Genomic DNA, 56645 nt, shown 5'->3' with positions numbered 1-56645 from the left:
CAACCGGCGGGTGGGATTCAAGCTCCTGATCCTCCTGGTGGGATCGGGCAGTGGTGTCAGGTCGGGCGGGATAATACGCGGCGGCAGGCTGGTCCAGAAGGTGAAGCACTCTCTTCTGTACCAGGTCGCCGTGATCGGCTCCGCCATGGCGCTGCTGATCGGTGTCTCGGGCGGGGTCTGGCTGGCCAACCGCGCGCTCAACCCGGAGGCCGTATGTGCGCACGGGAGCCTCAGGATCGAGGGGTCCACCGCGTTCGCACCGGTCGCCACCCAGGTCAAGAACGCCTATGAGCAGAGCTGCCCGAACGCGACCATCACGGTCGTGGCCAACGGCAGCGGGCAGGGCCTCGACGGTCTGCGTGAGAGCAAGGACACCTCGACGATCGCCATGTCCGACGGACGGCCGTCGAATCAGAGTGACGAAGAGGGCCTGAACCGGCGCCCGGCCGGTGTGATCGTGTTCGCCGTGGTGGCCAATCAGAAGCTGCAGGCGAGTTATCCCGGGCTGTTCAACGAGGGGCTGACCACGGCGGAGCTGCGGAAGATCTTCAGCGGTCAGGACGTCACCGCTCTGCCGGTCGTCCGCTCCGGTGATTCCGGAACCCGCGCGGCTTTCGAGAAAGCCTTTCTGGGCGGTGATTCCCCGGCTCCGGCCACAGGGGTTCTGCCGGACTGCGGTACAGCGGGCGCGAAATCCCCGTGCGCCGCGGAGACCACGATGGACCTGCTCGAATACGTCAACAAGACGGACAACGCGATCGGTTACGCGGAGGCCGACGCGCTGCCCTTCTTCCCCAACATCGGAACCATACCGATCGACGGACACGAGCCGATCCGGGAAGACGCGCTGAACGGGACTTATCTGTTCGTCGCGACCGAGTATCTGTACACCGCGGGAGCACCGGCCGAACTGGCCGCCAACTACCTGGAGTTCCTGACCAGCGACCCCATGACCGCACAGCTCCGAGGGCATGGATTCATCGGCTGTTCCGACTTGGAGGACACGGAACTCGCCGGTTCGTGTGCCGGCGGCTGACATCGGCCGGCACACGGCCGGTGGACCGAACGGGCCGACCCACTCCGTAAGTTGAGGTCGTGGTTCCGTACAACGGTGTGCCTGATCCACGGGTCATACCGGGTGAGATGCAGCAGCATCCACCAAAGTACAGGGGGAATGACATGCGGAAATCACGTCGTGCGGGTGCAGTGGCCGCTCTGGCCGCGCTCGCTGTGGGGGGTTCGGTCACGGCTGTCGCGCAGCCCGCCGCCGCCGCGCCGGCCGCGGTGTCGGCTCAGGCCGCGTACAACGGTGTGTGCGGGTCCGGGTACGGGGTGGTGAACTGGGCCGACATCGGCCGGCAGGGCACGGTGTACCTGACGTACAACGCCGCCAACGGCAAGAACTGTGTGGTGACGATCCGTAAGACCAGCGGATCGCCCGTGTACATGTTCGCTTACATCGGGGTGCCCGCGACCGGTGAGGGTGCCGGCGACGGGGACTACTACACCTCGTACGCGGGGCCGGTGTACGCCTACGGGCGGGGGCTGTGCGTGGACTGGGCGGGCGCCATCTCCAACCAGGAGGTCTGGACGTACGGTTCGAACTGCGGCGCCCGTGCGGCGACCCGTGTGATCAAGAACGGTGAGTCGACCGTCCGCTCCAAGGTCGCCGAGCCCTCCGCGGCACGCGCGGGCGCCGCGGCCGGCGCACACTGACACTTCGGTGTGCGGCTGAGGGTGTGGCCGTAAGGCACAGCAACAGCAGCAGCAAAAGCAGCAGTGACGGGCCCCGGCGGGAAACACACTTCTCGCCGGGGCCCGGAACGCCCAACGGGGATTCCTTCGAACCTGCTCACACGAGCCTGTTCACAGCCTGATGCGGGCGGCGATGGGCAAGTGGTCGCTGCCCGTCGAGGGCAGTGACCAGATACGGGTGACCGGCGCCGCCCGGGTCATGATCTGATCGATCCGCGCCAATGGGAAAGCCGCGGGCCAGCTCAGCGCGAAACCCGAGCCGGGTGGGTCCAGCCGTGAACTGACCGGGTCCAGGCCGCGATCGTCCACCGTACTGTTGAGGTCGCCGAGCAGAATCACTTTGTCCAGCCGCTCAGCGGCTATCGCCGCACCGAGAAGAGCGGCACTTTCGTCGCGCCACGCCGTATTGAATCCCTTGGCAAGGCCGAGACGGACGGAGGGCAGATGGGCGACGTAAACGGCGACATCGCCCTGAGGTGTTCTGGCGGTCGCCCGCAGCCCACGGTCCCAGCCCGGTCCGATGCCCGCCGGCTTGATGTCGACGCGCCCTATGTCGACGAGCGGATACTTCGACCACAGCCCGACCGTTCCCACGGATGCGTGGTGGAGATAATCCGGTGCCAGTTCCGCCGTGAATACCGGCAGAGCGGAAGGCGTCAGCTCCTCCAGCGCGATGAGATCGGCGTCGGTCCTGAGCAGATTTCTCGCGGTGCCCGACGGATCCGGGTTCACATCGCTGACATTGTGCTGAAGCGCGGTGATGTCGTATTCGGCGTCGGACGGCGAAAGAAACAAACCGCCGAAGAGGCCGAGCCAAGCCGCCACGGGCAGCAGCGTGGACAGTACGAAGGCCCAGCGGCGGCGCAGCAAGGCCAGGCCCATCAGTACGGGGACGGCCAGGCCGAGCCAGGGCAGAAAGGTCTCCAGGAGACTGCCCAGCCGGCCGACCGTATTGGGCACGGCGGAATGAAAGATCAGCAGGCAGGCGACCAGCAGGGACAGCAGCTCAAGAACGCGTCCCCGCATGCGACTCCTGACACCGCCGGCACCGCTCCCGTCACCGGCACCGCTTCGACCGCTTCCCTTGCCGCCCGGTGACCGGCTGGACCTCGCGCCTCGCGCGCCCCGTACCGCACTGTCCGTCAGCCGCATCGTCCGCTGTCAGGCCTCGTCGCCGTCGTCGAATCTGACATCCAGCACGGCGTCCAGTTCCGTGGCCCACTGCTTGAGCTGCTCCCTGGACGAGCCTTCGACATCGTGCTGGAACCAGCGCTGCGGGGACGTGTAGACCGTGATGCCGAAACGCCGCCCGAAGCGCGGGACGTCGGTCTCGACCGCCTTGACCTCCTCCCAGTCGAACTGGGCCTCCTCGCCGTCCAGCCGGAAGGTGATCCCGGCGTGGTCGGCGACGATGGTGCCGCGCCGGTCGGAGACCTCGAAGACGGGGCCGTCGTCGCCCTTCTCGGCGGGCGCCTCGGCTTCGTCGTCGTCGGCCACTTTGTCGGGGGCGGCCGGAGCTGCGGCAGCCTCGGCCTCGGAGTCGGCAGCGGCAGCCTCCGGAGCGTCCGGTGGCGTGTCAGCCACCTGCTCCGGGGCCGCCCCGTCCTCCTCGTCCGCCCCCGCGGGGCGCGGGGGCACGAGCCCGGGGATGAAGGCCGGGTCGGTCCCGGCCGGGTGCGTCGGCAGAATGATGGGGTCAGTGTGTTGCTCCACGGGGAGCAGTATGGCCGACATCCCTGTGTCCACAACCGCCGGGCACAGCAGGTGAATCGATCCAGGACCCGGGCGGCAGCGATCCGTCCGCTGCTCGGGTTACGAGGGGAACTCCCGCGGACCCGGCGGCAACCCGGTCAGACCGACGCTCGCCATCCGAGCGCCGGGCCGAGCCCGGTCGCCATGTCGGTGAGGATCTGGACATAGTCGTCATGCTCGAATGTGAACGGCAGCGCGAACGCGACTTCGTCGATCTCCCGGAACGCGGCGTGGGAGTAGAGCCGTTCGGCGATTTCCTCGGAGGTGCCGACGAGATCGGGCGCGAACATCATGCGCGCCGGTCCCTGCGGGGCAGCGGTACGAGGCGTCCGCTTCCGCGCGTACTGCTCGTACTTCGCGCGCTGCTCCGGCGTGGCCGAGTCGGTGGGGATGACGACGAGTCCCTGGGACACCCGGGCGCGCTCGCCGTCGGGGTGGTGGGCGCGGAAGGCGCGTATGTGCGAGAGCTGGATCTCGGCGAAGTCCTCGGACTCCTCGGCCCTGACGACGCTGCTGGTCAGGAAGTTCATCCCGTGCTCACCCGCCCACCGCGCCGACCGCAGGCTCGCGCCGCCGTACCACATCCGGCCGCCCAGCCCCGGGGAGTGCGGCTGGACACGGTCGGAGAACACCTCGAAGCCCTCGGTGCCGCTGAAATCGGTGGCAGGTTCGCCGCGTACGAAATCCAGGAGCCGCCGCACCCGGTCGTAACCGAAGTCCTCGGCCTCGGCGGTGTCCGGGTAGAGCGCGTGGCTGACCCGGTCGTAGTGCATCGGCGGACCGACGCTGACCCCCGGGTTGAGGCGGCCCCCGGACAGGACGTCGACGGTGGCCAGGTCCTCGGCGAGCCGCAGCGGATTCTCCCAGCCCAGGGGGATGACCGCGGTGCCCAGTTCGATACGGCTGGTACGTTGCGAGGCCGCGGCCAGCACCGCGACCGGCGAGGCGATGCCGTACTGGAGATGGCGGTGCCGCATCCACGCGCTGTCGAAGCCCAGCTGCTCACCCAGCTCGATGATCTCCAGCGTCGACTCATGGCCCCGGCGCGGATCGGCCTCGTCGAACAGCCCGATGGTCAGGAAGCCCAGCTTCCGCAACGGTTCCGAGGGCAGCGGCACAGGGTTCCTCCGTGGTCCGCGGCATGCTCCACCGCACACCGGCACTGTCCCGATTGTGGCAGGCGGCCCTCGTACGAACCCGCCGGGCCCGTGCCCCTACCAGGCCCGCCGGCCGGCATCAGGGGCGCTAATCAGCCAGTAATCACCAAATCCAGTAACCGGAGAGCGGGTTATTAGCGAGAAAAGATGGAGAATTTCCCCGCCGCACCGAAAAACGCAAGCCGATTGTATGACTTTCGGCCGTCCAATGGTGGCGGGAATTTTATGAATCTTGTCGGGGATTCCCCTTTCCGCGCCTGTGAACGGCGGAGAGCATCAACCCATGGATAACGACCACGGAACGGCCCAGGCGCCTCTCGATGAGGGCCGAGCGGCCACAACCCGGCCCGCGGTGGCGGTGATCGGCCTGGGACTGATGGGGCAGGCACTCGCCCAGGTCCTCCTCAAACAGGGACACCCCACAACGGTCTGGAACCGGTCCCCGGAAAAGGCCGACGCGCTCGCTGCCCAAGGGGCGGTACGGGCCGGCACCGCGGCCGAGGCGGTCGCGGCGGCGCAGCTCGTCCTGATCTGTGTGTCGACCTACGAGGTCGTCGACGAGCTGCTGGCCCCGCTCACGGACGCGCTGGCCGGGCGCACGGTGGTGAATCTGACCTCCGGCACCCCTGAACAGGCCCGTACGACGGCGCAGTGGGCGGCGCGGCACGGGATCGGCTATCTCGACGGAGCGGTCATGTCCGTGCCGGAGGGAGTCGGCGAGCCCGGCACGATCCTGCTGTACAGCGGGCCGCGCGAGGCCTTCGAGGCGCACCGGGCCACCCTGGAGGTGCTGGGCGACGGCACGACGTATCTGAACAGCGACGCCGGTCTCGCCTCGCTGTACGACGTGTCGCTGCTCGGTCTGATGTGGTCGACCATGAGCGGCTACGTCCACGCGGCGGCGCTGGTCGGTACGGAGGGTGTCGACGCCGAGACCTTCACCCGGGTCGGCAACATGTGGCTCGCGACCATCAGCGGTTACCTCACGGCCTACGCGGGCCAGATCGACAGCCGGACATATCCCGCCGACGCGACGCTGCTCACCCAGGCCATGACGATGGACCATGTCATTCACGCCAGTGAGGAACGCGGAATCGACAGCGCGATCCCGCGTGTCATCAAGGCGCTCACCGAGCGCGGAATCGCGGCGGGCCATGGCGATCACAGTTTTGCCAGCCTGATCGAAGTCATCAGGAATTCCAAGCCGGTGGAGTGAGGGCCGGGACCGGGAACTGAATTTCACAGAAGAAGCAGGGCCGTGCGGACACCCTCCGCACGGCCCTGCTTCTTTGTGATGTCTCGTTAGTGAAGGGTGAGTGGCTGGTGAGATATGTCCGGATAGGTTCTGGGTGTTTAGAAAAAGACCCATCAATTCCAGAATCCCGGCCGGACGGAATTCCTGACTCAGGAGGAGCCAGCGCACATGAGCACGGACCAGGAGAACAAGAGAGCGGCCGGCCAGGAGGGCCCCGGACCGGCCGGCGGCGCGGACCCGGCCACCGGCGCCGGTGCCCGCGGTGTGTCGCGCCGTACGGTCGCCAAGTCGGCCGCCGCCGCAGCGGTGCTCGGCCTGGGAGCGGCCCGTACCGCCTCCGCCGCTCAGGGACCCGCGGCCGCCCACTACGACGCGATCGTCATCGGAGCCGGATTCGCCGGGGTCACGGCGGCCCGTGAACTCACGGCGCGGGGCGCCAGGACACTGATCCTCGAAGCCAGGAACCGTATCGGCGGCCGCACCTGGACCGACACCTTCGCGGGCCAGCGGGTCGAGATCGGCGGTACATGGGTGGAGGACACCCAGCCGCACATCGGCCGCGAGATCCGGCGGTACGGCATACCCCTGACCGAGGACATACCGCCCGAGCGCACCTTCTTCCCCACCCCCGACGGCCCCAGGGAGTTCGGGGTGGAGGAAGGGTTCGGGCGGATGGGCGCGGTGTACGAGCCCATCTTCGACGGCTCCCGTCAGTACTTCGAGCGCCCTTACGAGCCCCTTCACCGGGCGGATCTGCTGCGCACGGTCGACCGGCTCTCGCTCCGTGACCGGCTCGACCGGATGAGGCTCTCCCGGAGCGACGAACTCCTTGTCGTGGGGCAGACATCGGTCTACTCGGGCGGCTCCAGCGACGACGGCGCACTGACCATGCTGGCGCAGCAGTGGGCCCTCGCCGGCTGGAGCAACGAGGGCTGGAACAACACCATGCGCTACCGGCTGGAGAACGGTACGTACCGGCTGCTGACCGCGATGCTGGACGACCAGGCGCCCGCGCTGCTGCTCAACTCACCGGTCGCCGGCGTCGATCAGCGCGGAGCACGGGTCACCGTCACCACACGCGCCGGGCGGGTCTTCCGGGCGGACGCCGTGGTGATGGCGATACCGGCGAACATGTGGCGGACCATCGCCTTCACCCCGGGCCTGCCCGAGGCCCAGGCCACCGCGTCCCGGCAGGGCCTCGCCGTCACCCGTGCCACCAAGCTGTGGATCCACGCCCGCAGTCCGGCGGGCCGTTTCTACGCCCAGGCCGCGGAGGGATTCCCGCTCTCGCTGCTGATTCCCGACAAGAGGCTCGCCGACGGCAGCCAGTTGTTCATCGGTTTCAGCGTCGATCCGGCCTTCGACCCCTCCGACCACGGGGCGGTGCGCCGGGCGGTACGGCTGCTGGGCGCGGACATCGAGGTCATCGACGTACGGGCCCAGGACTGGGGCAACGACCCGTACGCGCGCGGCGGCTGGACCTTCCGCAAGCCCGGCCAGCTCACCTCGCTCTATCCGGCCGTCCAGCGGCCCCACGGGCGTGTCGCCTTCGCGAGCGGCGATATCGCCGACGGATGGAGCGGCTATATCGACGGCGCGATCGAATCCGGTTTGCGGGGCGCCGGCCAGATATTGGCGATGTGAGACATCGGCCGGGCGCAATACGGCTCACTCATTGCTCAGCGAATCATGTCGGAAATGCAGAGGAGAGGATCCAGAAGTGGCCCCGAGCACAGCTTTGAACACAGAAGCAGAGTCCGTCCTCGAAGCGGTACGGGAGATCGTCCCGGCGCTCCGCGAGAACGGCCAGGAGTCCGAGGAGCGGCGGTGGATCCTGGACGAGAACATCGAACTCCTGGAGAAGGCCGGTGTGTTCCGCATGGCCGTGCCGAAGCGGTTCGGCGGCCTTGATCTCAGCCTCGCCGAACAGGCGAAGGTGATCTCGGAGATCGGCCGCGGCTGCCCCTCCACCGCCTGGGTCACGATGGTATGGGTGACCAGCACCTGGACGGCGACCCTCTATCCCGACCGGACCCAGGAAGAGGTGTTCGCCGACGGCTCGGTCCGTATCTCCAGCGCCTTCGCCCCGACCGGGACGCTGGTGCCCGTCGAGGGCGGATACCGTCTCAGCGGCACATGGCGCTACAACTCCGGCTGCCGGGGCGCCGACTGGAATTTCACCGCCGTGATGGTCGAGCGCCCCGACGGCGCCGAGGAAGAGGCCATGGCCCTTCTGCCCATGTCCGAGATGACGGTCACCGATGACTGGCATGTCTCGGCGGGCAGCGCCACGGGCAGCGCGACCACAACCGCCAAGGACGTGTTCATACCCGACCACCATGTGGTGGGCTTCGAAGAAGTGATGTTCAGCGCCACGGAAGACCGGTCCAACACCGGTGCCACCGGCCGGAACTACGGGCTGCTCAGCTTTGTGATGGCCGAGTGCGCCGCGGTGTTCACCGGTATCGCCCGGGGCGCGTACGAACTCTTCCTGGAGCGGCTGCCCGGCCGCAGCATCACATACACACCCTGGGAGGACCAGAGCCTGCACCCGCTGACACAGCTTCAGGTCGCCACCGCCGCCAACAAGATCACCGCGGCCGAGGCGCTCGCCGAGGTCTGGCTGAAGCTGCTCCAGGACCGCGCCGACGCGGGTGAACAGCCGACACTCGCGGAGAAGGCGATCGTGCGCGGTCAGACCGCCTTCGCAGCGCAGCTCGCCAAGGAGGCGGTGGAGCTGCTCTACACCGCCAGTGGCGGCAGTGTCATTCAGCGCGGTGTGCCCTTCCAGCGGTTCCACCGGGACATCCAGGGCTTCTCGCTGCACGCTCTCGCCCAGGTGAATGTGAACCTGGAACTCCAGGGCCGGGTACTGCTCGGTCTCGACCCGGAGACCTATTTCCTCTGAGCGGTCGCCCTGTGAGGCCCCTGGACCGGGATCGATCCGTAACGGCGGTTCCCGCCAGGGGCCTTGGCGCCCGGGGCCTTACGGCTGTCCGGACTTCACGGTCGTACGGCAGGGAAACGCCCGCCGGTAGTCACTCGGCGACACCCCGATGTGGATGTTGAAGTGCCGCCGCAGATTCGTCGACGTACCCAGCCCGCTGAACTCGCTGATCTTCTCGATCGGCAGATCGGTGGATTCCAGCAGGCTCTGCGCCCGTGACAGCCGCTGATTGAGCAGCCATTGCAGCGGGGTGGTGCCCGTCACCGACTGGAGGCGCCGGAAGAACGTACGGGGACTCATTCCCGCGCGCTTCGCCAAGTCGTCGACGGTCAGCGGCTGATCGAGGTTCTCCGTCGCCCACTGCAGTACCGGGCTGAGGCTGTCGTCGTCCGACACGGGCACCGTGAGATCGATGAACTGGCTCTGGCCGCCCGGGCGGTGGGCGGGCACCACCATGCGCCGTGCGAGCTGGTTGGCGACATGGGCGCCCAGATCCTGCCGTACGAGATGCAGGCACAGGTCGAGGCCGGCGCTCAGCCCCGCACTGGTCAGCACATCGCCGCCGTCGACGTACAGCACCGAGTCGTCCACCACGACCTCGGGGTAGCGCTTCTTGAGGGTGGCGGTGTGCATCCAATGGGCGGTGGCCCGGCGGCCGTTCAGCAGCCCGGCCTCGGCGAGCGCGAACGCTCCGTTGCACAGCGAGACCATCCTCGCCCCGCGCTTCGCCGCCGTGCGCAGCGCGTCGATCAGCTCCTCGGGCAGCGGACTGTTCTCGTCCACAACTGCGTCCGGTACGGAGGGGACTATCACCGTGTCCGCGTCGGCGAGGTCCGCCAGGCTGTACGGCGTGGTGAGCGCGAAGCCGAAGCCGCGCCCGGGGGCCTCCGGCTGTGTCGCGCAGAGACGTACGTCGTACCAGGAGTCGGCCAGATCCGGCTGAGGGGTGCCGAACACCGAGCAGGCGATGCCGAGTTCGTAGACGTCCCCGACCGGGATGTTGGTGTTGTCGATCACTGCGATGGCAACCGTTCCCACACTCATGAGCCTTATCGTACGGCAGGAATTTTTCGGAGGACGTCAGTCCTGCCACTTTCGGCCGTGGTCGCGTGATGGAAGCGTTGAGGGCACTTGATCGGATCCCGATCGGATACGCGCGGCGGGCGCTCGGCCCGTAACGCTCAACGGAGGAGAAGCAACTGATGGACCGTGGACAGGTCGGCAACAGCCCGCCGCCGGGCGGCGGGGCGGGGCCGGACCCTCGTAGGTGGAAGGCGCTCGCGCTGCTGTGCGCGGCCTACTTCATGGTGATCGTCGACTCCCAGATCGTGATCCTCGCACTGCCGGAGATCGAGTCGGATCTCGGCTTCTCGGCCGGCGGTGTCCAGTGGGTCCTCAGCGCCTATCTCCTGAGCTTCGGCGGACTGCTGCTGTTCGGCGGCCGTACCGCCGATCTGCTGGGCGGCCGGCGGATGTTCATGGTCGGAACGGTGCTCTTCCTCGTCACGTCCGTGGTGTGCGGTCTCGCCTGGACCAGCGAGGTGCTGGTGGTGACACGCATCATCCAGGGCATCGCCGCCGCGATCATGGCCCCGACCGCCATGGCCGTCCTCATGACCACCTTCGGCGAGGGCTCGGAACGCAACAGGGCCCTGGGCATCTGGACCGGCATCGGCGCGTTCGGCGCGACCGCGGCCCTGCTGATCGGCGGCCCGATCACCGAGGGCCTCGGCTGGGAGTGGATCTTCTTCATCAACATTCCCATCGCCCTGGTGGTGCTCGTGCTCGGCCCGCGTCTGCTGCGGGAGACGCCCATCAGCGAGGGGAAGCGCTCCTTCGACCCGGCCGGCGCAATCACCATCACCGCGGCGATCGCCCTGCTGATCTACGCGGTCGTGGAGGCGCCCGAGGTCGGCTGGGGCGACGGCCAGACGATCGGACTGATCGTCGCGGCGGCCGTACTGGTTGTGGTCTTCGCGCTGATCGAGCAGCGCGCGGCGAGCCCGCTGGTGCCGCTGCGCATCTTCCGTTCGCCCACCATGGTCGGCGGCAATCTGATGATGCTCCTGGTCGCGATGGCCACCTACGGCGGGGCGCTGATCACCTCGCTGTACGCGCAGCAGGTCCTCGCGTACACCGCGGTGTTCTTCGGTCTGAGCACCGCCATCTACTCCGCGATGTCCATCGTCGGTTCCAATGTCAGCGGTCCGGTGGCCACCCGGTTCGGATTCAAGCCGGTGGCCGTGGCCGGTACGGTCCTGCTCGGCATCGGCACCCTGCTCCTGGCCCAGGTGTCGGCGGACGGCGACTACTTCGGTGATCTCTTCTGGGGGCTGCTGGTCTTCGGCTCGGGTATCGGTACGACGGTCGTGGCGTCGTCCATCGCCGCGCTGAGCGGTGTACGGGCCAATGAGTCCGGCCTGGCGTCGGGCATCAACAACTCCGTCTTCCAGATCGGGGCGGCGCTCGGTATCGCGGTCTGCTCCAGTGTGGCCATGGCGTACACCTCCGGGCCGAGCGAGCGCGTGGCTCTGACCGAGGGGTTCCAGGCGGCCTTCTTTGCCACGGCCGCGATGGCCGGAATCGGACTGGTCGTCGCGCTGGTTCTCTTGCTGATCCGGCAGTCCAAGCCGGGGCAGACGGTGGAAACCGGCCAAGTCGGTGCAGAACAGCCCACGGCGGTGGCAAGTCGGGATTGACTCCGGTAGCAGTGCGAGCGGTGTGTGCCGCTACGCGCCGTACCTGACGGTGCGTCGGCTCACCGAAGTCCTCTGCCATCCTGAACCGCTCAGCGATCCTGAACCGCCTTTCACGTACCGAGCAGAAAGACAACTATGACCACCTTATGGCCCGAACTCGTCACCGCGGCCGCGGCCGAGACCACCGCCGTCCTCGACAAGGGCGCGGACCTGGACTGGCGGCGCCCGGCCGGTGACCTCGACTGGCAGTGCCGGGCGACCCTCGACCACATCGCGCTCGGTGTGGTGGGCTACGCCGGGCTGCTGATCGCCCAGCCGACCGACCGGTACATCACGCTGTTCGCCTCGATCGACAAGGCCGCGCCGATCGCCCACTGTCTGGAGGCGATCCGGATCTCCGGCTCGATTCTGGCGTCGGCGGTCCGCGAGGCGTCCCCCGAGGTCCGGAGCTGGCACCCGTACGGCCACTCCGACGGCCCCGGTTTCGCGGCCATGGGCGTGCTGGAAATGACCGTGCACGCCAGGGACATCGCCCTCGGCCTCGGATTCGACTGGAGCCCGTCGGACGAGATGTCGGCGCCCGTGGTCGAGCGTCTGTTCCCGGATGCTCCGACCGGTTTCCGTCCGGCCGAAACACTTCTCTGGTGTACGGGGCGCACGGAACTGCCCGGACTTCCGCGCCGGCGTAATTGGCAATGGAACGGCGCTGTGCGCTGAGCCCCCTTGTCCCATCGCCCGGGGGTACGGGCGAGTTCCCGTACCCCCATCGAATACGCGCCGATTAGCGCCCCATTACTGGCGGGAGGGTGCTCGGCATTAGGCTTCCGGAGATCTCTGCAGGATCTCTGCCGGATCTCTGCGGGATTTCCGCAAGGTCCCCGCTATCCGAAGTTCTCTGCGAGGCCGCACCCGACCTGAATGGCCAGGTAAATTATGGAGGCAGAAATGACCACTTCAGGAAACCCTCCGAAGCTTTTCGATCACGACTACTACCAGGACCCGTATCCGGCCTTCTCCTGGCTTCGGGACAACGCTCCGGTGCATGAATTCACCTTCCCGGCCGGTGCGGTGACGATGTGGATCATCACGCGCTTCGACGATGTGCACGCCCTGCTGGGCGACCAGCGCTTCAGCAATGACGCGGCGGCCTGGGCGAGCCGGGAATTCAAGGACGCCGGACTCGTCTACGCACAGGGCACACCGGTCGAGCGCATCCTCACGGTCCTCGATCCGCCGGACCACACCCGGGTGCGCCGGCTCGCCATGAGCGCGTTCACCCCGCGGCGTACCGCCCAGTGGGAGGAGCCCACCACCCGCATAGTGGCGTCCGCGCTGGACCGGCTGGAAAAGCGCGACCGGCCGGATGTGATGGAGTTCGCGAGCACCGTGCCCGCCGAGGTCATGGGCGAGATCATGGGGATTCCGCTCGACCGCTTCAAGGAGATGCTGCACGCCATCGAGCGGGCGTTCAACACGGATCCCGAGGGCCAGGACGATGTCACGCGCGCCTTCGAGGAGATCGGGGCGTACGGCAGGGAGCTGGTCTCCGAGAAGCGGCGGCGGCCCGGCACCGACCTCACCTCCAGCCTTATCCAGGCCAGGGACGGTGACGACCGCCTCAACGAGGAAGAGCTGGTCGCCATGGTCGCCCTCATGATCATGGTGGGTCTGGACACCACCAGGAACCTGATCGGCTCGGCCGCCCTCGCGCTGCTCGACAACCCGGACCAGCGCGAACTGCTGGGTGCACGGCCCGAGTTGGCGGCCTCGGCGGTGGAGGAGTTCCTGCGGTACGAAGGGGCACTGACCATCGGGCTCTTCCGCTTCGCCAAGGAGGACGTGGAGATCGGCGGGGTGAAACTGCCCGCGGGCGCCCCCGTGGTGGCCGCGCTGCAGTCGGCCAACCGCGACCCCCGGCGCTTCGAGAACCCGGATCACCTGGACATCACCCGCAACGGGCCCCGCCACCTCGGTCTCGGCCATGGACTGCACAACTGCCTCGGTGCCGCGCTGGCCCGGCTCGAATCGGCGATCGCCGTCCCCGCCCTCTTCGACCGCTTCCCGCGCCTGCGGCTCGCCGTACCGCGCTCGGAACTCCGGTACAACGAGACCTGGTTGCTGCGCAGTCTCACCAGCCTTCCCGTCGATCTGTACGGTGCCGGTCCTCGCGGCGCCGGGCTGAGCTGATGCGGAGGAGGTGAGACCGGGTGAAGACGACTCTTCGTGTCGACCGCCGGGAGTGCGCCGGCTCGGGGCTGTGCGCGGCCGTCGCGCCGGAGCTGTTCCGGATGACGGACGGCGGATTTCCTTCCGTACTGAAATCCGAACTGTCCGATGCGGACGAGATAGCGGAGGCGGAAGGTGTCATCGCATGCTGCCCCACCGAGGCGATCAGCTTTGCCGACGCGGATACCGAAATCCTGAGGTAACCGGAATCCAATAAGACGTCCGATGATTTACTGCGTGTTGTGCCGGTGCCTGGTGCAGCACGCAGTTTTTCGCGTGGCCGGGGCCGGTCCTGTGCTAATGTGATGCAAATCTCCGGATCGGGCTGGTTTTGATACTGTCTCGAACAGTAGGCTGATCCCGAGCCGAAGGCCCGGCGTGCTTCGGGGGGTGTTTGGCGAGACTTCAAGGATTTTCTCATTCGGTGATGCGAGATTCTTGTGAGCGGGGGGAACCGTGCAATTTCGAATGCTTGGACCACTTGAAGTCGTGGTAGAGGACAGGCCCGTGGCGCTCGGCGGAATGAGGCAGCGGGCGACACTCGGACTGCTGCTCCTGCAGCCCAACCGTGTTGTGGCCACAAGTCAGTTACTGGACGCGTTATGGCCGGTGGACGAGGCTCCGGTTTCGGCCCGGCAGATACTGCAGAACGCCGTTTCCGGCCTGCGGAGCGTGCTGTCCGTGGCGGGTCGCGCGGCGGCCGGGGGAGCCTCGGCGGTCGGTGCCGCGGCCGGCGGTGCTCCGGCCGGGGGTGACGATTCCTCGCCCAGACTGCTGACGCAGGCGCCCGGTTATGTCCTGCGTACCGACTCGTCGCAGATCGACCTGTTCCAGTTCTACACCCAGTTGGAGGCCGGCCGGGCGGAGTTGGCCGCCGGCTCGCCCCAGGCCGCCGCGCGGACCCTGCGCGGCGCCCTCGACCTGTGGCGCGGAGCCCTGCTGGCCGATCTTGTCGAGGCCGGAGTCACCTGGCCGGAACTGACCTCCGCGAAGGGCGTCCGGATGGACGCCATGGAGGACTACTTCGAAGCGGAACTGGCGTCCGGACGCCACCATGCGATCATCTGCGACCTGGAGTCCATGGTCGAGACCGAGGTGCTCCGGGAGCGGTCCTGCGCCCAGTTGATGCTCGCGCTGTACCGCTCGGGCAGGCAGGCCGACGCGCTGAGTGTGTATGTACGTGTCCGCTCGGCGCTCGTGGAGGAACTGGGGCTGGAGCCCAGCCGGGCACTGCAGGACCTCCAGCAGCGCATCCTCACCCATGATCCCTCGCTGGCGATCCCCGGTGCCGCACTGCCCGGCGAGGCGTGGCGGACATGGAGCCCCGCGGCGGAACGGGGCGCCGAGCGGACGTGGACCTCCGCGGTGGAGCGGGGTGCTGAGCGGAGCGGCGACGGGCCCGGCGCGGATGAACGTACGGAGCGGCCCGGCCCGGCCGTACGTACACCCGCGCCGCGGCCCATGGCCGACCTGCTGGAGCAGCAGCCCGCCGTCGCCCCGGTCCGTCCTGTCGCCCCGGTGCTTCCCGTCGTGCCGGTCCTTCCGTTCAACTCGCCGAGCGATTCGAGGACTTCCGGGCCGTCGGGGGAGTCAGGACCGCGGTCGCGGAGCGGCGGCGCCGCGGAACGCAAGCAGATCAGTGTGGTGCTGATCTGCTCACGCTTCAGCCCGGTCGTCATCAGCGAGGCCGGCAGGGGCGTCGACGAACTCCTCGTCGATGCCTTCAACCGGGTCCAGGCGGAGATCGAACTCTTCGGCGGCAATGTCGCCGCGTCCATCGGGCCCGTGACGATGGCGCTGTTCGGGGCCCGGGACACCGCCTGGGACGACGCGGAACGGGCGGTACGGGCCGCGCTGTCCGTACGGGACTCCTTCGCGAGGGCCGCCGACGACCCCGCCGCGCCCGGACCCGACACCCGGGTGGCGATCGCGACCGGCGAGGCCCTGGTCCTCACCCAGCCCGGTGCCGACGGCCTCACCATCTCCGTCACCGGTACGTTGCTGGAGGAGTGCCAGGCACTGCTGGAACGGGTCCCGGAGCGACAGGTCCTGGTCAGCGACAGCACACGGGACGCCGCGTGCGGCGAATTCGTCTACCACCGTGCCGAGGGTGCGGCCGGGGGCTGGCGGGTCGAGGACATCGGAGCGCCGCCGGCCGTGTCCGACCGTGAGTGTGAACTGGGGCTGCTCCAGAGTGTGTTCCGGCGGACGCATCGCCGCCGTACCCCTCAACTGGTCACAGTGCTGGGCGAGGAGGGAAGCGGCAAGACGCGTTTCGTCACCGAGTTCGCGAACCGGATCTCGGCCCAGATGGGCCGGGCACGCTGCCTGGTCGCCTCCGCCCGCCCCGCCGAGCGTCGCAGCGTGACGGCGGTCCAGGCCGAGATGCTCTCGGCGTACTGCGGGATCCTGCCGGACGATTCGGCCGACATGGTACGGCGAGGTGTCACCGATGCCGTCGACTCCCTGCCCTTCTCGCGTGAACGCGTGGACCGGATGCGCTCACGGCTCATCTCGCTGCTGGCCCGTGGTGCCGTCGACGGCACCACCGACGAACCGTCGCAGAGCTGGATCGAGTTCATGGAGGCGGTCGCGCACAACCAGCCCCTGGTGCTCGTGTTCGAGAACCTCCACCACGCCGACGATCCCATCCTCGACCTGGTGGAAGGGCTCAGCGAGTCCGTCGGATCGGTCCCGCTCCTGGTCATGGCCACAGCCTGCCCCGACCTGCTCCGCCGCCGCCCGGACTGGGGAGGCGGCCAGCGCCATGTGACCGCGGTCAGCCTCGACCGCGCCCGCGCGGGAGCCCCCGACTGGCCGAACACCTATCTGCTCCCGGTCACCGACACCCCCCGCCGAAACCGCCACCCGGCCCGAGGAGGCCCCCTCATCAGCACAGCCACCGCCCTGGGCTGACCGAACGGACCACACCGGGCGTCCGCGGGGGCGGAGACCGTGTACACCACCCTCGCGGCCACCGGGAACGGTGTGCGGTGTGGAGATGCGTGAGGGGGGCGGGGGTATCCATACTGGACGTATAGTCCATTGGGAGGTCGATCATGACATCCGTCAGTTCGGACGCGCCCGCTCGTGAGGCCGGTACGTTTCTGCTCGGGGACGATCTGCGGGTTCACCGGCTGGGCTACGGGACCATGCAGCTCACCGGGCCCGGGGTGTGGGGCGATCCCGCTGACCCCGAGGAGGCCGTGCGGGTGCTGCGGCGGGCGGTGGAGCTGGGGGTCACGTTCATTGACACCGCCGATGCTTACGGGCCCTTTACCGCGGACCTGCTGCTCAGGAAGGCGCTGCACCCCTATCCGGACGATCTGGTGATCGCCACCAAGGCCGGGTTCGCCAGGACCAGGCCCGGTGAGTGGGTGCCGATCGGGCGGCCCGCGTATCTGCGGCAGCAGGTCGAGCTGAGCCTGCGCAATCTCGGGGTGGAGCGGATCGATCTGCTCCAACTGCACCGTATCGATCCGACCGTACCCATCGCCGAGCAGGTCGGCGAACTCGCCGCCCTCCAGCGGGAGGGCAAGATCCGGCACATCGGGCTGAGCGAGGTGAACACGGCCGACCTCGAAGTGGCCGGGAAGACCGCCACCATCGTGTCGGTCCGCTACAACCTGGCAGACCGCGCCGCCGAGGACGTGCTGACATACGCGGAGGAGCGCGGCATGGGCTTCATCCCGTGGTTCCCGCTCGCCACCGGCGAACTCGCGGGATCGGGCGGCCCGCTGGACCGGATCGCCGACGAACTGGGCGCAACCCCCTCGCAGTTGGCCCTCGCCTGGCTGCTGAAGCGGTCGCCCAACATGCTGCCCATCCCGGGCACCTCCAGCGTCGCGCACCTGGAGGACAACCTCGCGGCGGCCCGGCTGACGCTCACCGACAAGCAGTTCGACGCGCTGTCGGACGCGGTCTGAATCACGGCGCGAAGAATCGTCAAGGATCCCGAAGGATGGTGACAGGCATGAGTACGTGGATGATCACCGGTGCTTCCCGCGGATTCGGCGCCGAGATCACACGCGCCGCCCTCGACGCGGGACATGAGGTCGTCGCCACCGCGCGCAACCCCAAGGCGGTGGAGGCCCTCTTCCCCGACGCGAGCGACACACTGCTCGCGCTGCCCCTCGATGTCACCGACGAGGAGCAGGCGCGCGCCGCCGTGGCCATGGCGGAAAAGCGGTTCGGCACCAACGGCCGTGACAGCGGCATCGATGTACTGGTCAACAACGCCGGGCGCGGGCTGCTCGGTGCCGTCGAAGAGATCCCGGACTCGGCGGCCAAGGCGGTGTACGAGACGAATGTCTTCGGCACACTCAATGTGCTGCGCGCCGTGCTGCCCGGGATGCGCCGGCGCCGGTCGGGGCACATCATCAACATCAGCTCCGTCGGCGGCTTCACCGGCACCCCCGGCTGGGGCATCTACGCCTCCACCAAGTTCGCCGTCGAGGGGCTGTCCGAGGCGCTGGCGGCGGAGGTCGCCCCGCTGGGCATCAAGGTGACGCTCGTGGAGCCGGGCTTCTTCCGCACCGACTTCCTCGACGCCTCCAGCCTCCGCACCGAGGGCCGTCAGATCGACGACTACGACGCCACCTCCGGCGCCACCCGGACCGCCTCGGCGGACCGCAACCACACCCAGCCCGGCGACCCGGCGAAGGCGGCCCGGGTCATCGTCGGACTCGGCGGCGACGAGAAGGCCCCGCTGCGCCTGCAGCTCGGCGCGGACGCCGTGGCCCGGGTCGAGGCCAAACTGCGGTTCGTACGGGACGAGTTGGAGATGTGGCGTGAGGTGGCCACAAGCACGGATCATGACGATGTCGCTCCGCGCTGAGCCGCCGTACGCGGCGCCGGCGCCCGCGCTGCACCCCCGCAGTGTGCGGGCGCGGGAAGCGGTGCTGGCCGCGACCGCCGCGCTGCTCGCCGAGGGCGGGCTCGGGGCGGCCACGGTCGGCGCCATCAGTACCCGTTCGGGTGTGAGCAAGATGACGATCTACAAGCACTGGCCGTCGCGTACGGCGGTGGCGGCGGAGGCGTTCGGACGCCGGATGGCCGACTGCGTACCGCTGCCGGACAGCGGTGACGCCGTGGCCGATCTGCGGGAGCAGGTCCGGCGTGTGAGCGCCTTCTACGCGGGTGAGACGGGCCAGGTCTTCCGGCAGCTGCTGGCGGCGTGCGTCACGGACCCGGAGGCGGCGCCGTACTTCCGTACGTACTTCCTCCAGGCCCGCCGCGCCGGCACCGCCCTGCTCTGGGACCGGCTTGTCGCACAGGGGAAGGCCAGCGCCGGCATCAGCTCCGAGACCGCGACTGACATCCTCTTCGGGCCGCTGATCTTCCGGCTGCTGACCGGCCACGCGCGCCTCGACCCCGAGCAGGCCGACGCGATTTCCGCGGCCGCGCTCCAGGGGCTGCTCGCCGTCGAACCCGCTGGAGCGTAGCGAAGCGTAACCGGGCCTAGCTGGCCTGGCCGGTCGGCATGATGGTGACCTGCTGGAGGTTGACCCGGGGCGGCTGGGCGGCGATGAAGCCGATGGTCCGGGCGATGTCCTGGGGAGTGAGCCACTGCATCGTCTTCCTGGAGCCGCTCAGCCACTGCAACGCGCTCTCGTCGGTGACATGGTCCTGGAGTTCCGTGCCGACGATGCCCGGTTCGATCGCGCACACCCGTACGTTCTTCGGGCCCAGCTCGACCCTCAGATGGCGGGAGAGATGGCTGACGTACGCCTTGGTGCCGCTGTAGACCGCGAAGTTGGGGAAGATGTTCTGCGCGCCGATCGACGAGGTGTTGATCAGGTCCGCCACCCCGCGCTCGGCCGCGGCCCTGACGAGCTGCGGTGTGAACGCGCCGATGGCGTTCATCAGCCCGGTGACATTCACATCGATCTCCATGCGCCACCGGTCCGTGCGCAGCTCCTCGATCGGGGCGGGCAGCATGACGCCCGCGTTGTTGAACAGCAGGTCCGCGCTGCCCAGCTCCGCCTCCACCTGGTCGGCGGCGGCCTGGACCTCCTCGGCCTCGGTCACATCGGCGGTGAACGCGATCGCGCGGCCGCCGTTCTTCCCGATCCTGGCGACCAGCTCTTCGAGCCGCTCCGCGCGCCGGGCCAGCACCGCGACCTTGGCGCCCAGCTCCGCGAGATGCTCGGCCGAGGCCTCGCCGATACCGCTGGAGGCGCCGGTGACGACCGCGACACGGCCTTCGAGGGGCTTGGCGGGGTTCTCCATGGACATGATGAATTCACCTTTCGGGGCATGCAGACGTAGTGAGGGACCACGGTCCGTGGGACCGCTCGCCCTCTGTCCAGGACACCACCGCACGGCCCGGCCCGCAGCGCAGGATCCGGGGCCCGACCCGGCAGGTTTCCGCCAGGACCGGCGGGCAGGCGCGCCTCCCGCGGCGCGCAGGAGAATGGACGCATGGCCCCTCCGCCGCTGCCCGGTGTACTGGAGCAGCTCGCGCCGCTGCTGGACCAGTACGGTTACCTGGCCGTCGGCGTGCTGGTCTTCGTGGAGGACTTCGGTGTCCCCGCCCCCGGCGAGACCATCCTGATCGTCGCGGCCCTGTATGCGGGTGCCGGGAAGCTGAACATCGTCGCCGTCGCCCTGATCGCGCTGGTCGCCGCGATCGCCGGGGACAACATCGGCTACCTCATCGGCCGTACGGGCGGGCAGGCCTTCGTACGCCGCTGGGGCCGCTACATCGGGCTCACGCCGAAGCGCTTCCGGCGCGCCGAGGACTTCTTCACCCGCCATGGCGGCAAGGTCGTCACCTTCGCCCGCTTCGTCGACGGGCTGCGCCAGGTCAACGGCATCATCGCGGGCACCACCGGTATGCCCTGGCGCCGCTTTCTGGCGTTCAACGCTCTCGGCGCCGCCTTGTGGGTCGCGCTGTGGACCACCTTGGGCTATGTGGCGGGCACCCGGATCGGATCGGTGTACGAGCAGTTCGCCCACTATCCGGTCTATCTGATGGCCGGCCTCGGGGTCTTCGTCGTGGTCCTTCTCATCCGGCACCTGATCCGCAGACGCCGCGCCCGCTGAAGCCCCTGAAGCTCCGGGCCGGCCCGCGACCCGGACTCAGCCCCGGACTCAGCCCCGGACTCAGTCCGGACTCGGACTCAGACGAATGCCTCGTGCATGTAGCACCAGCGCCACTCCTCGCCGGGCTCCAGTGATGCCACAAGCGGATGGCCGAGGTTCCCGGCGTGGGCGCGCGCGTGCCGGAGCGGGGACGAGTCGCAGCAGCCGACATGGCCGCAGGTCAGACAGAGCCTGAGCTGCTTCCAGGGCGCGCCGAGCCGCAGGCACTCCTCGCATCCTTCGGGGGTACGGGGCGTGACCGGCCGCACCATGGACAGGTGCCAGTCCCCTTCCGCGCCCACGGCCCTCACACCGCCTTCCCCTGACCGTCAGGGCCGGCCGGCTCCGACCGCTCCTGCGGCTCCTGATACGTCACCACCAGCTCCCCGTTCTGCGCGTCCACCGTGATCGCCGACCCGTCCTCCGCCTCCCCGCGCAGCAGCGCGCGCCCGATCAGGGTCTCGACCTCGTGCGAGATGTAGCGCCGCAGCGGCCGGGCCCCGTACACCGGATCGAATCCCTGGTGGGCGATGAGTTCGCGGGCCGGCTCGGTGAGCTCCAGGGTGATCCTGCGCTCCGCGAGACGCCCGCGCAGCTCGTCGAACTGAAGGTCCACGATCCGCTCGATCTGGGTCAGCCCCAGCGGCTTGAAGAGCACGATGTCGTCGACCCGGTTGAGGAACTCCGGCCGGAAGTGCGCCCGCAGCTCGGCCATCACCTGCGCGCGGGCGTCGGGCTTGATCTCGCCCTCCGCGCTCGCGTCCAGCAGATAGCCGGAGCCGATGTTGGAGGTCATGATGACCACGGTGTTGCGGAAGTCGACCGTGCGGCCCTGCGCGTCGGTGATCCGGCCGTCGTCCAGGATCTGCAGCAGGGTGTTGAAGACATCCGCGTGCGCCTTCTCGATCTCGTCGAACAGGACCACCGAGTACGGCTTGCGCCGGACCGCCTCGGTGAGCTGGCCGCCCTCCTCGTACCCCACGTATCCGGGCGGGGCGCCCATCAGCCTGCTGACCGTGTGCCGCTCCTGGTACTCGCTCATGTCGAGGCGGACCATGCTCTCCTCGGAGTCGAAGAGCGCCGCCGCGAGGGTCTTCGCCAGCTCGGTCTTCCCCACCCCGGTCGGGCCGAGGAAGATGAACGATCCGATCGGGCGGCGCGGGTCACGGATCCCCGACCTGGCCCGGATGATCGCGTCGGCGACCAGCCGTACCGCCTCGTCCTGGCCGATCACCCGCTCCTGGAGGATCTCGTCCAGCCGCAGCAGCTTCTCGCGCTCGCCCTCCTGGAGCCGGCTCACCGGGATGCCCGTCCACGCGGCGACGATCTCGGCGATCTCGTCCTCCGTGACCACCTCGCGCAGCAGCCGCGTCTCGCCCTGCTTGGCGCGGAGCTGCTCCTCCTCGGCGGCGAAGCGGCGCTCCAGCTCGGTGAGGGTTCCGTAGCGCAGCTCGGCGGCGCGGTTCAGGTCGTACGCGCGCTCCGCCTCGTCGGCCTCCTGACGGACCCGTTCCAGCTCCTGGCGCAGCTCCTGGACCCGGCGGATGGCCTGCCGCTCGGACTCCCACTGGGCGTGCCGGGCATCCGCCTCGGCCCGCAGATCGGCCAGCTCCCTGCGCAGCTCCTCCAGCCTGGTCACACTCGCCGGGTCGGTCTCCTTGGCGAGCGCGGCCTCCTCGATCTCGCGCCGGGTCACCCGCCGGGTCAGCTCGTCCAGCTCCGCGGGCATCGAGTCGATCTCCGTACGCATCCGCGCGCACGCCTCGTCCACCAGGTCGATCGCCTTGTCCGGCAGGAACCGGTCCGAGATGTAGCGGTGGCTCAGGGTGGCAGCGGCGACCAGCGCCGTGTCCTGGATCTTCACCCCGTGGAAGACCTCCAGCCGCTCGCGCAGCCCGCGCAGGATGGAAATGGTGTCCTCCACGCTCGGCTCGTCCACCAGGACCTGCTGGAAGCGGCGCTCCAGCGCGGCGTCGGACTCGATGCGCTTGCGGTACTCGTCCAGGGTCGTCGCGCCGATCATGTGCAGCTCGCCGCGCGCGAGCATCGGCTTGAGCATGTTCCCCGCGTCCACCGCCCCCTCGGCGCCGCCCGCGCCGACCACCGTGTGCAGCTCGTCCAGGAACAGCAGGATCCGGCCGCCGGCCGCCTTGACCTCGCCCAGCACCGCCTTGAGGCGCTCCTCGAACTCCCCGCGGTACTTGGCCCCGGCCACCAGCGAGGCGATGTCGAGCGCGAAGATCGTACGGTCCCTGAGCCCCTCCGGCACATCGCCGCGAACGATCCGCTGGGCGAGCCCCTCCACGATCGCGGTCTTCCCGACGCCCGGGTCGCCGATCAGGACCGGGTTGTTCTTGGTCTTGCGGCTGAGGATCTGGATCACCCGCCGTATCTCGGCGTCCCGGCCGATCACCGGGTCCAGACCGCCGCCGCGCGCCTCGGCGACCAGATCCCGGCCGTACTTCTCCAGGGCCTCGTACGCCGCCTCCGGCGTGGCGGAGGTGACGCGCTGGCTGCCCCGGATCCGGGTGAGCGCGGAGAGGAACGCCTCCTTGGTCAGCCCGTGCTCCTTGAGCAGCCGCCCGGCGGCGGTGGCGGAGCCCTCGTCGGCCAGAGCCATCATCAGATGCTCGACCGACACGTACTCGTCCTTGAGCCGCCCGGCCTCCTGCCCGGCCGTCTCCAGCAGCCGCGACAGCCGCTGGGTCACGAACACCTGGCCGGGCGCGGCGCCTGGCCCGGTCGTCCTGGGCCTGCGCGACAGCTCGCGCTCCACGTCCGCGTGCAGCGCGGACGAATCGACGCCCGTCTGCCCGAGCAGCCGGGGTACGAGCCCGTCCCGCTGGCCGAGCAGGGCCAGCAGCAGATGCTCGCCGTCGACTTCCGTCTGCCCGAGGCGCCCGGCCGCGGTCTGTGCGTCCTGGAGGGCTTCCTGGGACTTCTGGGTGAGGCGGTTCATGTCCATGGCACGGTGTCACTCCTCACGCCCGCGCGGCGCAGCGCGGCTTCCAGCAGACTGATCCGGTCCAGCAGGTCGAGCACCAGACCGATGGACGCGTAGTTGAGCGGGAGTCCGGCGCGCAGCCGCTGGACACGGGCCAGCCTGCGCGGCGCGGACGGGTCGAACCAGAGCCGGCCCGCGGCGTCCCGGCTGGCCTCCACCAGACCGAGCGCCACCATGCGCCGGACCATCTCCGGGTGGAGGCCCGAGCGCCGGGCCACGCTCTCCAGACCGATCCCGGTCTCGCGGCCGAGCCCGCGGGCGGGCACCAGTTCGTACACCTGCTCGTACCTCTGGACCGGCGACGTGTCCTGCCGCTTCCGGCGCTGCCGCGGGTCGGTGGTCATCCCGGCCTCCTCGGGTCGAAGTCGGACGCGGCGGCCAGGTCCTCGAACAGCCTCCGCTCGCGGTCGGTGGGGCGCGGCGGGACCATCACCCGGACCTCGGCGTACAGGTCGCCGTCGGTGCCGCGCGGATGGGGCATGCCCTCGCCGCGCAGCCGCAGCCGGCGCCCGCTGGAGGAGCCGGGCGGGACGGTGACCTTGGCGGTGCCGCCCGGAGTGGGCAGCGGTACGGTGGCGCCGAGCGCGGCCTCCCAGGGGGTGACGGGCAGCCGGACATGGATGTCGCGGCCCTCCAGCCGGTACCGCTCGTGGGGCTTGATCCGCACCCGCAGATACAGATCGCCCGCGGGCGCGTCGGGGCTGCCCCTGGCGCCCTCCCCGGCCAGCCGGATCCGCTGTCCTTCCCGTACGCCCCTGGGCACATCGACCTGGTAGTCGCGCCGGCCGGCCGGTCCGGCGAGGCTGATACGGCGGCGTCCGCCCCGGTAGGCCTCCTCCACGGTCAGCTCCAGTTCGGCCTCCTGGTCGGCTCCGGGGACGGTCCGGCGGGGACCGCCGCGTACCCCGGCTCCGAACAGGCCGCCGAAGAGATCCTCGAAATCCACGTCCTGGTAGGCGCTGCCCGGGCCCTGCCCGAAGCGCACCCCGCCGCCCGCGGACGTCCAGCCACCGGCACCCCGGGCGCCCGCCGCGGCCACCCTCTCGCTGTATTCCTCTGCATTCTCGGGGATCTGGCGGAAGGCCGGGCCGAACCTGTCGTACCGCGCCCGGGTCTTCGGGTCCGCCAGCACGCTGTACGCCTCGTTGACGTCCTTGAAGCGCTCCTCCGCCTCCGGGTCCTTGTTGATGTCGGGGTGGTGGCGGCGGGCCAGCTTCCGGTAGGCCTGCTGGATCTCCTCGTCGCTCGCCGTACGGGAAACGTCGAGGACCTCGTAGTAGTCCTGCACCCGGTCCCGGGCCCGTGTCCGGTCCTTCGCGCGGTCCTGTGCCATGGGGCCGTCACTCCCGCCGCCGGCTGACCGTCACGGCCATCGGGCGCAACTGGCTGCCGTCGTCGCCGTATCCGGGGCGCAGGACCTCCACGACGGTGCCGGGTTCGGCGTCCGGGTCGTCCACGACACTGACCACCTCGTGCAGGGTCGGATCGAACGGCACACCGCTCTCCTCCTGGCGCGGATAGCCGAGCCGCTCCAGGACGTCGACGGCCTGGTCCCGTACCGCCTCGACGCCCTGGATGACCGAGGACGGTTCGGCGCGGGCGTGCGCGAGGGCCAGTTCGAGGTGGTCGAGTACGGGGAGCCACTCGGCGGCGGTACGGGCGCGCTCGGCCTGCCGTACCTGCTCCAGCTCCCTGGCGTACCGCTTGCGGAGATTGTCGAGATCGGCGAGGGCGCGCCGCCAGGCGTCCTGGACCTCGGCCAGCTCCTGCCTGCCGTCCTGCTGGACGGTCTGCCGGTCGCCCTGTTCCACGGTCTGCTGGTTGTCCGGCTGCGGCGGTGCTTCCGCTTCGGCGGTTTCGTCGGGCGGTGCGTCCGCTTCGTCGGGCGGTGCTTGCGGTTCCCGTTCCCGGTCCGGCTGGATGGCCATGGCGAGACCTCAGCTCCGGTCGAAGTCGGCGTCCACGACATCGTCGTCGCCCCCGCCGGTCCGCCCGCCCTGTTCCTGGCCGGGGGCGCCCGGCTCCGACGGCCCGGCGGGACCGGTCTGCCGCGCGGCCAGACCCTGGTAGACCTGCTGGAGTTCGGAGGTCAGCGACCTGATCCGGTCCAGCGGCGCCTCGCCCTTCACCGCCTGCCGCGCGTCGCCGACCAGCAGTTGGGCGCGCGCCCGCTCATGCTCCGGCGCGCTCTCGCCCAGTTCGCCCAGCCTCCGTTCCACCTGGTAGGCGATGGCGTCCAGTTCATTGCGCGCGTCGACGGACTGCCGCAGCGCCTGGTCCTCACCGCGGTTGCGCTCCGCCTCCGCGATCATGCGCTCCACCTCGGACTGTTCGAGGTTGGAGCCCTCGCTGAGGGTGATGCCCTGCTCCTTGCCGGTGTCCTTGTCGCGCGCGGTGACATTGAGGATGCCGTTGGCGTCGATGTCCAAGGTGACCTCGACTTGCGGTTCGCCGCGCGGGGCCCGGCGGATGTCGGTGAGCTGGAAGCGGCCCAGGACCCGGTTGTCGGCGGCGCGCTCGCGCTCGCCCTGGAGGACGACGACATCGACGGCGGGCTGGTTGTCCTCGGCCGTGGAGAAGGTCTCCGTACGGCGCACCGGGATCGTGGTGTTCCGCTCGACGATCCTCGTCATCACACCGCCGCGCGTCTCCACACCCAGTGAGAGCGGGGTGACGTCCAGCAGCAGGACGTCCTTGACCTCGCCCTTGAGCACCCCGGCCTGGACGGCGGCGCCCACCGCCACCACCTCGTCCGGGTTGACGCTCATGTTCGGGTCCTTGCCGCCGGTCAGCCGCCGTACCAGCGCCTGGACCGCGGGGATCCGGGTCGAGCCGCCGACCAGGATGACCTCGTCGATGTCGTTGTCCGTCACCTTGGCGTCGGACAGCGCCTGCTTGACCGGGCCGAGACAGCGGTCCACCAGATCGGCGGTGATCTGCTCGAAGGTGGAGCGCATCACGGACTCGGTCAGATGCTTGGGGCCGTTGGCGTCGGCCGTGATGAACGGCAGGCTGACCTGGGTCTGGGTCACCGAACTCAGCTCGGTCTTGGCCTTCTCGGCCGCCTCGAAGAGCCGTTGCAGCGCCTGGGTGTCGGCGCGCAGGTCGATACCGTTCTCCCGCTGGAAGGTGTCCGCCAGATGGTCCACCAGCCGGCGGTCGAAGTCGTCGCCGCCGAGATGGGTGTCGCCGGCGGTGGACCGTACCTCCACCACGCCGTCCCCGACGTCCAGGATGCTCACGTCGAAGGTGCCGCCGCCGAGGTCGAAGACGAGCACCGTCTCGTGCTGCTTCTTGTCCAGGCCGTACGCGAGGGCCGCCGCGGTCGGCTCGTTGATGATGCGCAGCACTTCGAGGCCCGCGATCCGGCCGGCGTCCTTGGTGGCGGTCCGCTGGGCGTCGTTGAAGTACGCGGGCACGGTGATGACGGCCTCCGTGACCCGCTTCCCGAGCGACTTCGAGGCGTCCTCGGCGAGCTTGCGTATCACCAGCGCGCTGATCTCCTCCGGCGCGTACAGCTTGCCCCGGATGTCGAACCGCGCGACGCCGTTCTCGCCCGCGACGACGTCGTAGGTGACTGCCTCTGTCTCGGTCCCGACCTCGTCGAAGTGGCGGCCGATGAAGCGCTTGGCCGAGTAGATGGTGCCCTTGGGGTTGAGGATCGCCTGGCGGCGGGCCAACTGGCCGACGAGCCGCTCGCCGGAGTCGGTGAAGGCGACGACGGAGGGGGTCGTACGGGAGCCCTCGGCGTTGGGGAGGACCGCCGCCTCACCGCCCTCCCACGCGGCGATCACCGAGTTGGTGGTGCCCAGGTCGATGCCGACTGCCTTGGCCATGGGGTGCTCCTTATGTCCGCGTATCCGTCTTCCGGGCAGATTCCCCCACAAGCAGCGTGACGAGGACGCCGGGAGGATTCCTGCTCCTGGGAGGTCGAAATCCGTACGGCCACTGGACCTGGCGGTACAGCCCGTGCGCCGGTCCGACCGGATGCGCGGTTGTGACGCCTCGGTAAAGTTGTGGTGGTGGAAGGTCTCGGACCAGGGCGATGAGCACGGCATGAGCACGGCCGCCGAAGGAACCGGAGCACCGGAATTCCCGGGTCGCCGCTCCTCCCGCCTCCGGCGTCTGACGGCACTGTCGGACGCCTTGTACGACGGCCGCGACGCGTACGAAGTGGTACGGCGGGCCGCCGCCGGTGTCGCGTGCCTCGGGCCGTGCCGTACGGAAGCGGTGTGTCTTCCGGTGGACGGGCGGCTGGTGCGGGGGCGGCAGGTGGACGGGCTGTCGGTGGACGGGCTGCCGGTGGACGGGTGGCCGGACCTCCGGACCTCCGCCGTTGAGGGCCCGGCTGCGGACCCGGCCGTGGACGCGACCGTCGGCCCGGCCGTGGACCCTGCTGCGGACCCAGCTGTGGACCTGGCCGTGGACCCGGCTCTGGATCGCCAGGTGTACGCGCTCGGTGACCGGGACGGCCCGGTCCGGCTGCCGGGCCGGGGGTGGGCCTGGGCGTTCGTCCTCCGGGGCCCCGGCCCGCCGGCCGGACACCCGGCCGGGCATCTGGTCGTGAGCGCCCGCGAGCGGCCGGCCGACGAGGACATCGCGCTGCTCGGCCTGCTGGCGCGGCAGACCGGCGCGGCCCTGGCGGACACCGCGGCCCGCCGCCGTGAGCGCGCGTACGCGGCGGAACTGGGCCGGGCCCGGCGGGACGCGAAGGCCGCCCGCACGCGGCTCGCCGCCGTGGAGTCCGAGCTGCGGTACCGGCGCGCGGTGCACGACGCGCTCAGCGGTGCCACGGCCACCGGGGACAGCGAGGCGGGCATCGCCAGGACGGTCCACCGGCTGACCGGCTTCCCCGCCGTCGTCGAGGACAGATTCGGCAACCTCCGCGCCTGGGCGGGCCCCGGCTGCCCCGACCCGTACCCCAAACCCGACCCGGCGCGGCAGGAACAGCTCATCGTGGACGCCTCCAGGAACGCGCACCCGGTGTATGTCGGGCACCGGCTCACCGCCGTCGCCCGCCACCGCGGCGAGATCCTCGGCACGGTCGCCCTGGTCGACCCGGACGGGACCGCCGGCGGGCGCGAGGAGTTCGCGCTCGGTCACGCCTGCGAGGCGCTGGCCCTGGAGATGGCGCATCTGCGCAGCCTGGCCGAGATGGAGCTGCGGCTGCGCCGGGAACTGGTCGACGACCTGATCACCGGTACGGACGACGAGAGCGCCTTCGCACGCGCCGCGGCCGTCGGGCACGATCTGCACGGCCCCCAGCACCTGGTGGCGGTCGGCTGGACGGGGATGGCCGCCGACGACGCGTTCGTCCACGCGGTGGCCGGGGCGGCGGCCGGTCTCGGACTGCGCTCGCTGGTCGCCCGCCGCTCGGGCCTTGCGGTCCTGGTGGTCCAGGGCCGTCCCAAGGGGGACGAGCTGTACCGTGCGGTCGCCCGTGAACTGGGCTCGCGCGCGGGCGCGATCGGTCTCGGCAGCCGCTGCGACTCCCCGGCCGAGATCCCGCGCTCGTACCAGGAGGCGCTGCGCGCGCTGGAGGTACGCCAGCGCTCACGCTTCCCGTACGGCGCGACCTCGTTCGACGACCTGGGCCTCTACCGGATCATCGGCACGGGCGACGACTACCGCGAGATCGAGGGCTACGTCCGCGAATGGCTCGGCCCGCTCCTCGACTACGACGCGGCCCACCGCGCCGACCTGGTCCGTACCCTCTCCCAGTACTTCGAGGCGGGCGGCAACTACGACAACACCGCCCACGCCCTCGGTATCCACCGCAGCACCCTCCGCTACCGCCTCCAACGCCTCCGCGAAATCGCCGGCCACGACCTGACGGACGTCGAGACCCGCCTCAACCTCCATGTGGCGACCCGGGTCTGGAAGGTCCTCGGCGGCGAGGCGTGACGATGTCGACCGCGGCGCGCGTAACCGGCCGACCTCCCCGCCTGAGCACAAAGACGCCGACGCCGCGAAGAATTGAGGGCCGGTTCCCCGGACTCGGGAAACCGGCCCTCGACGCAACCATGCCCACCGCTTCGGCCAGAGGCCGACGAGGATGGTGTCCCCGGCCCCACTCTCCGGTGGAGCCGGGTGGGCTCGCCGCTGGTCGAACGCGAAGTCTTTCAGCCGAACTCGCCTTCGCGGACGCCGTCTCGGAACGCCGCCCATTCTTCTGCGGTGAACCGCAGAGACGGCAGGTCTTGCCGCCGCGAATCACGGATCGCAACGGCTCCGCCACCAAGGTCTGCCACCTCTACGCAGTAAGGCCCTGTGGCGCTCTTGCTGCTCTTGACCCAGCGCGCTTCCGTCAGGTCGAGCGTGTAAAGTTCAGCCTTTTTTGCAGCCATCGGACTATCCCTTCGATGCGCAATCGAGCTTCACCACCCACCATCACCCCGGCTCATGAGACGTGCAACTGGCAAGGAACGCCCGGCGTGAATCCGGGCCTCGGACCACGTCCGCGCCCCCGGCTGCTCGCCGGTCAGCTCATGCTCGCCCTCCACCGCAGCGGCCGCCCCGCCGGCTCCCCGACCCACTACCGCCGCCCCCGCCGCCGTATCCGTACCGAAGCAACTGCCCGCGCCCCCACCACTGTTCTCCGGACGGGACCGTGAACTCGCCCTGCTCGACGGGCTGCTGGATTCGCGGTCCGTGTCCGCCGGTACGGTCGTGATCTGCGCGATCGGCGGCCCGCGCGCTACGAGCCGACCCGGGGGAGCGCGCCGACGACGGCCCGCAGGAGCTGCGGCTGCCCGAGGACATCCGTGCTGTCCGCCCACTGGTCCACGCTTCCGGACAGCGGCAGGCCGCGCAGAACCGGGTCGGTGACGGTTTCGGCGAGTGCCCGCGCGAAGCGGTCGGCGCGCAGCACCCGGAACGGGCGGCTGTGGTACGGCCGGCACGAGGAGTCCACCGGCCCGGCCTGCCCGGTCTCGTTCTGGAGTGCGGCCACGAACTCGTAGGCGGCGCAGAGGTGTTGCTCCCGCATTGCGTGGTCGCTTGCTGTCAGGGCGCCCCTCAGCGATGCCGAAAGCTCCTCACCGACGCCGAGCCGCGAGAACGCGCTGCCGAGCCATTTGCCGTACGGCGCGTAGCGTCGGCGCAGGAGCAGGCACAGCCGCATCAGGTCCCGTACCAGCCGCCCCGCGACCACCGCCGACCCGAGATCGTCCCCCACCTCGGCGCAGCGGCCGACGAACGCCTCCTCCTGGGAGATCCGCTGCCACTGGCAGGCCAGCAGATACCGCCACACCTGATCCGGGTACCACGCCAGCCGCCGCCGCGCCGCACCGAGCGTGCCGAGCCCGTCGTGGAACACCGCACCGCCCGTGACCTCGGCGAGCCTCTGCTGCGGCATCGCCAGCCAGTCGTGGACGGTCGGCGCGGCCTCGTACGCCTCCGGGCCGAGCCCGAGTTCGGCGTGCAGCCACCCACCGACATCGCCCACCGAGACCCGGTGGTTCACCGGACCGTCCGTCCGCGCCATATGGCCGACCGGATCAGCCGGATCGTTGTGCCTGAAGTGCGTGGGCCAGCCGCGAACCTGTTTCGGGAGCCGATGCGTCAGCAGCCGGTGCAGATCGGGTCCGTGCTCGGCGGCGTCCTCCGGAGCCAGAAACAGGTTGAGCTGCGGTCCCCACTCGTGATCGGCCGAACGTGCCGTGTCAAAACCGAGCACCTCGGACCCCGTGCCGACCCGGGCGGCGGCATGGCGCAGACCGGGATACGACTCGTCCAGAACCGGCCGCACCGCCTCCTCGTAGAAGATCCGTGACAGCGCGAGGCCCGGCAGGAATCCGGCGTCGGAGATCGTCATACGCCCACTCTGCAGTGCCCGCCACGCCCGAGCCAGCAAATTGATTGCCCGCCGTGCTCGCGCCCCTCACCACGCCCCTCGGCCACTGTCGCACCCAGCGCCGCACCGCGACGCGAGCCCGAAGCCCGCGTCGCGGCCGCCTGTTCAAGGCCCGGTCACCAGCAATCCCCTAGGGACGGCTGATCCCGGGGCCGGTGAACGTATAGCTGTCCAGGTCGAGAATCGCTCCCGAGCCGCCGGTGAAGACCACGAACAGATCACGCGTCCGCTCGTCCGCCCCCGTGATCGGGACACTCACGTCCGTATACGTCTCCCAGCTCCCGGTGTTGGGCACGGTCACCCGCGCGAGCACAGGGCCGGTGATGGAGTCGTAGCGGAAGGTCGCGACATTGCCCGCCTTGTCCGAGGACACCCGGGCCCTGACCCCGGTCACGCCCTTCAGGCTCACCGGGTGGTACTTGACCCACTCGTTGTTCTGTACGTCACCGAGGCGCTTGCCGCCCTCCGCGCCCGACGCGGTGATGACCTGCGGCCCCGACAACTGCGCGTAGTGCTCCGCCTGCCACCGCTTGGGCCAGATGGTCCGCTGCTGTTCGCCGGTCAGCGGGACCGTACCCGGAGCGCCCTTGTCGGTGTAGGTCGCGCGCACCACATAGAACTGGGTGGCGTCGAGCCCGGAGTGGATCGGCCCGGTGTTGAAGGTCGTCGAGCAGCCGGTGCCCTCGGCGACCTCGTGCGCGTGCTCCTGATGGCCCAGGGCGATCCGGACGATCACCTTCGAGCAGTCGATGGGACCGTCCTGCGGGTCGGTCGCGGACGCGGTGACGGTGACGTTCTCATTCCACTCGTACACCCCGCCGTCCGGCGGTCCCGAAATGCTCAGTGTGGGACGGTTGTTGCCGACCACCACCGGGATCGTCGTGGTGCCGCTACGCCCGGTGCCGTCGCTGACGGTGAGCCTGGCCTGGAAGCTGCCGTTGCCCGTATAGGTGAAGGTCGGGTTGGCCGCCGTGGAGTCGGTGCTGCCGTTGTCGGTGAAGTCCCAGGCGTAGCTCAGCGGATTGCCGTCCGGGTCGCTGCTGCCGGCGCTGGAGAAGGCCACCGTGAGCGGGGCGAGGCCGTTGTCCTTGTCCACCGACGCCTTGGCCAGCGGCGACCGGCCGCCCTGCACATAGTTGATCTTGTACAGTCCGGCGTCCTCGGCGCCCGAGAAATAGCCGCTGCCGTATTCGAGCAGATACAGCGAACCGTCCGGGCCGAACTCGGAGTCGATCGGATGGACGAGGCGCATGCCGTCGAGCACCGGCTCGATCGCGGTCGGGGTGCCCGTCGCCGGATTGCCGTTGTTGAACTGCACTTCCTTGATCCAGTTGCGGCAGTACTCGGAGATCAGCAGCTTGTTGTCGTAGTACTGGGGCCACTTGACGTCGGAGTTGAGGTTCGGGTCGTAGTGGTAGACCTCGGTGTGATTGGGCGAACCGCAGCCGCCCGGGTTGTCGAGTTGCGGCCACTCCTTGCTGCCGCCGTGCTGCTCCCACACCAACGCGGGCTTGGTGGGCGGGAGTTGCTGGATACCGGTGTTGCGCGGGGAGTTGTTGACCGGGCCTGCCGTACCGCCGCAGGGGAACCAGCCGCGCGGCGCGTTGGCCGCGAAGTCCCAGTCGTTGTAACTGACATTGGGCCCGCCGCAGTAGGGCCAGCCGTAATTGCCGGGACCGGTGGCGCGGTTGAACTCGTCGTACGCCGCGGGGCCCCGATTGGCAATGGTCGCACCCGCATCGGGGCCGACCTCGCCCCAGTACAGGGTGTTGCCGGCCTTCTTGTCGACGAAGACACGGTACGGGTTGCGCACACCCATGATGTAGACCTCGGGGCGTGTTCCCGAGGTCCCGGGGGCGAAGAGATTGCCACTCGGGATGGTGTAGGTCCCGTTGTCCTCGGGATGGATCCGGTTGATCTTTCCGCGCAGGTCGTTCGCGTTGCCCGAGGTGCGCTGGGCGTCGTACTGCGGGTTGCGGGACGTGCGTTCGTCGATGGGCGCCATCCCCGCCGAGTCACCGCCGGAGTTGGTGTTGTCACCCACCGCGAAGTACAGATTCCCCGCACTGTCCCAGGACATCGAGCCGGCGGAGTGGCAGCACAGCTCCCGCTCGGTCGGCCACTCGATGAGGACGTCCTCGCTGGCCGGGGTGAGTGTGTTGGTGTTGCGGTCGAAGGTGAACCGGGAGATCCGGTTGACCAGCGGGGTCACCTTCGGCGAGTAGAACAGGTAGACCCATCCGGTGGTGGCGAACCGCGGGTGCAGTGTGATGCCGATCAGCCCGTCCTCGAACCGGGCGTCCAGCGGCAGGGTGAGCGCGACGGTCGTCGACGCGGTGGCGGGGTTGTAGAGCCGGACCTGCCCGCCCGAGGCGCTGGTGCCCCGGTTGATGTACAGGACCTTCTGGTCCGGCAGGACGGCCAGTTCGATGGGCTCGCCCATCGTGAGCCCGCCGTCGAGCTTGACCTTCTCGAACCCGCTCGTCGGCGGGGGAGCGGCGGCGGCCTTCGGTTCCGCGGCGGCATCGGACGCGGGCACGGCCGCGGCGGCGCCGGGCGCGAGCAGCAGGGCGGACAGGGTGAAGAGCGTGGCGAGTAAGGAAACGGCGCGGGACAGCACGGTACGTACCTCCAGGGGCCGATCGCGGGTGGGGGCATGGCTGTGCGAGGTGCGAGGTGCGAGATCGGGCTACGAGCTGTGCCTTGCGAACTGTGCGGTCGGGCCGTGCGCTCTCAGCTTCCGAACACGGCGAGATCCCACAGCGAGTAGCCCCACTGCGTCGCCCGCGCGGTCCCCTCGACCCGTACGTACCGCGCGGTACCGCTCACCGCGACGGTGTCGAGCCCGCCGTCACCCGCCGTTGTGCTGCTGACGGTGCGCCAGGTCGCGTTGTCCGTGGAGGTCTGCACCGAGTACGCCGTGGCGTAGGCGGTCTCCCAGGTCAGCCGTACCTGCTGGAGCGTACGGACCGAGCCCAGGTCGACCGTGATCGACTGGGGGTCGGAGTACGCGCTGCCCCAGCGGGTCGCGGGGTTGCCGTCCACGGCGTTGGCGCCCACATGCGCGCTGCCGGGCTCGACACTGGAGACCGTCACCGGGCGGCCCCTGGCCAGGTCGGTGGCCTGAGCGCCGTCCTGCCTGATCCTGATATTGCGGTAGTTGATGTCCATACCGGCGCCGTCGTTCTGGACGCCTATGTGCCCGACCGCGATATCGCGGGTACTGGTGTAGTCGTTGATCTTCACACCGTTCAGGAAGATCTCGACATGGCGGCCGTGCACCGCGATCTCGTAACTGTTCCAGGTTCCGGGCGGGTTGAGCGCGGCGGCCCGGGCCGCCGTGTCCGGCGCCTTGAAGCTGTAGACACTGCCGGTGGTACGGGAGGGATCGGCGTCGGTCGCGTCGATCTGGATCTCATGGCCGAGGTCGACCGGCTTCCAGGGATCGCCCTGCGGATCGGGGAACCCGATGAACACACCGCCGTTGTCGTCGCCCGGCATCATCCAGTCGGCCTTCAGCGAGTAGTCGCTGAAGGGCGTCACCGGATACCAGAGCAGACCCATGCCGCCCACCGAGGTGAGAGTGCCGTCGGCGAGGGTGAACCCGCCCGGTCCGGCCTGCCGCCACCGGTCGAGGCTGGCCTGCGTACCGTCGAACAGGGGCGTGTAGCCGTTCTCCGGGCGGCAGTCCGCGGGCCGTGCGCCCGAGGCGGTCTGGATGCCGCCGAGCAGCATGGTGGTGAAGGCGGGGTCCGTGAACGACTCCTCGGTGTGGCCGAGACCGGTGTACCAGGCACGGCCGCCGCGGTAGTTCTGGCACCAGGTGATCGGATGATCCCCCATGCTGCCGCCGGAGTACGACGACTCGTCGAGGCTCGCGAGAACCTTCACCGCCGAGCGCGGATTGGCCCGGTAGTTGTACCACTCGTCGGTCCTCGTCCAGCGCTGCGGGAGATGCGCGGTGGAGGGGGAGGAGCGGTCCTCGACCCGGACGGTGGCCTGCTGGGTCGCCGGGTGCGAGGCGAAGTACGCGCCGACGAGCCCGCCGTACCAGGGCCAGTCGTATTCGGTGTCGGCCGCGGCATGCACGCCGACATAGCCGCCACCTGCGGAGATGTATGACTCGAAGGCGGTCTGCTGGGCGGCGTTCAGCACATCGCCGGTGGTCGACAGCCAGATCACCGCCTGGTACTGGGCCAGATTGGCGGTGGTGAACGCGTTGGCGTCCTCGGTGGCGGTGACGGTGAAGCCATTGGCCGCGCCGAGCCGCTGAACTGCGGCGATTCCGGCGGGGATGGACGAGTGCCGGAACCCCGCGGTCTTGGAGAACACCAGGACTTTGGACAACGGGGCCAGTGGGGCCGATGGAGCCGCGGCGGGGGCGGGGGTGGCGGCGGACGCCGGTGCGGTCCCCGCTGCCTGTGGCAGGGCGACCAGCGACAGGGCCAGCAGGACGAGCGCGATCATGGTGCGGGACACAAGGCGCACGATCCAGTCCTCTCTCGGAGCGCCCGGAGGCGCCGGCTGAGGTACGCGTACGTGGGGGAGCGCGGAACGAGGCGGCACACGGATCACGTTCGGCTGTTTTCGAACAAGGCGCCAGCCGAAGCGTCAGGGGTAGTGAACATCGGAGGTTTCAAGGGGTCAAGGGATGGCGCAGACCAGTTCCCCGCGGGCACGCCGAAGCCGCGCTCAGCGGGGTGCGGGGGCTGAGCGCGGCCGTGTGCGTATGTGGTCGGTGTTCGGCAGGTTGTGCGGCGCCGGTCAGTACCGGCCGGTGCTTGTCGTCAGCGCTGCGGTACGGGGAACGCCACCGGGCTGCGGTGGCCCGCCCGGTTCACCGCGCGGACACCGAAGAAGACATTGTCCTTGGACAGGTCCACGGTGTGGCTCGTCGGACCTTCGGCCTCGGTGACATCGGTCCACTCCGGCTCGGTCGTCTCGCGCCACACGACTTCGTACCCGGCCAGATCGGGCTCCGTACCGGCGTCCCACACCAGCTCCGTGGAGTTGGTCAGCGAGCTGGTGACGATCTTCACCCCGCGCGGGGTGGCCGGGGCCTGGGCCAGGGTCCACAGGACCGCGCCATTGACCCGGGCCACCCGGGCGATATAGGCGAAGTCGCAGAACTCGGGCAGGTCGCCGTACTGCTGTCCGTCCTCCACCCGTACGTCCTGGTGCTGGTGCGCGTAGTCCTCGGTCGGCTCGGTGAAACGGGCGGCGGCATAGCCGTTTTCGAGGAAGGGGATGTGGTCGCCGCCGCGCAGATAGCGGTCACGGCGGTAGATCACCCGGACGTTCATGCCCGTGACGTCGTTGTTGGCGACATCGCGGACGAAGCGTGCGAGCTGGCGGGTCGCCGAGTCGTTCTCGCCGCCGACCGAGCGGCGGACATTGGCCTCCTCCGGAGTCTCGGCGGTGGGCACGCCCTCCGCGAACAGCCGTACGGTGTACGGGTCTCGGGTGCCGTCGTCGGCCCGGGGGCTGCCGACGATGTCATTGGTGAACATGCCCAGGACGTTCGTCCCCGCGGCCTTGAACTGCCCCGCCATGTACTCGGCGCCGTACAGTCCCTGCTCCTCGCCCGCGACGGCGGCGAAGACAATGGTCGCGGCCGGCCGCCGCTTCGCCATGACGCGCGCCAGCTCCATGGCCACCGCGACACCGGAGGCGTCGTCGTCGGCGCCCGGGGCATCGCTGGTCGCGTCCATGACGTCACTGGCGCGCGAGTCGTAGTGGCCGGAGACCACATAGACCCGGCCGGGGTCGACCGAACCGCGCAGGGTCGCCACGACATTGGTGATACGGGTCGCCACCGGGATCCGTGAGGCGGGCTCCTGGATGTACGACTGGAGCTCGACGGTCATCCGGCCGCCGGAGGCCGCCGCGTACCGCTTCAGTTCATTGAATATCCAGTCCCGGGCGGCACCGATACCGCGCTCGGGGTCGTCCTGGGTGGAGAGCGTGTGGCGCGTTCCGAACGCGGCGAGCCGGCGCACGGTCGCCTCGATCCGGTCGCGGGAGACCTCCTTCAGCAGCTCCCGCAGTTCGCGGTCGGGAGCCTGGGCGGTGGCGGGGCGGTCTCCGGTGTGCCGCCCGGCCGGGGCGCCCGCGGGGGCGGCAGCCTGGGCCACCGACGGCACGCCGCCGACCACGGCGGTCGCGACGGTGGCGGACAGGACGGCCCTCCGGGGCATCCCTGTGGGGTGCTGGGGCATGGCTGGTCCCTTCCACGGTGCGTGTATGACATAGCACTGGCGCTCCATGGTCATGGACAGGCCAACCTCGCACAAGGTCGCCGAGCGGCAACTGGGGGCCTTTGTCCGGCACTTGACAAGGTCTAGACCTTCCCCTTCAATCCAAGCGGAATCGTCCTAGGCGCCGTCGGCGCGAAGAGGGGAAAGCAACCGCAGATGAGACAAAGCTTCAGGGGTCTTTCGCTCGCACGCTCCGCAGTCGTGCTGGCTGTCGGCGCGCTCCTCGCCACTCTGTTCGCCGTACCCGCCTCCGCCGCCGATCCGGTGGGCCGGATCACCGGCCTGGGCGGCAAGTGCGTGGATGTCGCCGGCGCGAGCAACGCGAACGGCACTCCCGTACAGCTCTACGACTGCAACGGCAGCGCCGCCCAGAACTGGACCGTCGCCGGCGACGGCACCCTGCGCGCGCTGGGCAAGTGTCTGGACATCGTCGACCGCGGCACCGCCGACGGCTCGCTCGTCCAGCTCTGGGACTGCGGCGGTGGCGCGAACCAGCAGTGGGTCGTCAACTCCGCCCGTGACATCGTCAATCCGCAGGCGAACAAGTGCCTGGACGTCAAGGACCGCAGCACCGCGAACGGCGCCCGGCTGCAGATCTGGACCTGCACCGGCCAGTCGAACCAGAAGTGGACGGCGGCCGGCACCAGCGGTGGCGGCGGCACCCCGTCGGGCTTCGTCGTCAGCGAGTCCCAGTTCAACCAGATGTTCCCGAGCCGGAATCCCTTCTACACGTACAGCGGTCTGACCGCCGCGCTCAGCGCGTACCCCGGTTTCGCGAACTCCGGCAGTGACACGGTCAAGCGCCAGGAGGCGGCGGCGTTCCTGGCCAATGTCAGCCACGAGACCGGCGGCCTGGTGTACGTGGTGGAGCAGAACACCGCGAACTACCCGCACTACTGCGACCCGAACCAGTCGTACGGCTGCCCGGCGGGGCAGGCGGCGTACTACGGTCGTGGTCCGATCCAGTTGAGCTGGAACTTCAACTACAAGGCCGCGGGCGACGCGCTCGGCATCAACCTGCTGGCCGACCCGTGGCGCGTCGAGCGTGAGTCGGCGGTGGCCTGGAAGACCGGTCTCTGGTACTGGAACACCCAGAACGGTCCCGGCACCATGACCCCGCACAACGCGATGGTGAACCAGGCCGGCTTCGGCCAGACCATCCGTTCCATCAACGGCTCGCTGGAGTGCGACGGGCGCAACCCGGCGCAGGTCCAGAGCCGTGTGACCAACTACCAGCGCTTCACCCAGATCCTGGGCGTCGCGCCGGGGAACAACCTGTACTGCTGAGCCGCCGCTCGGCCCTTGTGCGTCAGTTGAGATGTATGTCAGTTGAGATGCGCGGTCCCGGAACTCCGGGGCCGCGCGTCTGTGTTCAGTCGTGCGGCGGGGTGCCCGTCACCAGGTGGTCGGCGTGGTTGAGGGCCTCGATCGCGAGCCTCCGCAGATGCCCGTCCCGCAGGGTGTACACGGAACGCCGGCCGTCCTTGCGCACCTGCACCAGTCCCGCGAGCCGCAGCTTCGCGAGATGCTGGCTGACCGCCGGGCGGGCCGCCCCGCAGATCTCGGTCAGGGTGTTCACATCGGCCTCGCCCCGGGTCAGGGACCAGACGAGATGGAGCCGGGTGGGGTCGGCGAGCAGGGCGAAGACACCGGCCGCCGCGTCGAATTGCGGGGCGCCAGGAGTGTGCTGCTGCAACTCGGGCGCAACTGAGGGCGGATTGCTCGCTGGCATCCTCCCATCGTAGGGCCCCCGGCCGAAAACCCGACTCGACAGGTGCATTGGTGCGCGCTTAAATACCTATGGGTGGTGACACACCCGCGCTGCCGCTGTCTGCGGCCGTCTCCGGCGACACTCCCGACGCCCGACAGGAGAGCCACGCGTGAACGAACGCCATGAGCACCCCCGTACCCCGGCGCCACCGCATGCCCACGGTCACGGCGCGGGCCGTCTGTCGCGTCTGCGGCACCGGGCGGCCCATCTGGTGAAACCGCACTCCCATGAGGCGGCGGACAAGATCGACTCGGCTATGGAGTCGTCGGCCGAGGGCATGCGGGCCCTGTGGATCTCGCTGGCCGTGCTCGGCGCCACCGCGGCCCTTCAAGTCGTGGTCGTCGTCCTGTCCGGCTCGGTCGCCCTGCTCGGCGACACCGTCCACAACGCCGCCGACGCGCTGACCGCACTGCCCCTGGCGGTGGCGTTCGTCCTCGGCCGCCGCGCGGCGACCCGTAGCTACACGTACGGCTACGGCCGCGCCGAGGACCTGGCCGGTATCGCCATCGTGCTCACCATCGCGGCGTCGGCCGCGCTCGCCGCGTACCAGGCTGTCGACCGGCTGCTGAACCCGCGGGACATCTCCCACCTGGGGCTGGTCGCCGGTGCGGCGGTCATCGGCTTCATCGGCAATGAATGGGTGGCCCGCTTCCGTATCCGGGTCGGCAGGCGGATCGGCTCGGCGGCGCTGGTCGCCGACGGGCTGCACGCCAGGACCGACGGCTTCACCTCGCTGGCCGTCCTGCTGGGCGCGGCGGGCGCCGCCATGGGGCAGCGGTGGGCCGACCCGGTCGTCGGTCTGCTGATCACCGCGGCCATCCTGCTGGTGCTGAAGGACGCCTGCCGGGAGGTCTTCCGCCGTGTCATGGACTCCGTGGACCCGGAGCTGATCGATACGGGCGAGGCCGCCGCGCGCCGGGTCCCCGGGGTCCTCGCGGTGACCGAGCTGCGGATGCGCTGGATCGGCCACCGGCTGCGGGCCGAGGTCACCGTGGAAGTGGACGGGAACCTGGGCGTACGGCAGGCGCACGAGGTGGCCGTCGAGGTGGAGCACGCCCTGCTCCATTCGGTACGCCGGCTCACCGCCGCCCTGGTCCACACCGACCCGGCCGCCGTCTCCGGCATGGACGACCCGCACAGGAGACTGGCCCACCACGCGGCATGAGAACGCCTGCGGTGCCGTCGACAGCGGAGCCCGGCGCTGATACGACTCGTCACGGCAGCAAGCCGGAGAAAGCCGGAACGAGCCGGAGGGGCCATGACGGACCGCATTCCGACCGAGACCGACGACAACACCGAGCCCGACGGAACCAACGAGTTCAGCGAAGACGAGCCCGGCGAAATCGACCCGAGCCGACCGAGCATCGCGCGGGTGTACGACGCCGTCCTGGGCGGCGACACCAACTTCGCGGTGGACCGCGCCATCGCCGCCGAATCCCTGCGGATCGTCCCCGAGATCGGCGACGTCGGCCGCTACAACAGGGCTGTCCTCGGCCGCGGCGTACGGTACATGGCGCGCGCCGGCATCCGGCAGTTCCTGGATCTGGGCTCCGGCCTGCCCACAGCGCAGAACACCCACCAGGTCGCCCGGGCCGCCGCCCCCAGCTCCCGTGTGGTGTATGTCGACAACGACCCCATCGTGCTGGCGCACGGCCGTGAACTGCTCGCCGCCGACGCCCGCTCCACGGTCGTCACCGCCGATCTGCGCGATCCCCCGAGCGTGCTGGATCACCCCGAGGTGCGCCGGCTCATCGACTTCGGCTGGCCGGTCGGCCTGATGCTCCTGGGCGTGGTCCACCACCTCAACGACGAGGAGAACCCGGCGGGCCTGGTACGGGCCTATCTCGACGCGGTCCCGCGCGGGAGCTTCCTCTTCCTCACCCACTTCTGCGCGTCGAGCCCCGAGGCCGCAGGACTGGAACGAGCCCTGCTGGCCGACCTCGGGACCGGAAGATTCCGGACCCTGGAGGAGATCACGGCGTACTTCGACGGCCTGGAACTCGCCGACCCCGGCGTCACCTATCTCCCGCTCTGGCGCCCCGAGGAACCGGTCGAACCGCCCCTGACCGTGGGCCAGTCCCTGATGGCGGGCGGACTCGCGCGCAAGGTGTAGGTCCGCGCCGCGCCGCGCCGTACCCATACCGCACCGGCCTGGTCTCCCGCACACGGCGGCGGATACCGTCCTGGGATGCCCGACTTCGCCCCCTCCTCGCCCGCGTTCCTCGCCGACCCCTACCCCGCCTACGCCGAGCTGCGGGCCCATGGCCGCGCCCACTACTACGAGCCCAGCGACCAGTGGCTCGTCCCGCACCACGCGGATGTGTCAGCGCTGCTGCGGGACCGCCGCCTCGGCCGCTCGTACGGGCACCGCTTCACCCACGAGGAGTTCGGCAGGACCCCGCCGCCGCCCGGCCATGAGCCGTTCCACGAGCTGAACGACCGCGGGATGCTCGAACTGGAGCCGCCGGACCACACCCGGATCCGGCGTCTCGTGTCCAAGGCGTTCACCCCGCGCACCGTCGAGCGGCTCAGGCCGTACGTACACCGGCTCGCGGCCGGTCTGGCGGGGCGGCTCGTGGCCGAGGGCGGCGGCGATCTGCTCACCGCCGTCGCCGAACCCCTGCCGGTCGCCGTGATAGCCGAGATGCTCGGCGTCCCCGAGGCGGACCGGCCGCTGCTGCGGCCCTGGTCGGCGGCGATCTGCGGGATGTACGAGCTGAACCCGTCACCCGAGACGGCCCGCCGCGCGGTCACCGCCTCTCTGGAGTTCTCCGCGTATCTGCGCGAACTCATCTCCGTACGCCGCCAGAAGCCCGGCGAGGACCTGATCTCCGCGCTCATCGCCGCGCATGACGACGGCGAGAAGCTGACCGAGGCCGAGATGGTCGCCACCTGCGCGCTGCTGCTGAACGCCGGGCACGAGGCGACGGTCAACGCCACCGTCAACGGCTGGCTCGCGCTGTTCCGCAATCCCGCGCAGCTCGCCGCCCTGCGCGCGGACCGGGCCCTGCTGCCCACCGCCGTCGAGGAGCTGATGCGCTACGACACCCCGCTCCAGCTCTTCGAACGCTGGGTGCTCGACCCGGTCGAGATCGGCACCACCACCATTCCGCGCGGCGCCGAGGTCGCCCTGCTCTTCGGCTCCGCCAACCACGACCCGGCCGTCTTCGCCGCCCCCGGAACCCTGGACCTGGCCCGCCGCGACAATCCGCACATCTCTTTCAGCGCAGGTATCCACTACTGCGTCGGCGCCCCGCTCGCCCGCATGGAACTGACCGCGTCCATGACCGCCCTGCTGGACCTGGCCCCCGGACTGGGCCCGGCCGCGGAGCCCACACGCAAACCCAACTTCGTCATCCGCGGGCTCGAAACACTGCCGGTCACGGTGTGAGCGGTGTGAGAGGTGTGAGAGACGCGCGAGGTGTGCGAGGTGTGCGATCCCGCGTGGGCAGGACGCGCCGGCCCGTCCCCGTACGGTCCAACACGGCGCGCGGTCACCCGCCCCGCGAGGCTGCAATGGACGGGTGACCGCGCCCCCCGACGACTGCCTCGCGCGCAATGAGTGGATCTGCGGCGCCTATCTCGCCAGCCGCCGCACGATCCTCTGGGACGCGGTGCTCGAACACCTCCGGCTGACCTTCTCCGCCGTCCTGCTGAGCCTGCTGATCGCCGTGCCCCTCGCGCTCGCCGCCCGCCGCTGGCGCTGGGCGGGAGCGCCCGTGCTCGCGGTCACGACCATCCTCTACACCATTCCGTCGCTCGCGATGTTCTCCCTGCTGCTGCCCGTGTACGGGCTGTCCGCCTCGCTCGTCGTCGCCGGTCTGGTCCTCTACTCGCTGACCCTGCTCGTACGGAACATCCTGGCCGGACTGCGCGCGGTGCCCGAGGACACCCGGCAGGCCGCCCGCGGCATGGGCTACGGGCCCGTACGGCTGGTGCTCGCCGTCGAACTGCCGCTCGCGCTGCCCGCCTCCCTGGCGGGGCTGCGGATCGCGACCGTGTCCGCCGTCTCCCTCGTCACCATCGGCGCGATCGTCGGCTACGGCGGGCTCGGCAATCTCATCTACGAAGGGATGAACACCTTCTTCAAGGCGCAGGTGCTCACCGCCTCCGTCCTCTGCGTCCTCATCGCCGTCGTCGCCGATCTGCTGCTCCTCGGACTCCAGCGGCTGCTCACCCCCTGGACCAGGGCGGCCCGCGCGTGAACACCCTCGCCGCCGCCTGGGCCTGGCTCACCAGCGCCGCGCACTGGTCGGGCCCCGGCGGTGTCTGGCAGCGGCTCGGCGAGCATCTCTATCTGACCGTCGTCTGTCTCGCCCTGAGCTGCGCCATCGCACTCCCGGTCGCCCTCGTGCTGGGGCATCTCGGGCGGGGCGGTGCCCTGGCCGTCAATATCTCCAACGCGGGCCGGGCCGTCCCCACCTTCGCCGTCCTCGTCCTGCTGCTGCTCACCCCCATCGGCGGGTACGGGGACTGGCCGACGATCATTGCCCTGGTCCTCTTCGCGGTCCCGCCGCTGCTCACCAACGCCTATGTCGGGATGCGGGGCGTCGACCCCGAGGTGGTACGGGCCGCGCGCGGCATGGGGATGACGGGCCGTCAGCTCCTGTGGCGGGTCGAGGCGCCGCTCGCCCTGCCGCTGATCCTCACCGGGGTACGGATCGCCGCCGTACAGCTCGTCGCGACCGCCACGCTCGCGGCCCTGATCGGCGGCGGCGGGCTCGGCCGGATCATCACCGCCGGATTCAATCTCGCCGACACCCCGCAGGTGGTCGCGGGGGCCGTGCTCGTGGCGGTGTTCGCGCTGCTGGTGGAGGCGGTGTTCGAGGCGGTGCAGAAGTTCGGTCCGCGGTGGGCCAGGGGCGGCGCCGGGTGAGACCGCTCCGTACCGCCGTCGTGGCGGTCCTGCTGCTGGCCGCCACCGCGTGCACCTTCGGACCGTCCCTGGAGCACCGGGGCGAGATCACCGCGCCGCCCGGCGACAGCAGCCATCTGACCATCGGCTCCGCGGGCTTCACCGAGAGCGATCTGCTCGCCGAGATGTACGCGCTGCTGCTCGACCGGGCCGGCTACCACACCCGGATCCTCACCGTCACCAACCGGGAGATCTACGAACCGGCCCTGGAGAGCGGCCAGATCGATGTCGTACCCGAATACGCGGCGACCTTCGCGGACTGGCTGAACACCAGGGCCCACGGCCCCGATGCCCGGCCCGTCGGCTCGCCCGACCTCGCCACGACGATGCTGGCGCTGCGCGCGCTGGCCGCGCCGCGCGGGCTCACCGTCCTCGACCCCGGCCGGGCCGTCGACCAGAACGCCTTCGCCGTCGCCGCCTCGTACGCCAGGAAACACCGGCTGAAGACGCTCAGCGATCTGGGCGCGTCCGGGCTGCCCGTCAGGCTGGCCGCGGGCGACGAGTGCGTGCAGCGGCCCTACTGCGAGCCGGGGCTCAGGAAGACCTACGGCATCAACATCACCGCGATCGACCCCAAGGGCGTCGGCACCACCGCGGCCAAGAAGGCGGTGCAGGACGGCCAGGACCAGATGGTGCTGACCACGACCACCGACGCCACGCTCGGCCAGTTCGGTCTGGTGCTCCTCGCAGACGACAAGCACCTCCAGAACGCCGACTACATCGTCCCGGTCGTCAACCGTTCCCGGGCCGGGAGCGCGCGTGTCACCCGGGCGCTGGACCGGCTGAACACCGTCCTGACGACCAAGGACCTGGCGTCGATGAACGAACAGGTCGACAGTTGGCGCAGACTCCCCGAGGACGTCGCCCGCGCCTATCTGGAGTCGAAGCGCCTGATCCCGTCGCGCTGACAGCCCGTCCGGCGTTCGAGGACGAACCGGCAGCCGGACGGACCCGGCGTACCCAAGCGGTCACAGGCCTACGCGTCCGACACCGAGTCGAAGTCCACCTCGTCCCGCCCGACGCCCCGCGCGTCCGCGTCGACCGAGCGGCGCAGCGCCTCATGCAGCTTCGCCGGGGTCAGCACCCCCAGGAACCGCGCCTCGCGCTCCTCGTCCAGGACCGCCACCCAGCCCGCGTCGTGCTGGAGCATCTCGCTGAACGCCTGCTTCAGCGGCGAGCCCAGCGGCACCCAGGCCTCCATCCGGCTCGCGAAGTCGCCGACGGAACTTCGCTCACCGGCCCCGGCCAGCGCGTCGGCGGACACCCAGCCGTGCAGTTCGCCCCCCGAGTTCAGGACGACCGCCCAGCGGGCGCCCTCGGCGCGCATCCGGGCCGCCGCGTCCCGCGCCGGCTCGTCGGTCCTGGCCACCGGGGGCTCCTCCAGATCGGCCGGTTCGACGGCGGTGACCGACAGCCGCTTCAGCCCGCGGTCCGCGCCGACGAAGCGCGCCACATACGGGGTGGCGGGGGCGCCGAGGACCTGGGCCGGGCTGTCGTACTGCTCGATGTGCCCCTCCCCGTACACCGCGATACGGTCACCCATCCGTACCGCCTCCTCGATGTCGTGCGTCACCATCAGCACCGTCTTGCGCATGGCCGCCTGGAGCTTCAGGAACTCGTTCTGGAGCCGCTCGCGCACCACCGGGTCCACCGCGCCGAACGGCTCGTCCATCAGCAGCACCGGCGGATCCGCGGCCAGGGCGCGCGCCACCCCGACCCGCTGGCGCTGCCCGCCGGAGAGCTGCGCCGGATAGCGCGGACCGTACGCCGCGGGGTCGAGCCCCACCAGATCCAGCAGCTCGGCCGCCCGGGCGCGTGCTTTCGCCCGCTTCCAGCCGATCAGGGCGGGCACGGTCGCGGTGTTGTCCAGGACCGTCCGGTGCGGGAAGAGCCCGACGTCCTGGATGACATAGCCCATACGGCGTCGCAGCGCGACCGGGTCGACACCGGAGATGTCCCGGCCCGCCACGAGGATCCGGCCCGAGGTGGGCTCGATCAGCCGGTTCACCATCATCATCGTGGTCGTCTTGCCGCACCCCGAGGGCCCCACCAGTGTCACCAGCTCGCCCTCGGCGACCTCGAAGGACAGATCACGTACAGCGGCCGTACCGTCCGGATAGACCTTGCCGACCTGCTCGAACCGGATCATCTCCCCACGCTAAGAGCGGACGGGCGGCTCCGCACCTGGGCCGGAAGGCCCTGGTTCCGGGGGTACGGGCAGGCCTCCGCGGCCCGTGTGCTGGACTGTCCGCCGTGACCGCCCCCGGCCCGGGGCGAGCGAGAACAGGAGCACCCGTGACCAGCTACCGCCAGCCCGGCGTCGTCCTCACCGACCACCGCTTCTCCGTCCCGCTGGACCATGCCGACCCGTCGGGGGAGCGGATCGAGCTCTTCGCCCGCGAGGTCGTCGCGAGCGGCAGGGCGGAGGCGGACCTGCCCTGGATGGTCTATCTGGAGGGCGGTCCCGGCTTCGGCGTACGCAGGTTCACCGGCCGACAGGCCTGGCTCGGCCGCGCCCTCCAGGAGTTCCGGGTGCTCCTCCTCGACCAGCGCGGCACCGGACTCTCCACCCCGGCCAACCGGCAGACCCTGCCCCTGCGCGGCGGCCCGCGCGAGCAGGCCGACTATCTCGCGCACTTCCGAGCCGAGTCGATCGTCCGCGACTGCGAGACCATCCGGCCGCAGCTCACCGGCGGCGCCCCCTGGACCGTGCTCGGCCAGAGCTTCGGCGGTTTCTGCGCCGTCCACTACCTCTCCACCGCCCCCGAAGGTCTGCGCACCGTACTGATCACCGGCGGCCTGCCCTCCCTGGACGCCACGGCCGACGACGTCTACCGCGCCGCCTATCCGCGCGTCGCGCGGAAGGTCGAGGCGCACTATGCCCGCTATCCGCAGGACATCGGCCGGGCCCGCCGGATCGCGGAGCATCTCGCCGGGCACCGGACCGTACTCCCCACCGGATACGTGCTGACCCCCGAGGCCTTCCAGTCGCTCGGCATCATGCTCGGCGGCAGCGACGGCAGCCACCAGCTCCACTATCTGCTGGAGAACGCCTTCGTACCCACCCCGGGAGGCGAGACGCTCTCGGACACCTTCCAGGAGGGTGTGGTCGCGGCCCTCTCGTACGCCGGGCACCCGCTGTACGCCGTACTGCACGAGTCGATCTACGCGCAGGGCGGCCGGCCCACCGACTGGGCGGCCGAACGGATCCGCGCCGAGTTCCCCCGCTTCGACGCGGCCAAGTCCCTCGCAGGGGAAGGCCCTTTGTACTTCACCGGCGAGAGCATCCACCCCTGGCACTTCGAGACCGACCCGGCGCTGAGCCCCCTGCGCGAGACCGCCGAACTGCTCGCGGCCCGTACCGACTGGCCCGTGCCGCACGGCGGCGCCCGGCTGTACGACACCGCGCGGCTCGCCGCCAACGAGGTGCCGGCCGCCGCCCTCGTCTACCACGACGACATGTATGTCGACACCGAGCACTCGCTGCGCACCGCGCGGGCGATCCGGGGGCTGCGGACCTGGGTGACGAACGAGTACGAGCACGACGGGCTGCGGGCCGGAGCGCCGCGCGTACTGGACCGGCTGCTGGCGCTCGCGCGCGGCGAGGACTAGAGGACTAGAGGACTAGAGGACTAGAGGACTAGAGGACTAAGGGTCTCCACGGGGCGAGGCCGTACGGGCCCGGACCCGGACCCGGGTCCGCTTCGCCGAGCGGATACGGACCGGCGGGGTGACAATGACCCCCAGGGGACTGGTGCCGCGCTGCGCGCGAGGCGGGAGGTGGTGGACATGCTGCTGCCGGACAGACATCTGGTCGCCGATCTGCTGGCCCGTTACCGGGCCTGGGAACGGCTGGTCCTCGCCGATCCGCTCGACGAGGCCACCCGCGGGCGGTTCGAGGACGTCGCGTACACCCTCTGTGTCCTCATGGGACAGCGCACCGCCCGTGAGGCGATCTGGCACGCGGAGGCATATCTGCGCAGAACCAGGCCCGTTCCGATCTTCCCGGACGGAACGGAGCCCGCGGGCCCGGGAGTTCACGAGGCCATCGCCGAGTGACCCGGCCCGAACGACCGTCGCCGGCCGGCCCCGGGGCCGGCTGATCCGGCGCGGGGCCGGCTGACGGAACGCGGGGCCGGTGCTCCATACCCCCTGGGCGGGCTGTTCCCACAGGGGCAAGCGACTGCTTAGTATGCGGTCGAGTGCGGTACTGCCCATCGTGTGGAGGCCCCCAATGCAGGCATGGCGAGTGCACCGGAACGGCGAGCCGGGCGAGGTGATGCGGCTCGAAGACACGGAGCGTCCGGTGCCCGGCGAGGGGCAGGTGGCGCTCCGGGTCCGCGCCGCGAACATCAACTTCCCGGACGCCCTGCTCTGCCGGGGCCAGTACCAGGTGCGCCCGCCGCTGCCGTTCACCCCCGGTCTGGAGATCTGCGGGGAGACCGAGGACGGGCGGCGGGTCATCGCCGCCCCCGCACTGCCGTACGGAGGCCTCGCCGAGTACGTCGTCGCCGACGCGGCCGGACTCCTCTCCGCGCCCGAGTCCCTGGACGACGCCGAGGCCGCCGCGCTCCATATCGGCTACCAGACCGGCTGGTTCGCACTGCACCGCCGGGCACACCTCCAGCCGGGGGAGACCCTGCTGGTCCACGCGGCGGCAGGCGGAGTCGGCAGCGCCGCCGTACAGCTCGGCAAGGCCGCCGGAGCCACCGTCATCGGTGTCGTCGGAGGCCAGGACAAGGCCCGAGTAGCGCGTGAACTGGGCTGCGACGTGGTCGTCGACCGCCGTACGGACGACCTCGTCGCCGCCGTCAAGGAGGCCACCGGCGGCCGGGGCGCGGATGTCGTGTACGACCCGGTGGGCGGCGACGCCTTCGCCAAGTCGGCGAAATGCGTGGCCTTCGAGGGCCGGATCGTGCTTGTGGGCTTCGCGAGCGGAGTCATCCCCAGCCCGCCCCTCAGCCACGCCCTGGTGAAGAACTACTCGCTCCTGGGCCTGCATTGGGGCCTCTACCGCACCAAGGACCCGGCGGCGGTGGCCGGTTGCCACCAGGAGCTGACCGCGCTCGCCGACCGGGGCGCGATCAAGCCGCTCATCAGCGAGCGCGTCCCGTTGAAGGGCGCGGCCGACGCCGTCCAGCGGGTCGCCGACGGCACCACCACCGGCCGGGTGGTCGTCCTCCCCGAGGGCGTGACCCGATGACCGACGCCGCCCAACTCCTCGCCCTCACACGGAAGCTGCTCGCCGAGCACCCGCCGGCCGGGACCACCCGTACCGACTTCCTCAAGGCGCGCTTCGACGCCGGACTCGCCTGGGTGCACTACCCCGCCGGACTCGGCGGCCTCGACGCGCCGCGCTCCCTCCAAGGCGTCGTGGACGCCGAGTTGGCAGCGGCAGGCGCGCCCGACAACGATCCGCGCCGGATCGGTATCGGTCTCGGCATGGCCGCGCCGACCATCCTGCGCTTCGGCACCCAGGAACAGAAGGAGCGCTTCCTGCGCCCGCTGTGGGTCGGCGAGGAGGTGTGGTGCCAGCTCTTCTCCGAGCCGGGCGCGGGATCCGACCTCGCCGCGCTCGCCACCCGGGCCGTCCGCGAGGGCGACCCCGTCTCCGGCGACTGGATCGTCAACGGACAGAAGGTATGGACCTCCAGCGCACATCTCGCCCGCTGGGCCATCCTCATCGCCCGTACCGACCCGGAGCTGCCCAAGCACCGCGGCATCACCTACTTCCTGTGCGACATGACCGACCCCGGTGTCGAGGTACGGCCACTGCGCCAGATCACCGGCGAGGCCGAGTTCAACGAGGTCTTCCTCACCGATGTCCGGATCCCCGACGCGCACCGCCTCGGTGAGATCGGCGAGGGCTGGAAGGTCGCCCAGACCACCCTCATGAACGAGCGGGTCTCGATCGGCGGTGCTCGACTGCCCCGCGAGGGCGGCATGATCGGCCAGGTCGCCCGCACCTGGCGCGAGCGCCCGGACCTGCGCACCCATGACCTCCATCAGCGCCTGCTCACCCTCTGGGTGGAGGCCGAGGTGGCGCGGCTGACCGGGGAGCGGCTGCGCCAGCAGCTCGCCGCGGGGGAGCCGGGCCCCGAGGGCAGCGGAATGAAGCTCTCCTTCGCCCGGCTCAACCAGGAGATCAGCGGCCTGGAGGTCGAACTCCTCGGCGGGGAAGGCCTGTTGTACTCCGACTGGACCATGCGCAGGCCCGAGCTGGTCGACTTCACCGGACGCGACGCCGGATACCGCTATCTGCGCTCGAAGGGCAACTCCATCGAGGGCGGTACGAGCGAAGTGCTGCTGAACATCGTCGCGGAACGCGTCCTCGGCCTGCCCACCGAGCCGCGCAACGACAAGGACGTCGCCTGGAAGGACCTGACGCGATGAAGGTGCCGCCGAACACGTCGGAAGCCTCCCCCGATCTGCTGTACTCCGACACCGAGGACGATCTGCGCGCGGCCGTACGGTCCCTGCTCACCGACCGCGCCGATGTGCCGGCCGCGCTCGTCCGCGCCGAGTACGGCAACCCGTACGACCCGGAACTGTGGACCTCCCTCACCGCCGGGATCGGCGCGTCCGGCCTGCTCGTCCCCGAGAAGCTCGGCGGCCAGGGCGCGGGCCCGCGCGAGGCCGCGGTCGTCCTGGAGGAACTGGGCCGGAGCGTCACGGCCGTCCCGTACCTGACCAGTTCGGTCATGGCGACCGAGACCCTCCTCGCCTGCGACGGCGAGAGCACCAGCAGCACCGATGTCGCGGGGCTGCTCACCGCGCTCGCCCATGGCCACCGGGTCGCCGTCCTCGCCGTACCGCTCACCACCGCCCCCGACGGGCCGCTGCCCGCCGGTGCGCCCGTCGTCACCGGAGTCGCCGACGCGGTCCGTGCCGATGTCCTGCTGGTGCTCGGGGACGACGGGCTGTACGCGGTCGAGACGGCCTCACCGGGCGTCATCGTCGAGCCGCTGACCCCGCTCGATCTGACCCGCCCCCTCGCCACGGTCACCATCGACGCCGGCGCCGGACTGCGGATCGCCGAACCGCCACTGGCGGAGGCCGCGGTACGGCGAGGCCTGCTGGCCGGGGCCGGGCTGCTCGCCTCCGAACAGCTCGGGATCGCCGAACGGTGCCTGGAGGAGACGGTCAACTACACCCGCGGCAGGCACCAGTTCAACCGCCCCGTCGGATCCTTCCAGGCGCTCAAGCACCGGATGGCGAGCCTCTGGCTGGAGATCGTCTCCGCGCGCGCCGCCGCCCGCAACGCGGCCGACGCGCTGGCCACCGGCAGCCCCGACGCACCGCTCGCGGTGGCCCTCGCCCAGGCGTACTGCGGACGGGTCGCGGTCCACGCGGCCGAGGAGTGCGTCCAGCTCCACGGCGGCATCGGAATGACCTGGGAACATCCGGCGCATCTCTATCTCAAGCGCGCCAAGTCCGATGAGATCGCGCTGGGTTCGCCGGGGCGGCACAAGGAGACCCTGGCGGCTCTCGCCGACCTGCCAGGACCACGGTAACGAGCGGGTGCGGGGCCGGGGAGTCTTTGAATCGTACATGGCAAGAGAGCGAACACTCCCCGGCAACGCCCCGTTCGTTCCCTGACGCGGCGGATACTCGCCTGGTCCGCGCCCCACCGCGCTCACCCGGAGGCATCATGGCCCTCACCACCCGCCGCAGAGCCGTCAGCGCGCTCGCCGCCGCGCTCGCGGGAGCCGTCGCGACCCCCTCGTACGCCCAGGCCGCCACCAGGATCCCGGCCGGCTGGGGTCCCCGGCCGCTGCGCCAGGCCCATGCCCACAACGACTACCTCCACCCCCGCCCGCTCCTCGACGCCCTCTCGCACGGCTTCACGAGCGTGGAGGCCGACATCTTCCTGGTCGACGGCGAACTGCTCGTCGCCCATGAGCCCGCCGCACTCGACCCGGCCCGCACCCTCCGGAAGCTCTACCTGGACCCGCTGTTCGCGCGGGTACGGGCCAACCACGGCTTTGTGCACCGGGGTTACCACCGGCCCGTGCAGCTTCTCATCGACATCAAGACGGACGGCGTCGCCGCCTACAACGAACTCCACCGCCAACTCACCGCCTACCGCTCGATGCTGAGCACCTATTCGTACGGTTCCGTACGCCTCGGCGCGGTCACCCCGGTGATCTCCGGGGACAGGGCGGCTCGCGAGCCGATGGAGGCGCAGCGGGTGCGGTACGCGTTCTACGACGGGCGGCTCGAAGACCTCGGCACCACCGCGCCCGCGTCCTTCGTCCCGCTGATCAGCAGCAATTGGACCCAGAGCTTCGACTGGCAGGGCGCGGGCGCCTTCCCCGCCGAGGAGCACGCCGAGCTGTGCCGTATCGTCACCGCCGCGCACAGCCGCGGTCAGCGCGTACGGTTCTGGGCGACGCCCGACACGGCGGGCCCCGAGCGGGACGCCGTCTGGGCCGAGTTGCTCGCCGCCGGGGTCGACCACCTCAATACGGACGACCTTGCGGGCCTCGAACGCTTCCTGCGCGACCACCAGCGGTAGCCGCGACTGCCCCGGGGGGGGCAGTGGCGACCACCTGGCCTCAATCACTCGTACGGCGGACACGCCACTCGGGGGAACGGGCGCCCTCCTCCGCCACACTGGCGGCCGAATGCCGCTATTCCGGTGCGGCGGAGGAGGTTTGTCGATGGCCATCTCGATCTCAGTGGTGCTGCTTCTGCTGATTCTCGCGGCGATCTTCATGCGGATGGGCGGCCTGAAGTTCTCGCACGCGGCGGTCTGTGTCCTGCTCGGGTTCTTCCTCGCGGGTACGAGCATGGCGCCGACGATCGCGAACGGGATCAACGCGACGGCCGGGGTGGTCGGCAGCCTCAGACCATGACCACCCGTGGCGTCCGTCCGCGGACGCCACGGGGGCCACGGGGGCCGGGCGGGGAGGGCGGTGGCGGTCGGCGGTCAGGCCACGATCTCGGCGAGGCGCCGCCACTCGGCACGGGGGAGCGGCCCCGGAGCGCCGGCGGTGCTGCCCGGGGTGACGATCTGGAGAGCGACATGATCGGCGCCGGCCGCGTGGAAGGCCTCGATACGGGACCGGATCCGGGCGTCGTCGCCCCAGGCGTAGACCGCGTCGATGAGCCGGTCGCTGCCGCCGTTCGCGAAGTCGTCCTCGGTGAAGCCCAGCCGCAGGAAGCTGTTCGTGTAGTTCGGCAGGGTGAGATACATGCCGAGGTAGCCGCGGGCCGTGGCCCGGGCGGTGTCCGGGTCGGTGTCCAGGACGACCTTCAGCTCAGGCGCCAGAAGCGGGCCCGCGCCGAGGATCTCACGGGCCTGCGCGGTGTGCTCGGGGGTGACGAGGTACGGGTGGGCGCCGCCCGCGCGGTCACGGGAGAGTTCGAGCATCTTCGGGCCGAGCGCGGCCAGCACGACCCGCTCGGCGGGGACCTTGGCCGCGTCCAGGGCGTCGAGGTAGCCGACCACGGCCGAGTAGGGGCGCTGGTACTGCGCGGCGAACTTGGCGTGGCTGGCGCCGATACCGAGGATGAAACGGCCCGGGTGGCGGGACTCCAGCTCCAGGAAGCGGGTGGCGGTGTCGGCGGCCTCGTGCTGCCAGATGCTGAGAATGCCGGTGGCGACGGTGAGCCGGGAGGTGGCCTCGATGAGCGGCACGGCCTGCTCGACACTGCTGCCGCCGATCCAGACGCCCCCGAAGCCGAGTTCTTCCAGCTCGGCGGCGGCTTCGCGGATCTCGGCGTCCGGGATGGCGCCGCCGGGGCGGAGCGCAGAGCTCCAGATCCCGTAGCGGCCCACGGACTCCTGCAGAGTAACCATCGTGTTGTCTCCCACATGTGCTCGAAATCCAGCGATGACGGTGCCAACCAGGGGCGGACGCCCGACTATTCCGGGGTCAGGCGGTGGGGGTGTCGGTCGTGGACCGGAGCAGCTCGGCCAGGGCGGTCCTTAAGTTGATCACCGTGCTGATTGTGGCATGCGGCTCGCCGACCTCCAGGAAGATCTCGGCGGCGTCGAGGTATGTGTTGATGGCCTCCGAGAACTGTCCGGCGCCCGCGAGAGCGAGGCCCAGGTTGTTCAGCGCTACGGCCTCACTGAGCTGGTCGCCGGTCTCGCGGAAGATGGCGATGGCGGCGCCGGTGACGTTGATGGCCTCTTCGATTCGCGCCAGTTGATTCAATGCGGCGCCCAGAGCGTTCAGTGCATCGCCCTCGCCCTGTCGGTCGCCGGTCTCGCGGTAGATTGTTACGGCCTTCCGGCCGACGGCTGCGGCCTCTGCGTCCCGTTGTCCCGTCCGGAGCAGGGCAAACCACAGGCCAGCCAGTGCCATCCCTTGGCGGGCCCGATCGTCGGTGTCAGCGAGAATCGCGACCGCATCCTGGTAGACGGGGATAGCTTCCTTGAAACGCCGGGCGTTATTGAGCGCCATTCCTAGATCGATCAGCGCGAGACCCGCGCTCCGCAGGTCGCGGGTCTCGCGGAGGACAAGGGCAGCGTCCCTGCTCGCGGTGATGGCCTCGTCGAACTGCTCCAGCTTAAGTAGAATCCTCCCCAGGATGCCCAGCACCACAGCCTCCCCATGCTGGTCTCCCGTCTCGCGGAGGAGGGCCCCAGCGTTGCGGCTCGCGTCGATGGCTTCCTCATAGCGCTGCAGCCCCAGCAGGGCCACCGCCATGTTCCCCAGGATCATGGCCACTTCATGTCCGTTGCCTGCCTCGCGGCAGAGTGCGACTGCCCTCTGAGCGCTGGCGATGGCTTCCTCATAGCGCTGCACTCCCACGAGGGCGCTGGTCAGGGCACTGAGGGCTTTGCTTTCCGCAGTCCGGTCGCCAATGCTGCGGGCGGTCCTTACAGCGAGGGCGGCCAGCTCAGTCCACGCCTTGAAGTGCCCCCGCCACGCAAGAAACCGGCCCAGGGAGCGGATCATGAGGATCCCGGTCGAAGGGGCTCGCTCGATGCAGGTACGGCATGCCGCCATCAGATTGGGCAGTTCGGTGTCCAGCCACTTCAGTGCCAAGTCCTGATCGTCGAAGCCATGGGCGGCCGGGTCGGGCTCGGCTGGAATCAAATGGGCCGACGCGTTCCAGCTCGTCGTGAGGTAGTACTCCAGCAGCCGCGCGAGTGCCTTGAACCGCTCGTCCTCGTCAGCACTTTCCTCCGCCAGCCCCGTGGCATACAGGCGCACCAAGTCATGCATCCGCCACCGGCCATACCCGCCCGCCGGTTCGATCAGATGCGCCCTGGCCAGTGCCTCCAGCAGCCTCCGTACCTGCCGCTCCTCCAACTCGGCCAGCGCCGCCGCCGCTTCCGTCGACACCTCAGGCCCCGGATTGACCGTCAGTAGTCGGAACAACCGCGCCTGCTCCTCGTCCAAGTTCCGGTACGACAGGTCGAACGCCGCCCGTACCGCCTTCTGTTCGTACCGTAGCTCCGCCAACCGCGTGTGCTCTGCCGCCAGTTCATCCGCCATCACAGCCAGCGGCTTGGCGGGATGCGCCGCCAGCGGGGCAGCAATGATCTCCACCGCCAGTGGCAGCCCGGCACAGAAATCCACCAGCCGACGCGCCTGATGCGGTTCCTCCGCCACCCGCCTCTCTGCGTCACCGCGCCTGCGGTGCAGTAGCAGCGTCAGCAGCTCGGCCGCGTCAGAATCAGGCAGCGTATCCAGGTCGAAAAGCCGGGCGTCCAAGCCCGCCAAGGTATGCCGCGAGGTCACGATCGCCGCGCCGGAACCCGGCAGCAGCGGCGCCGCCTGGTCGCCGGAAGAGGCGTTGTCGATCACAACGAGGATCGGGCGGCCCTGCTCGGCGTACTCCGCGAGGACCGCCCGGTACAGCCGCTCCCGCTCCTGCGTTTCGGGCGGGATGTACTGGTCCGGCACCCCCAGCGCACGTAACAGCCCGCCCAGCGCCCTGTCCGGGTCCAGCCTCTTGGGTTCCGCCTCGTAGCCATGCATGTCCACCATCAGCGCCCCGCCGGG

The 56645-nt window shown here is 70.1% G+C and carries 49 protein-coding genes (2 of these 49 only partly in view); 29 read left to right on the top strand and 20 right to left on the bottom strand.

Translation table 11 applies throughout. The annotated features are described in order from the left end of the window. Both ACFU9P_RS02305 and ACFU9P_RS02300 read left to right on the top strand, forming a co-directional pair. Positions 1–1036 carry the 3' portion of a PstS family phosphate ABC transporter substrate-binding protein gene (locus ACFU9P_RS02305; RefSeq protein WP_384077253.1) on the top strand. Its footprint begins 452 nt before the window's first position, so 1036 of the gene's 1488 nt are visible here — the last part of the coding sequence; its start codon lies beyond the left edge, outside the window; it ends in the stop codon at positions 1034–1036. Between the two features lie 143 nt (positions 1037–1179). Further along, positions 1180–1716 (top strand): spore-associated protein A, encoded by a 537-nt coding sequence (locus ACFU9P_RS02300; RefSeq protein ID WP_384077251.1) that lies wholly within the window; start codon positions 1180–1182, stop codon positions 1714–1716. Positions 1717–1866: 150 nt separating this feature from the next. Here the strand turns inward: ACFU9P_RS02300 and ACFU9P_RS02295 are convergent, their stop codons facing one another. From ACFU9P_RS02295 to ACFU9P_RS02285, 3 genes are all read right to left on the bottom strand, one after another. Beyond that, positions 1867–2781, bottom strand: coding sequence for an endonuclease/exonuclease/phosphatase family protein (locus ACFU9P_RS02295; RefSeq protein ID WP_384077249.1), 915 nt, complete (start codon positions 2779–2781; stop codon positions 1867–1869). Positions 2782–2916: 135 nt separating this feature from the next. Beyond that, entirely contained in the window at positions 2917–3468 is a 552-nt protein-coding gene (locus ACFU9P_RS02290; RefSeq protein ID WP_384077247.1) for a hypothetical protein, read from the bottom strand. A 137-nt stretch (positions 3469–3605) separates the two neighbouring features. Further along, positions 3606–4625, bottom strand: coding sequence for an LLM class flavin-dependent oxidoreductase (locus ACFU9P_RS02285; RefSeq protein ID WP_384077245.1), 1020 nt, complete (start codon positions 4623–4625; stop codon positions 3606–3608). Positions 4626–4947: 322 nt separating this feature from the next. Between ACFU9P_RS02285 and ACFU9P_RS02280 the strand changes: the two genes are divergently transcribed. From ACFU9P_RS02280 to ACFU9P_RS02270, 3 genes are all read left to right on the top strand, one after another. Then, a complete protein-coding gene (locus ACFU9P_RS02280; RefSeq protein WP_384077243.1) occupies positions 4948–5880 on the top strand; it encodes an NAD(P)-dependent oxidoreductase in 933 nt (310 codons plus the stop codon). A gap of 207 nt (positions 5881–6087) precedes the next feature. Next, positions 6088–7563, top strand: coding sequence for a flavin monoamine oxidase family protein (locus tag ACFU9P_RS02275; RefSeq protein WP_384077241.1), 1476 nt, complete (start codon positions 6088–6090; stop codon positions 7561–7563). A 94-nt stretch (positions 7564–7657) separates the two neighbouring features. After that, complete coding sequence (locus ACFU9P_RS02270) at positions 7658–8827, top strand: acyl-CoA dehydrogenase family protein (RefSeq protein WP_384077239.1); 1170 nt, start codon at positions 7658–7660, stop codon at positions 8825–8827. A 78-nt stretch (positions 8828–8905) separates the two neighbouring features. Here ACFU9P_RS02270 and ACFU9P_RS02265 read toward each other — a convergent pair whose 3' ends face one another. After that, a complete protein-coding gene (locus ACFU9P_RS02265; RefSeq protein ID WP_376376719.1) occupies positions 8906–9910 on the bottom strand; it encodes a GlxA family transcriptional regulator in 1005 nt (334 codons plus the stop codon). Between the two features lie 158 nt (positions 9911–10068). On the opposite strand from ACFU9P_RS02265, the gene ACFU9P_RS02260 reads away from it, so the two are divergent. From ACFU9P_RS02260 to ACFU9P_RS02225, 8 genes are all read left to right on the top strand, one after another. Then, positions 10069–11565 carry an MFS transporter gene (locus ACFU9P_RS02260; RefSeq protein WP_384077236.1) on the top strand — a complete coding sequence of 499 codons (1497 nt, stop codon included), beginning with the start codon at positions 10069–10071 and terminating at the stop codon, positions 11563–11565. A gap of 135 nt (positions 11566–11700) precedes the next feature. Continuing rightward, the gene (locus ACFU9P_RS02255) at positions 11701–12282 is read left to right on the top strand and encodes a maleylpyruvate isomerase N-terminal domain-containing protein (protein WP_384077235.1); all 582 of its coding nucleotides are present in this window, start codon (positions 11701–11703) and stop codon (positions 12280–12282) included. A gap of 228 nt (positions 12283–12510) precedes the next feature. Continuing rightward, a complete protein-coding gene (locus ACFU9P_RS02250; RefSeq protein ID WP_376376713.1) occupies positions 12511–13752 on the top strand; it encodes a cytochrome P450 in 1242 nt (413 codons plus the stop codon). A 20-nt stretch (positions 13753–13772) separates the two neighbouring features. Continuing rightward, a complete protein-coding gene (locus ACFU9P_RS02245; protein ID WP_376376711.1) occupies positions 13773–13994 on the top strand; it encodes a ferredoxin in 222 nt (73 codons plus the stop codon). 304 nt (positions 13995–14298) lie between these two features. After that, positions 14299–16707, top strand: coding sequence for a BTAD domain-containing putative transcriptional regulator (locus tag ACFU9P_RS02240; protein WP_384077233.1), 2409 nt, complete (start codon positions 14299–14301; stop codon positions 16705–16707). A 143-nt stretch (positions 16708–16850) separates the two neighbouring features. Next, entirely contained in the window at positions 16851–17717 is an 867-nt protein-coding gene (locus ACFU9P_RS02235) for an aldo/keto reductase (protein WP_384077231.1), read from the top strand. Between the two features lie 47 nt (positions 17718–17764). After that, positions 17765–18628, top strand: a complete 864-nt coding sequence (locus tag ACFU9P_RS02230; protein ID WP_384077229.1) for an oxidoreductase — start codon at positions 17765–17767, stop codon at positions 18626–18628. After that, a complete protein-coding gene (locus tag ACFU9P_RS02225; RefSeq protein ID WP_384077227.1) occupies positions 18612–19235 on the top strand; it encodes a TetR/AcrR family transcriptional regulator C-terminal ligand-binding domain-containing protein in 624 nt (207 codons plus the stop codon). The genes ACFU9P_RS02230 and ACFU9P_RS02225 overlap by 17 nt, the downstream gene beginning before the upstream one ends. A gap of 16 nt (positions 19236–19251) precedes the next feature. On the opposite strand, the gene ACFU9P_RS02220 is transcribed toward ACFU9P_RS02225, so the two are convergent. Next, positions 19252–20028, bottom strand: a complete 777-nt coding sequence (locus tag ACFU9P_RS02220) for an SDR family oxidoreductase (protein WP_376376701.1) — start codon at positions 20026–20028, stop codon at positions 19252–19254. A gap of 186 nt (positions 20029–20214) precedes the next feature. Between ACFU9P_RS02220 and ACFU9P_RS02215 the strand changes: the two genes are divergently transcribed. Beyond that, positions 20215–20838 carry a DedA family protein gene (locus tag ACFU9P_RS02215; protein ID WP_376376699.1) on the top strand — a complete coding sequence of 208 codons (624 nt, stop codon included), beginning with the start codon at positions 20215–20217 and terminating at the stop codon, positions 20836–20838. A gap of 77 nt (positions 20839–20915) precedes the next feature. On the opposite strand, the gene ACFU9P_RS02210 is transcribed toward ACFU9P_RS02215, so the two are convergent. The 6 genes from ACFU9P_RS02210 to dnaK are packed head-to-tail and all read right to left on the bottom strand — an operon-like array spanning position 20916 to position 27717. Next, the gene (locus ACFU9P_RS02210) at positions 20916–21149 is read right to left on the bottom strand and encodes a UBP-type zinc finger domain-containing protein (protein ID WP_384077900.1); all 234 of its coding nucleotides are present in this window, start codon (positions 21147–21149) and stop codon (positions 20916–20918) included. A 35-nt stretch (positions 21150–21184) separates the two neighbouring features. Next, a complete protein-coding gene (gene clpB / locus ACFU9P_RS02205) occupies positions 21185–23842 on the bottom strand; it encodes an ATP-dependent chaperone ClpB (RefSeq protein ID WP_384077225.1) in 2658 nt (885 codons plus the stop codon). Beyond that, the gene (locus tag ACFU9P_RS02200) at positions 23833–24225 is read right to left on the bottom strand and encodes a chaperone modulator CbpM (protein ID WP_384077223.1); all 393 of its coding nucleotides are present in this window, start codon (positions 24223–24225) and stop codon (positions 23833–23835) included. Before ACFU9P_RS02200 ends, clpB begins: the two co-directional genes overlap by 10 nt. Next, on the bottom strand, positions 24222–25214 hold the full coding sequence (locus ACFU9P_RS02195) for a DnaJ C-terminal domain-containing protein (RefSeq protein WP_384077222.1): 993 nt from the start codon (positions 25212–25214) through the stop codon (positions 24222–24224). Before ACFU9P_RS02195 ends, ACFU9P_RS02200 begins: the two co-directional genes overlap by 4 nt. A gap of 7 nt (positions 25215–25221) precedes the next feature. Next, on the bottom strand, positions 25222–25809 hold the full coding sequence (locus ACFU9P_RS02190; RefSeq protein ID WP_384077220.1) for a nucleotide exchange factor GrpE: 588 nt from the start codon (positions 25807–25809) through the stop codon (positions 25222–25224). Positions 25810–25818: 9 nt separating this feature from the next. Next, entirely contained in the window at positions 25819–27717 is a 1899-nt protein-coding gene (gene dnaK / locus ACFU9P_RS02185; protein WP_384077218.1) for a molecular chaperone DnaK, read from the bottom strand. A 220-nt stretch (positions 27718–27937) separates the two neighbouring features. Between dnaK and ACFU9P_RS02180 the strand changes: the two genes are divergently transcribed. Beyond that, the gene (locus ACFU9P_RS02180; protein ID WP_384077216.1) at positions 27938–29785 is read left to right on the top strand and encodes a PucR family transcriptional regulator; all 1848 of its coding nucleotides are present in this window, start codon (positions 27938–27940) and stop codon (positions 29783–29785) included. 218 nt (positions 29786–30003) lie between these two features. Here ACFU9P_RS02180 and ACFU9P_RS02175 read toward each other — a convergent pair whose 3' ends face one another. The 5 genes from ACFU9P_RS02175 to ACFU9P_RS02155 form a co-directional block, all read right to left on the bottom strand. Further along, on the bottom strand, positions 30004–30228 hold the full coding sequence (locus ACFU9P_RS02175; protein ID WP_376376684.1) for a DUF397 domain-containing protein: 225 nt from the start codon (positions 30226–30228) through the stop codon (positions 30004–30006). Positions 30229–30578: 350 nt separating this feature from the next. Beyond that, a complete protein-coding gene (locus ACFU9P_RS02170) occupies positions 30579–31697 on the bottom strand; it encodes a DUF4037 domain-containing protein (protein ID WP_384077214.1) in 1119 nt (372 codons plus the stop codon). A 169-nt stretch (positions 31698–31866) separates the two neighbouring features. Further along, on the bottom strand, positions 31867–34356 hold the full coding sequence (locus ACFU9P_RS02165) for a PQQ-dependent sugar dehydrogenase (RefSeq protein WP_376376678.1): 2490 nt from the start codon (positions 34354–34356) through the stop codon (positions 31867–31869). Between the two features lie 113 nt (positions 34357–34469). Next, a complete protein-coding gene (locus ACFU9P_RS02160; RefSeq protein ID WP_384077899.1) occupies positions 34470–36203 on the bottom strand; it encodes a ThuA domain-containing protein in 1734 nt (577 codons plus the stop codon). Between the two features lie 320 nt (positions 36204–36523). Continuing rightward, positions 36524–37954: a M20/M25/M40 family metallo-hydrolase gene (locus ACFU9P_RS02155; RefSeq protein WP_384077212.1), complete on the bottom strand. Its 1431-nt coding sequence runs from the start codon at positions 37952–37954 to the stop codon at positions 36524–36526. A 195-nt stretch (positions 37955–38149) separates the two neighbouring features. Here ACFU9P_RS02155 and ACFU9P_RS02150 point away from each other — a divergent pair, with 195 nt between their 5' ends. Beyond that, entirely contained in the window at positions 38150–39280 is a 1131-nt protein-coding gene (locus ACFU9P_RS02150; protein WP_376376674.1) for a glycoside hydrolase family 19 protein, read from the top strand. Positions 39281–39365: 85 nt separating this feature from the next. Here the strand turns inward: ACFU9P_RS02150 and ACFU9P_RS02145 are convergent, their stop codons facing one another. Further along, positions 39366–39725, bottom strand: a complete 360-nt coding sequence (locus ACFU9P_RS02145) for an ArsR/SmtB family transcription factor (RefSeq protein ID WP_376376672.1) — start codon at positions 39723–39725, stop codon at positions 39366–39368. Positions 39726–39873: 148 nt separating this feature from the next. On the opposite strand from ACFU9P_RS02145, the gene ACFU9P_RS02140 reads away from it, so the two are divergent. The 6 genes from ACFU9P_RS02140 (at position 39874) to ACFU9P_RS02115 (ending at position 45587) form a co-directional block, all read left to right on the top strand. After that, complete coding sequence (locus ACFU9P_RS02140; protein WP_384077210.1) at positions 39874–40929, top strand: cation diffusion facilitator family transporter; 1056 nt, start codon at positions 39874–39876, stop codon at positions 40927–40929. A gap of 93 nt (positions 40930–41022) precedes the next feature. Continuing rightward, on the top strand, positions 41023–41877 hold the full coding sequence (locus ACFU9P_RS02135) for an SAM-dependent methyltransferase (RefSeq protein WP_384077208.1): 855 nt from the start codon (positions 41023–41025) through the stop codon (positions 41875–41877). Positions 41878–41952: 75 nt separating this feature from the next. Further along, complete coding sequence (locus ACFU9P_RS02130) at positions 41953–43155, top strand: cytochrome P450 (protein WP_384077206.1); 1203 nt, start codon at positions 41953–41955, stop codon at positions 43153–43155. Between the two features lie 133 nt (positions 43156–43288). Then, a complete protein-coding gene (locus ACFU9P_RS02125; protein WP_384077205.1) occupies positions 43289–43969 on the top strand; it encodes an ABC transporter permease in 681 nt (226 codons plus the stop codon). Then, positions 43966–44640, top strand: a complete 675-nt coding sequence (locus tag ACFU9P_RS02120) for an ABC transporter permease (RefSeq protein WP_384077204.1) — start codon at positions 43966–43968, stop codon at positions 44638–44640. The genes ACFU9P_RS02125 and ACFU9P_RS02120 overlap by 4 nt, the downstream gene beginning before the upstream one ends. Beyond that, positions 44637–45587 carry an ABC transporter substrate-binding protein gene (locus ACFU9P_RS02115; RefSeq protein WP_384077202.1) on the top strand — a complete coding sequence of 317 codons (951 nt, stop codon included), beginning with the start codon at positions 44637–44639 and terminating at the stop codon, positions 45585–45587. Before ACFU9P_RS02120 ends, ACFU9P_RS02115 begins: the two co-directional genes overlap by 4 nt. A 68-nt stretch (positions 45588–45655) precedes the next feature. On the opposite strand, the gene ACFU9P_RS02110 is transcribed toward ACFU9P_RS02115, so the two are convergent. Then, positions 45656–46828, bottom strand: coding sequence for an ABC transporter ATP-binding protein (locus ACFU9P_RS02110; protein WP_376376656.1), 1173 nt, complete (start codon positions 46826–46828; stop codon positions 45656–45658). Positions 46829–46974: 146 nt separating this feature from the next. Here ACFU9P_RS02110 and ACFU9P_RS02105 point away from each other — a divergent pair, with 146 nt between their 5' ends. The 7 genes from ACFU9P_RS02105 to ACFU9P_RS02075 all read left to right on the top strand — a co-directional run bounded on the left by ACFU9P_RS02105 (position 46975) and on the right by ACFU9P_RS02075 (position 53537). After that, entirely contained in the window at positions 46975–48291 is a 1317-nt protein-coding gene (locus tag ACFU9P_RS02105) for an alpha/beta fold hydrolase (protein ID WP_384077200.1), read from the top strand. Positions 48292–48468: 177 nt separating this feature from the next. Next, positions 48469–48738, top strand: coding sequence for a DUF5133 domain-containing protein (locus ACFU9P_RS02100; RefSeq protein ID WP_376376652.1), 270 nt, complete (start codon positions 48469–48471; stop codon positions 48736–48738). 175 nt (positions 48739–48913) lie between these two features. Next, positions 48914–49882, top strand: a complete 969-nt coding sequence (locus ACFU9P_RS02095) for an NADPH:quinone oxidoreductase family protein (RefSeq protein WP_384077197.1) — start codon at positions 48914–48916, stop codon at positions 49880–49882. Beyond that, entirely contained in the window at positions 49879–51072 is a 1194-nt protein-coding gene (locus tag ACFU9P_RS02090; protein ID WP_384077195.1) for an acyl-CoA dehydrogenase family protein, read from the top strand. Before ACFU9P_RS02095 ends, ACFU9P_RS02090 begins: the two co-directional genes overlap by 4 nt. Beyond that, a complete protein-coding gene (locus tag ACFU9P_RS02085; protein ID WP_384077193.1) occupies positions 51069–52193 on the top strand; it encodes an acyl-CoA dehydrogenase family protein in 1125 nt (374 codons plus the stop codon). Before ACFU9P_RS02090 ends, ACFU9P_RS02085 begins: the two co-directional genes overlap by 4 nt. A 137-nt stretch (positions 52194–52330) precedes the next feature. Further along, positions 52331–53197, top strand: a complete 867-nt coding sequence (locus ACFU9P_RS02080; RefSeq protein ID WP_384077191.1) for a phosphatidylinositol-specific phospholipase C/glycerophosphodiester phosphodiesterase family protein — start codon at positions 52331–52333, stop codon at positions 53195–53197. A 145-nt stretch (positions 53198–53342) separates the two neighbouring features. Further along, entirely contained in the window at positions 53343–53537 is a 195-nt protein-coding gene (locus tag ACFU9P_RS02075) for a hypothetical protein (RefSeq protein WP_376376642.1), read from the top strand. Between the two features lie 74 nt (positions 53538–53611). Here the strand turns inward: ACFU9P_RS02075 and ACFU9P_RS02070 are convergent, their stop codons facing one another. Then, a complete protein-coding gene (locus ACFU9P_RS02070) occupies positions 53612–54484 on the bottom strand; it encodes an LLM class F420-dependent oxidoreductase (RefSeq protein ID WP_384077188.1) in 873 nt (290 codons plus the stop codon). Between the two features lie 76 nt (positions 54485–54560). Beyond that, positions 54561–56645, bottom strand: partial view of a tetratricopeptide repeat protein gene (locus ACFU9P_RS02065; protein WP_384077186.1) — the 3' portion only. The gene runs 327 nt beyond the window's last position; 2085 of the gene's 2412 nt are visible here — the last part of the coding sequence; its start codon lies off the right edge, out of view; its stop codon occupies positions 54561–54563.

The organism is Streptomyces sp. NPDC057617, assembly GCF_042800555.1.
In the GTDB taxonomy this organism is placed as follows: Bacteria; Actinomycetota; Actinomycetes; order Streptomycetales; family Streptomycetaceae; genus Streptomyces.
The sequence above is the reverse complement of the archived record's forward strand: the minus strand, read 5'-3'. Positions and strand labels throughout refer to the sequence as shown.

What these genes read in the sequence shown, in the direction of transcription:
- ACFU9P_RS02300 (WP_384077251.1), top strand. Translation starts at nt 1,180, where the DNA reads ATGCGGAAATCACGTCGTGCGGGTGCAGTGGCCGCTCTGGCCGCGCTC.
- ACFU9P_RS02295 (WP_384077249.1), bottom strand. Translation starts at nt 2,781, where the DNA reads ATGCGGGGACGCGTTCTTGAGCTGCTGTCCCTGCTGGTCGCCTGCCTG.
- ACFU9P_RS02280 (WP_384077243.1), top strand. Translation starts at nt 4,948, where the DNA reads ATGGATAACGACCACGGAACGGCCCAGGCGCCTCTCGATGAGGGCCGA.
- ACFU9P_RS02275 (WP_384077241.1), top strand. Translation starts at nt 6,088, where the DNA reads ATGAGCACGGACCAGGAGAACAAGAGAGCGGCCGGCCAGGAGGGCCCC.
- ACFU9P_RS02265 (WP_376376719.1), bottom strand. Translation starts at nt 9,910, where the DNA reads ATGAGTGTGGGAACGGTTGCCATCGCAGTGATCGACAACACCAACATC.
- ACFU9P_RS02260 (WP_384077236.1), top strand. Translation starts at nt 10,069, where the DNA reads ATGGACCGTGGACAGGTCGGCAACAGCCCGCCGCCGGGCGGCGGGGCG.
- ACFU9P_RS02255 (WP_384077235.1), top strand. Translation starts at nt 11,701, where the DNA reads ATGACCACCTTATGGCCCGAACTCGTCACCGCGGCCGCGGCCGAGACC.
- ACFU9P_RS02250 (WP_376376713.1), top strand. Translation starts at nt 12,511, where the DNA reads ATGACCACTTCAGGAAACCCTCCGAAGCTTTTCGATCACGACTACTAC.
- ACFU9P_RS02235 (WP_384077231.1), top strand. Translation starts at nt 16,851, where the DNA reads ATGACATCCGTCAGTTCGGACGCGCCCGCTCGTGAGGCCGGTACGTTT.
- ACFU9P_RS02230 (WP_384077229.1), top strand. Translation starts at nt 17,765, where the DNA reads ATGAGTACGTGGATGATCACCGGTGCTTCCCGCGGATTCGGCGCCGAG.
- ACFU9P_RS02225 (WP_384077227.1), top strand. Translation starts at nt 18,612, where the DNA reads ATGTCGCTCCGCGCTGAGCCGCCGTACGCGGCGCCGGCGCCCGCGCTG.
- ACFU9P_RS02220 (WP_376376701.1), bottom strand. Translation starts at nt 20,028, where the DNA reads ATGTCCATGGAGAACCCCGCCAAGCCCCTCGAAGGCCGTGTCGCGGTC.
- ACFU9P_RS02215 (WP_376376699.1), top strand. Translation starts at nt 20,215, where the DNA reads ATGGCCCCTCCGCCGCTGCCCGGTGTACTGGAGCAGCTCGCGCCGCTG.
- ACFU9P_RS02210 (WP_384077900.1), bottom strand. Translation starts at nt 21,149, where the DNA reads ATGGTGCGGCCGGTCACGCCCCGTACCCCCGAAGGATGCGAGGAGTGC.
- clpB (WP_384077225.1), bottom strand. Translation starts at nt 23,842, where the DNA reads ATGGACATGAACCGCCTCACCCAGAAGTCCCAGGAAGCCCTCCAGGAC.
- ACFU9P_RS02200 (WP_384077223.1), bottom strand. Translation starts at nt 24,225, where the DNA reads ATGACCACCGACCCGCGGCAGCGCCGGAAGCGGCAGGACACGTCGCCG.
- ACFU9P_RS02195 (WP_384077222.1), bottom strand. Translation starts at nt 25,214, where the DNA reads ATGGCACAGGACCGCGCGAAGGACCGGACACGGGCCCGGGACCGGGTG.
- ACFU9P_RS02190 (WP_384077220.1), bottom strand. Translation starts at nt 25,809, where the DNA reads ATGGCCATCCAGCCGGACCGGGAACGGGAACCGCAAGCACCGCCCGAC.
- dnaK (WP_384077218.1), bottom strand. Translation starts at nt 27,717, where the DNA reads ATGGCCAAGGCAGTCGGCATCGACCTGGGCACCACCAACTCGGTGATC.
- ACFU9P_RS02180 (WP_384077216.1), top strand. Translation starts at nt 27,938, where the DNA reads ATGAGCACGGCCGCCGAAGGAACCGGAGCACCGGAATTCCCGGGTCGC.
- ACFU9P_RS02175 (WP_376376684.1), bottom strand. Translation starts at nt 30,228, where the DNA reads ATGGCTGCAAAAAAGGCTGAACTTTACACGCTCGACCTGACGGAAGCG.
- ACFU9P_RS02170 (WP_384077214.1), bottom strand. Translation starts at nt 31,697, where the DNA reads ATGACGATCTCCGACGCCGGATTCCTGCCGGGCCTCGCGCTGTCACGG.
- ACFU9P_RS02160 (WP_384077899.1), bottom strand. Translation starts at nt 36,203, where the DNA reads ATGATCGCGCTCGTCCTGCTGGCCCTGTCGCTGGTCGCCCTGCCACAG.
- ACFU9P_RS02155 (WP_384077212.1), bottom strand. Translation starts at nt 37,954, where the DNA reads ATGCCCCAGCACCCCACAGGGATGCCCCGGAGGGCCGTCCTGTCCGCC.
- ACFU9P_RS02150 (WP_376376674.1), top strand. Translation starts at nt 38,150, where the DNA reads ATGAGACAAAGCTTCAGGGGTCTTTCGCTCGCACGCTCCGCAGTCGTG.
- ACFU9P_RS02145 (WP_376376672.1), bottom strand. Translation starts at nt 39,725, where the DNA reads ATGCCAGCGAGCAATCCGCCCTCAGTTGCGCCCGAGTTGCAGCAGCAC.
- ACFU9P_RS02135 (WP_384077208.1), top strand. Translation starts at nt 41,023, where the DNA reads ATGACGGACCGCATTCCGACCGAGACCGACGACAACACCGAGCCCGAC.
- ACFU9P_RS02130 (WP_384077206.1), top strand. Translation starts at nt 41,953, where the DNA reads ATGCCCGACTTCGCCCCCTCCTCGCCCGCGTTCCTCGCCGACCCCTAC.
- ACFU9P_RS02110 (WP_376376656.1), bottom strand. Translation starts at nt 46,828, where the DNA reads ATGATCCGGTTCGAGCAGGTCGGCAAGGTCTATCCGGACGGTACGGCC.
- ACFU9P_RS02100 (WP_376376652.1), top strand. Translation starts at nt 48,469, where the DNA reads ATGCTGCTGCCGGACAGACATCTGGTCGCCGATCTGCTGGCCCGTTAC.
- ACFU9P_RS02095 (WP_384077197.1), top strand. Translation starts at nt 48,914, where the DNA reads ATGCAGGCATGGCGAGTGCACCGGAACGGCGAGCCGGGCGAGGTGATG.
- ACFU9P_RS02090 (WP_384077195.1), top strand. Translation starts at nt 49,879, where the DNA reads ATGACCGACGCCGCCCAACTCCTCGCCCTCACACGGAAGCTGCTCGCC.
- ACFU9P_RS02085 (WP_384077193.1), top strand. Translation starts at nt 51,069, where the DNA reads ATGAAGGTGCCGCCGAACACGTCGGAAGCCTCCCCCGATCTGCTGTAC.
- ACFU9P_RS02080 (WP_384077191.1), top strand. Translation starts at nt 52,331, where the DNA reads ATGGCCCTCACCACCCGCCGCAGAGCCGTCAGCGCGCTCGCCGCCGCG.
- ACFU9P_RS02075 (WP_376376642.1), top strand. Translation starts at nt 53,343, where the DNA reads ATGGCCATCTCGATCTCAGTGGTGCTGCTTCTGCTGATTCTCGCGGCG.
- ACFU9P_RS02070 (WP_384077188.1), bottom strand. Translation starts at nt 54,484, where the DNA reads ATGGTTACTCTGCAGGAGTCCGTGGGCCGCTACGGGATCTGGAGCTCT.